The sequence below is a fragment of the Pseudomonas sp. WC1 genome, from assembly GCF_050586565.1.
In the GTDB taxonomy this organism is placed as follows: Bacteria; Pseudomonadota; Gammaproteobacteria; order Pseudomonadales; family Pseudomonadaceae; genus Aquipseudomonas.
In genome coordinates this window covers 57,672-109,834 of record NZ_JBOBDQ010000013.1, presented here as the reverse complement: position 1 = coordinate 109,834, position 52,163 = coordinate 57,672, and the positions used below count along the sequence as shown (strand labels likewise).

Sequence of the window (52,163 nt, the reverse complement as noted above, 5' to 3'; positions counted from 1 at the left end):
GGGGCCAGACGGAAAACCATAGCGGGTTGAGCGGACGCTATCGCCGGCAAGCCGGCTCCCACAGGGATAGCGTTGGCCTGTATAGGCAACCGCCGAATCGATGGTTTAGAGTGCGTGCCTGCGTCGTAAAAAGGACAGGCGTCATGACCAATAACAACCAGCAATTCGCCAGCGACAACTATTCCGGCATCTGCCCCGAAGCCTGGGCCGCGATGGAAAAGGCCAACCAGGGTCACGAACGCGCCTACGGCGACGACCAGTGGACCGAACGCGCCTCGGAGTACTTCCGCAAGCTGTTCGAGACCGACTGCGAAGTGTTCTTCGCCTTCAACGGCACCGCCGCCAACTCACTGGCCCTGGCCTCGCTGTGCCAGAGCTACCACAGCGTGATCTGCTCCGAGACCGCCCACGTCGAGACCGACGAATGCGGTGCGCCGGAGTTCTTTTCCAACGGCTCCAAGCTGCTCACCGCGCCTAGCGTCAACGGCAAGCTCACCCCCGAGTCAATCCGCGAAGTGGCGCTCAAGCGCCAGGACATCCACTACCCCAAGCCGCGGGTGGTGACCCTTACCCAGGCCACCGAAGTGGGCACCGTCTACCGCCCCGACGAGCTCAAGGCGATCAGCGCCACCTGCAAGGAACTGGGCCTGAACCTGCATATGGACGGCGCGCGCTTCACCAATGCCTGCGCGTTCCTCGGCTGTTCGCCGGCCGAGCTGACCTGGAAGGCTGGCGTCGATGTGCTTTGCTTCGGTGGCACCAAGAACGGCATGGCGGTGGGCGAGGCGATCCTGTTCTTCAACCGCGACCTGGCCGAAGACTTCGACTACCGCTGCAAGCAGGCCGGGCAGCTGGCGTCGAAGATGCGCTTCTTGTCGGCGCCGTGGGTCGGGCTGCTCGAAGACGGCGCGTGGATGCGCCATGGCCAGCACGCCAACCACTGCGCGCAGTTGCTCGCATCGCTGGTGAGTGACCTGCCGGGGGTGGAGCTGATGTTCCCGGTTGAGGCCAACGGGGTGTTCCTGCAGATGCCGGAACCTGCGCTGGAGGCGCTGCGCAACAAAGGCTGGCGTTTCTATACCTTCATCGGTAGCGGTGGTGCGCGGTTCATGTGCTCGTGGGATACCCAGGAATCTCGCGTGCGGGAGTTGGCGGCGGATATCCGCGGTATCTTCAACGCCTGACAGGCCGCCATCGCCGGCAAGCCGGCTCCCACAGGATTAAGCGATCACCTGTGGGAGCCGGCTTGCCGGCGAAACGAGCGCAAAGCGCTCGCCTGCGATTCAAAGGCGGAAGCCACCCATCTGCCGCGCCAGGTCATCGGCCAAACCACGCAGCGCCTGGCACTCCTCGCGGCAATCCTGCACCTCGGCGGCCGTCTGCCGCGCCAGGTCGGAAATGCCCTGGACCGTCCGGTTGATCTCCTCGGTCACCGCCGACTGTTCCTCGGTGGCGGTGGCCACCTGCTCGTTCATGCCGCTGATGCGCTCGACCTGATCGGTAATCGCGCCGAGCGAGGTCCCGGTGCGCTGGCTCGACTCGACACCGTTGCCGGTGGCCGTTTGCCCGGCCTGCATCGACGCCACCGCCGTGCCGGCGCCCTGCTTGAGACGCTGGATCATCTGCTGCACTTCGTCGGTGGACACCTGGGTGCGTCGCGCCAAGGTGCGTACTTCATCGGCGACAACCGCGAAGCCTCGCCCCATCTCGCCGGCCCGCGCCGCCTCGATGGCGGCGTTGAGCGCCAGCAGGTTGGTCTGCTCGGAGATGCTGCGGATCACCGCCAGCACTTCATCGATCGAGGCAACCTCGTCGGCCAGCTGGGTCACGGCCTCGGCAGCGCGGCCAATCTCCCCGGACATGCCCTCGATGTTGTGGATGGAGCGGCGCACCACTTCCCGCGCCTGCAGCGCTTCATCCCGCGCCGATTGCGAGGCGTGGGCGGCGGAGCCGGCATTCTGGGCGATATCCTGCACGGTCAGGCCCATCTCGTGCACGGCGGTGGCGACCATCTCGGTCATTTCCTGCTGGCGGCCCGAGCGCTCGGCGGTGTTGTCCACCACCTGGGTCACCTGCTCCACCGACCGGTGCAGGCGCTCGGTGGTGCGCAGCACTTCACCAATCAGGCCGCGCTGGCTGTCGAGGAAGCGGTTGAAGCCCCGGGCCAGGTCGCCCAGTTCGTCCTGGCGCGCATCATCCAGGCGATGGCTGAGGTCGCCCGCGCCACCGCCGATCTGCACCAGCGCCGCGGTGACCTGGCGGATCGGCCGCACCAACCCGCGCGCCAGCAGCACCACCAGCAACAACGAGATCAGCGCCACGCCGCCACCAATCAGGCAGGTCTGCCAGATAGCCTGGCGCGCCTGGGCGTAGATCTCGGCTTCCGGCACTTCGGCCACCAGCGTCCAGTTCAGGTCGCGCAAGGGCAAGCCCAAGGCCAGGTAGTCCTCGCCATCACGTTGGAAACGGCTGCTGCGCAGGCCCTCGCCGCCCACCAGCACAGCCTTCGCCGACTCGACGTCCAGTTGCTCGGCAAGTTGACGCTTGCCGCTGAACTGCTGGTCGGGATGGACCTGGATCAGCCCGTCGTTGCGCACCAGGAACACCTTGCCGTGCTCGCCGAAGCTGAAGTCGTGGATCAGCTTGGACAGCTCGGTCATGCGCAGGCCCATGCCTGCCACGCCCACCAGCTGGCCGGCCTTTTCCACGCGATAGTCGATGAACAGCGCCAGCTCCCCCGTGGAGCCATCGATGTCGATGTTCAGCATGCGTTCGGCGCCGCTGTCGATGTAGCCGTAGAACCAGTTGTCCTTGGGGTTGGCGCGGCTGAGGGTGCGGTCCAGGCCTTTTTCGTTGTAGTAGTTGCCGCTCACCGTGGAGGCGAACAGGGTGGTAAAGGCGTGGTTGCGCTGCTTGGCGGCGTCGAGGTACTCGATGAACGCCGGCAGCGCGGCGGGATCTTCACCGGCAGCCAGCCAGTCGCGCAGGAGGGTGTTGCCGGCGATATCCGCGGCTGCCACCAGCGGGCGGCCGAGCATGCGTTCGATATCGTTGCGGATGGCTTCGATGCTGGCCGGCAAGGCCGTATCCACCAGGTAGCGCTCGGTAAGGCGGTTGAGCGCCACCGTGTAGATCGCCACCACCACCAGGATGCTCGCCAACAGGGCGGCGCCCATGCTTGCAATCAGTTGCCACTGGATACTCCGCCGCCAGATGCGCATGTTCCACTCCCCGATAATTATTGTTTTTCGGGAAGTGTATACACTTAAGTATCCAGTTGTTCCAGTGATCCGCGACACAACGGCCGCCCTAGTCGCGGGGCAAGCCTGCTACCAGTCGCCGCGCGATGGCGTCAGTCAGACGTCGGAGACGGCCTTGCTGATGGCATCGACCGTGGCGTCGATCTGCGCCTGGGTGCGCTCGAGGGTGCGGTCGTGCTCGCGCTGCAGTTCGATCTGCCTGGAGCACAGGTTCAGGGCGGCCAGCACCAGCAGCTTGTCGCCGATCAGGGTCGGGTAGCTGCGCTTGGTCTCGGCCAGGGCGACATTGAGCATGCGCACGGCTTGGTTCAGGGTTTCTTCCTGGCCCTCGGGAGCCTTCAGCGAATAGTCGTTGCCCAGGATCGACACGACATTGACCGGCTGCGCTTGCAGTCTCATGCGTTCACGACACCCGCGCTGGCGCGCTCGACCAAGGCCTGGATGCGCGCGGCGGTGGCGCCGTGCTTCTCTTCCTGCTCCATCAGCGACAACTGCAGGCTGTCGTTCTCTTCCTTGGCCTGGGCCAGTTCCTGGCTGAGGTTGGCGTTCTGTTCGGCCAGCTGTGCGTTCTTGTGCATCAGGTCGCTGACCAGTTGCTCGAGTTGATTCAGGGAAGTTTCCAACATGCGTCTATCTCGGTTGTTGCAAAGGGCGCACACGATAAGGAAAAACTGCCGCCCCCGCCATTAAATATCGGATTCAAAAGGTGTTTGCCGGGTTCAGGTTGACCCAGGATCGGCTCCCTTGTTCCGACCTGGATCAACCGCTGGTCAGGAAAATAGTTAGCTGCCTCACAATTTCATCAAGTCAGCCTAAAGACTGGCCGGTCACGACCGATAGGCAGGCAGGTCTTCTTCCGTCGCATGGATCGCGGCACCTCTTCTGCCTTGGAAACCGCCTCCATGTCCTTACGCAATATGAATATCGCGCCCCGCGCGTTGCTCGGGTTCGCCGTGATCGGTGTGCTGATGCTCGGCCTGGGTATCTTCTCGCTGATCCAGATGGGCAACATCCGCCAGGCCGGCGTGACCATCGAAGAAGTCAGCGTGCCCAGCATCAAGACCCTCGACGAGCTTACCGCGCTGAACCTGCGCCTGCGCACCCTCTCCTACCGCCTGCTGCTCAACCGCGAGCCGGCCACCCAGCAAGACACCCTGCGCCTGCTGGACGAGCGCAACGCGCAGATCGACAAGGCGCGCCGCGCCTATGAGCCGCTGGTGACCGCCGCCGATGAGAAGGCCGCATTCGACCAGTACGGCCTGCTGCTCAACCAATACCGCCAGCTCGAGGCGCGCATGCGCAGCCTGAGCCAGGCCGGCGACCTCGATGCCCTGCGTGACCTGCTCAACCGCGACCTGCTGGACAACTCCGAACAGATCAACAAGATCATGGACACCCTGGTGCGCATCAACACTGACCAGACCAGCGCCACCAATGCCCAGGCCGCCGACCAGTACAGCGGCGCCTTCGGCCTGGTCATCAGCCTGCTGGTGGCCGCCACAGTGCTGACCCTGCTGTTCGCCTTCCTGCTTACCCGCAGTATCGTCAAGCCCATCGACGAAGCGCTGCAGGCCGCCGAGCAGATCGCCGAGGGCGACCTGACCCACAGCATTCACGCCGAAGGCACCGACGAGGCGGCGCGGCTGCTCAAGGCCATGGCCAAGATGCAAGACAAGCTGCGCGACACACTGCAGCTGATCGCCGGCTCCGCCACCCAGCTGGCCTCCGCCGCCGAGGAGCTGAACAGCGTCACCGACGAAAGCGCCCGGGGCCTTCAGCAGCAGAACAACGAGATCGAGCAGGCCGCCACGGCCGTCACCGAGATGACCAGTGCGGTCGAGGAAGTGGCGCGCAACGCAGTGAGCACTTCGGAAGCCTCCAGCGAAGCCAGCCGGTCGGCCGGCGATGGCCGCGACCTGGTACTGGAGACCGTGGGCGCCATCGAGCGCATGAGCGGCGATGTGCAGGCCACCGCCAAGCTGATCGCACACCTGGCCGAGCAGTCCCGTGATATCGGCAAGGTACTCGACGTGATCCGCGGCCTGGCCGACCAGACCAACCTGCTGGCGCTCAACGCCGCCATCGAGGCCGCCCGCGCCGGCGAGGCAGGCCGTGGTTTTGCCGTGGTCGCTGACGAGGTGCGTGCCCTGGCTCACCGCACCCAGCAATCCACCAGCGAGATCGAGCGGATGATCGGCAGCATCCAGGGTGGTACCGAGCAGGCCGTGGACTCGATGCGCACCAGCACCGAGCGCGCCGAATCGACCCTGAACATCGCCCGTGGCGCGGGCCTGGCGCTGGACACCATCGCCGGCGCGGTGGCGCAGATCAACGAGCGCAACCTGGTGATCGCCAGCGCCGCCGAGGAGCAGGCCCAGGTGGCCCGCGAGGTGGACCGCAACCTGGTGAACATCAACGACCTGTCGGTGCAGAGCGCCACCGGGGCGCACCAGACCAGCGCGGCGAGTGCCGAGCTATCCCGTCTGGCAGTAGATCTGAACGGGTTGGTGGCGCGGTTCCGCACCTGATCCTCAAACGCATCGCGGGGCAAGCCCGCTCCCACCAGCCTCACTGCGTGGGGGCGGGCTTGCCCCGCGATCGCCTCCGATTGAGGATCAATACTCGATCCGCACATCCCCCTTCGGCACGCTGCAGCACGACAGGATGTAGCCCTCGGCCTCGTCCTCCTCGGTGATCCCGCCGTTGTGCTCCATCTCCACCTCGCCGCCGAGCTTGAGCACCTTGCAGGTGCCGCAGATGCCCATGCCACAGGCCTTGGGGATCATCAACCCGACCTTGGCCGCCGCCGCGTGCACGGTCTCGCCCGGGGCCACGCGAATACTCTTGTCGCTACCGACGAACTCCACCAGGTTGAGGTCGGCTACATCCACTTCCGGCGCATCGGCCGCGGCCTCCGCGTGCTCGACCGCGTCGGCCTTGGCCTCCGGCGGCGTCGCGCCGAACGATTCCTCGTGATAGTTCTTCATGTCGAAGCCGACCGCTTCGAGCATGCGCTTGACCGCGCTCATGTAGGGCGTGGGGCCGCAGCAGAATATGGTGCGCTCGAGGTAGTCCGGGGCGATCAGCTCCATCAACCGCTGGTTGAGGTAACCGCGATAACCCGCCCACGGCTCGCCCAGCCCGTGCTTCTCGCAAATGATATGCAGGCTGAAGTTGGGGATGCGCGAGGCCATCTGCTCCAGCTCACGGTGGTAGATGATGTCTTTCGGCGAGCGGGCGCTGTGCACGAACACCATGTCGACATTGGCGTTGGTGTCGTAGAACCAGCGGGCCATGGACATCACCGGGGTGATGCCGACGCCGCCGGACAGGTACAGCGTCTTGCCGGCCGGGAAGTCGATGGCGTTGAACAGCCCCACCGGCCCGTGCACCGGTAGCTCGGCGCCTTCGTGCATGGTGTCGTGGAGGAAGTTGGAGACCAGCCCGCCCGGCACCCGCTTGACGGTGATCGAGAAGCTGTAAGGCACCGACGGCGAGCTGGAGATGGTGTACGAACGCATCACCGGCTTGCCTTCGATCTCCAGCTCCAGGGTGACGAACTGCCCGGGCTTGAAGAAGAACATGATCGGCTGGTCGGCCATGAAGCAGAAGGTGCGCACGTCCCAGGTTTCCTGGATGACCTTGACACAACGCACGATGTGGCGGCCATTGGCCCAGGTCTGGGTGGTAACCGGATTGAGGAAGGTATCGGACATGTTCATCTCCAGCAGCCGACTGTCGGCCTTTCTTATGACTCCGATAATGCGCATAGCGCCGTGTACGTACATTCCCATCCGCGACATCGGCGTGCTTATCGCGACCAGCCCCGCGCTACAAGGGCTGGCGCGTCGGAATTCGATGCGGCCATGTCGCCCGTGGATATGGTCCTTTCACTGCCCGGACGCACACTCCTCGGCAAAACAACACGCTGTTCATCCAACGACAGCCTTGCGGCATTACAACAACGATTAGCCACTTCAGCCGGCCGCACGCGGCCACGAGGACCACACGATGGACGTCACCGCAACCCTGAGCCTGGGCGATCCACTGGAACCTGCACGCAAGGCCACCGCCGAGATGCTGCAGACCCGCGAGCGCACCTACTCGCTGCCGCAACCGTTCTACTGCGACGAGCGCCTGTTCCAGATCGACATGCAGGAGATCTTCCACAAGGAGTGGCTGATCGCCGGCATGGTTTGCGAGATCCCGACCAAGGGCAACTACATCACCCTGCAGATCGGCAAGAACCCGATCATCGTGATACGCGGTGCCGAAGGTAAGGTACATGCCTTCCACAACGTCTGCCGCCACCGCGGCTCGCGCCTGTGCGTCAGCGACAAAGGCAAGGTGGCCAAGCTGGTCTGCCACTACCACCAGTGGACCTACGAACTCGATGGCCGCCTGCTGTTCGCCGGCACCGAGATGGGCGCCGACTTCGACATGAACCAGTACGGCCTTAAACCGGTGAACGTGAAGGTGGCCGGGGGCTACATCTTCATCAGCCTGGCCGAGGATCCACCGGCCATCGACGAGTTCCTCGCCACGCTCGATCACTACATGGAACCGTATGACATGGAGAACACCAAGGTGGCGGTGCAGACCACCTTGATGGAAAAGGCCAACTGGAAACTGGTGCTGGAGAACAACCGCGAGTGCTACCACTGCAACGGCTCGCACCCAGAATTGCTGAAGACCCTGCTGGAGTGGGACGACACCAACGATCCCCGCGCCAGCCAGGAATTCAAGGACCACGTCGCCGCCTCCGCCGCCGCCTGGGACGCCGAGAAGATTCCCTACCTGCACAAGAGTCATGGCCTGCGTAACCGCATCGTGCGCATGCCGCTGCTCAAGGGCACCGTGTCGATGACCATGGACGGCAAGGTGGCGTGCAAGAAGCTGATGGGGCGCATCAAGAACCCCGACCTGGGCTCGATGCGCATCCTGCACCTGCCGCATTCGTGGAACCACTGCATGGGCGACCATATGATCGTGTTCACCGTGTGGCCGATCAGCGCGCAGGAAACCATGGTCACCACCAAGTGGCTGGTGCACAAGGACGCGGTGGAGGGGGTGGATTACAACCCTGAGGAGATGCGCAAGGTATGGGATGCCACCAACGACCAGGATCGGCGGTTGGCGGAGGAGAATCAGCGGGGGATCAACTCAACGGCGTATCAGCCGGGGCCTTACTCGAAGACCTATGAGTTTGGGGTGGTGAACTTCATCGACTGGTATAGCCAGCGGCTGCTGAACAATCTCGGAGCCGAGCCAGCGAGCTACCTGAGGGAAGTACAGGCACAGTAAGCGCCAAACGAAAGCACATCGTCCGCTAACCATGACTGACGGTGTGCTGTCGTTGCTGTACATAATTAATCATTGAGTCCCTGACCGCCAATCATCAATTTTCACAGCACCCCCTGTCGCACCTTGAGATTTTAATACGGGAGGATTACTCAACAACTCCATGTTTACGTCTCCTTGCTCTCTGCTTGCCTTGTCCTTCTTATCACCCAAGAAATTTTTATAGAGCCCGATCAGTGTTAACCCGGTTAGTATCGCTTCCCCGACTGCACTAATGGCTTGACCAACTAGATAGGTAACAGCAATGCCGAAATCACTTCCGCTGTCATCTACAGCTGCGTAACGCGGTTCCATTCCTCTTTTATTTATCGCAAGTTTTGTTGCGCTCGCTCCAAAGGAAACAACTTCTCCAACGAATTTGAGCCCATAGCCTGCGGCCTCAGAAACTAAATTGGGGTTATCCATACTTAGGGCTTTTGCCGTCTTAACCCCATTATGTAACAAACCAACTCCGGATTTGGTGAGCCCCACGATTGCAGCTGCGTTCCAGAGCTGTTTCGTCAACCCATCCGGATCAATAGCATTGATTGGGTCATTGATGACATAGGCGTATGCATTTATGCCGCCACGGTCAAACGGGCTGAGATGATCGGGTGAGTGAAAACGCATGATCATTGGATTGTACGTGCGATGGCCATGCCCCAACATATACCAACCAAACGCCTTCTCGCGCAGCTGCCCCGCATAACCGATTGTGGTTGCCAATGGCTGACGCCTCATAAATCCATAGGGCGTGTATTGAAATGAATGCGGCGCCCCTTCGGTGATGGAAGCGACCACACTAAGCTGAGGATCACATTGGAGAATGGATGATCGATGCATAAGTAACGACCTCACGCGGCTTTCACTTAACGAAATATTACATTAGAAGCCTATATGTCAGCGGCAGCAACGAAAGGCCGCCAACCAATTTCCGTGCAAACCAAATAATTACAACGTTCCAGACCTTTCTCTCCACTGTTTGTCACTCAGGAAGTCGTTATTATTTTTCACCTTGCCAGACTCACCCACATCGCGGATGGCATAAGCATTACCCGTAAGTTCCAACCTCCTACGTCCGAGTTCCCTTTCAATCAGGTACATCGCATCACTATACTCTGATCGCCTTACAAGCAGCTTAGCCAGCTCATCGAGGCGTTTTAAATTTTCACGAGAGTGAGGCTCTCCCCAACTCGATCGCTGGGACGTAATAATATGATCAGTTTTTTTGATTGAAGTATCCAGATCATTCAAATAGCTGGCAACCGATCGCTTATCTTTAGTCAGCTGAACAAAATTCAGCCATACCTCGCCTGATGTTCCAATCACTTCTTTACCAACACTAAAATCAGAGCCAACACTAGAGTCACTTTCATACCCACTGTGATGACCTGAAGACGATTTTCGTGACGCAGATTTTCCTTTCCCAGTCGAGTCCTGCCAGTTGACAGGATCACCTTCACAATAGGCATACGCATTGACGCCTCCCCTTCCGAAAGGACTCAATGCGTCAGCAGAATTAAACCGCATGAACACAGGATTGTAGATCCGGTAGCCCATGCCCAACACGTAGAAGCCCTGTGGCGATTCGCGTCGCTGACCAGTAAAACCGATTTGCGTAAAATCTGCTGACGCAGACCGATAACCATAGGGCGAATACGCCATAGTTTCCCAAGCGGATGTACACCAGTCAGCTATTGGGTTTCGCATCCCGTCGATAATCAGCAAATGGTTCGCAGCCATATCCCACCACTCCACTGGAGGCTGAACTAATCACGCAAAGTCAACCTTAGCGTGCTCGCAACGAGCAATGATGACAACTGACAAGTTTATCAGGTAACCCCAATACGTCAGCTAACGTATGCCGATCTTACCCAACGCTTTTTCCAGGGTTTCTACATGAAACGAGTAAGAGCCTCTTAATTTTTCGCTGCCCCTTTCGCGCCAAACTAGCAGGTTATCCACAGCATAAACAAACAGATAGAGCACGTAGTTAGCTACGGATCTACCGAGGACATAAAGAGGCCGGATAGAAGTGTTCAAATTTTGATCGAAACCCTAGAGGTACCGCCATTCAAGACCTACAGCGAAGCGCCAACATTTTATCCACAGGTTGGAAAACAGGTTTTGTGGATAACGCAGCGCTAGCTGAACGCAGCGGATTCAGGAGAACTGGGAATCGAGAGTTTTGCACACGCGGAACCTTGGGCGCTCGGCAAGGCATCTGCTGCTGTCATCGCGGGCAAGTGCGCTCCCGCATAAAGCAAGAACGGCGGCATGGCCAACGCCCGGTTCAGCGCACTACTCCCTCCTCCACCAGCAGCTTGAGAATGGCCTCTGCACCTTCCCGCGGGGAAACATCCTTGAGCACCTTGCCGCCCCCGCCACTGGCCTTGGCCGTCGCGGCCTTCATGCGGTCGGCGCCACTCTTGGCCTTGATCACCTTGAGCCGCTTGGGCCGTGGGCGGGCCGATTGCAGGGCATCGTCAGCCAGCACCGGATCGTCCACGACCTCTACAGTTCGCGCCGCCAGTACCCCACGCCGCGCCGGGCCGAAGGCTGATTGCCGAGGCTTGGGCGCGGCGTTATCCACAGTCGCCAACAACGGCAGGCGTACTTTCAGGCGACGCCGCTGGCCACGTGGCAGGGCCTGCAGCACATGGGCGGTGCCGTTGTCGATGAATTCGACCTCGGCCAAACCCACCACCAGCGGCCAGCCCAACTTCTCGGCCAGCAGGAACGGCAGCATGCCCGAGCCCTCGCCGGTTTCCGCCTGGCTGCCCGTCAGCACCAGCTGGGCACCCGCCTCGCGCAGATAGTCGCCAAGCACGCCCAATACATCGGCGCCAGCAGGCTGTTCCAGCACATCCAGATGATCCAGCCCCATGCCCAGGTAGGCACGCAGCGCCTCTTCACAAGGATCGCCGGCATGCACCACCTGCAAGTTATCCCCAGCCAGTTGCAAGCCCAACTCCACGGCTCGGGCATCCTGCTCGGCGCGGCGCGCGCGGCCGGAGCTGGGGTGGGCGCCGATCGAGACCAGGCTGATGACTTTCGTACTCATGCTCGCTGCCCCTATGCCGCGTCGCGCTGACCGCCGCTGCGGTAGTTGTCCACAGCCTCGATCAGTGCCTGGAGAATCGCCGAACTGTCGCCAATCACCGACAGGTCAGCCCGTTTGATCATGTCGCAGCCCGGATCCATGTTGATTGCCACCACCTTGTCGCAGGCACCGATGCCCTGCAGGTGCTGGATGGCGCCGGAGATACCCACAGCCACATAAACCCGCGCGGTAACCCAGGTGCCGGTGGCGCCGACCTGGCGGTTGCGCGGCATGAAGCCATCGTCCACCGCCACCCGCGACGCGCCTTCGGTAGCGCCCAAGGCGGCAGTGGCCTGGTGATACAGGTCCCAGTCCTTGACGCCGTTGCCGCCGGAGACGATGAACTCGGCCTCGGCCATGGCGATGGCGGCCGGGTCCACGGCCACCGAGCCAAGGTCTTCGATGCGCGACATGCTGCGTGCCACGCCTGTGGACAACTCCACCGGCAGGGCTTCATGGCGGGTTTCACTCACCGGCTCGGCACATTCGACGGCGGCCAGGATCAAGCGCGGCACCTCACGCTGGATATCCTGCTGACCTGCGCCTGCACGGCCGATGCACTGGCCATCCTTGACCTGCCACACCCTCGTTGCCGGGCGTTCGCCCAGGGCTGCGCCGAAGCGCCGGCCCAGTTCGCCGCCACCAGTGCGGCTGTCAGGCAGCAGCCAGTGGCGCGGTGCGAACTGGTTATCCACAGCCCGCAGGCCCTGGACTTGTTGTTCCGGTGCATAACCTTCGAAGGCCTCACCCTCGATGACCAGCAGGCGGTCGACGCCGGCTGTGGAAAAGTTGCTTTCCTTGTGCTCGCCGAACACCACGGCCAGCACCGCACCGTCGCTACCGGCCAAGCTGTGGGCCAGGCCGAGCAGGTCGCGGTCGTGGCTGCCAAGACGGCCACCGACCATGTCCGGGACCACGGCAATATAGAACGCGGGCGCGGCAACCTGGTGCAGCGGCAGCTGTACCTCGGCGGCGGCTGTGCGCCGCCCACCCACACCAGTGCCCTGCTGGGCGCCGCTACGGTCGATGCGCTTGAGGCCGTTGGGACCGATGAAACCGGCAGCAATCGCATGGGGGTTCTTGCGCATCAGCCCATTGGGGCCCATCCAGCTGGTTTGTTGCGTCTGCATGGCCGCATGCAGCGGGTGCAGACGGTTACGGGCGATCCACTCGGCGCGTGGGTCGCGGCGGATGATGTCGCTCATCAGTGCACCTCCGCAGGTTCACGTTTGGCCGCTGGCGACTTTGCGCTGGCGGGGGCCTCATCTTCGATCAGCACATCGGCGACCAGCTCGGCCAGGTCCTTGATCTGTGGGCGCGGTTCGACCACGCCTTCGAGCATCGCCGTGCACTGCGGGCAACCCACCGCCACCAGCTCCGCTTCGGTTTCGCGGATATCGTCCATGCGCATGTCGGGGATACGCTGCTTGCCGGGGATATCGGTGATCGGCGCACCGCCGCCTCCGCCACAGCAGCGGGAACGGAAGCCCGAGCGCTGCATTTCGCGCACTTCGATACCGAGGGCCTTGAGCACATCGCGCGGGGCTTGGTATTCGCCGTTGTAGCGGCCCAGGTAGCAGGGATCGTGATAGGTGACGCTGCCGCCCTTGTGCTGGCCGAGATTGAGCTTGCCGGCGGCGATCAGTTCAGCGATGTAGGTGCTGTGGTGCTGCACCTGGTACTCGCCGCCAAGGGCGCCGTATTCGTTCTTGAGTACATGGAAACTGTGTGGGTCGCAGGTGACGATGCGCTGGAACTGATATTTGGCCAGGGTCTGGATATTGCGCTTGGCCAGCTGCTGGAACGTTGCCTCGTCGCCCAGGCGGCGCGCCACGTCACCGCTGTCGCGTTCTTCCAGGCCGAGCACGGCGAAGTCCACGCCGGACGCTTTGAGCACTTTGACGAAAGCGCGCAGGGTGCGCTGGTTGCGCATGTCGAAGGCGCCATCGCCCACCCAGAACAGTACCTCGGTGGTTTTCACCTCTGAGAGCAGCTGCAGGTTGAGGTCGGCCGCCCAGTTCATCCGCCCGCCGGGGGCGAAGCCGCCGGGGTTGTCGGTGGCGATCAGGTTGTCCAGCACCTCGGCGCCCTTGTTCGGCGTGGCGCCCTTTTCCAGGGTCAGATGGCGGCGCATGTCGACGATGGCATCGACGTGCTCGATCATCATCGGGCATTCCTCGACGCAGGCGCGGCAAGTCGTGCACGACCACAGCGTCTCGGCATCCACCAGGCCGTTGACGATCGGCTGGTGCGGGTGGCCGCCATGCTCGCCGACCGGCTTGCCCGGGTACGGGCTGCCGGCGAACCGCGCGTCGGTGCCACCGGCAAGGCCGATGACCATGTCCTGGATGAGTTTCTTCGGGTTCAGCGGCTGGCCAGCGGCGAACGCCGGGCACATGGCCTCGCATTTGCCGCACTGCACGCAGGCGTCGAAACCGAGCAACTGGTTCCAGGTGAAGTCCACCGGTTTTTCCACGCCCAGCGGCGCGTTCGGGTCTTCCAGATCCAGCGGCTTGAGGTCCGTGGAGCGGCCACCACCAAAGCGTTCGGCGCGGCGGTGCCAGGCCAGGTGCAGGGCACCGGCGAAGGCGTGCTTCATCGGCCCGCCCCAGGTCATGCCGAAGAACAGTTCGGACACGCCCCACAGTACGCCGATACCCAGCAGTGCGACCAGTACCCAGCCGCCCGTGCCTTCAGGCAGGATCCCCGCCACCGGCAAGGTAGCAATGAAGAAGCTCGCCGCGAACATCAGCAGGCTCTTGGGCAGGCGCATCCACGGCCCTTTGGACAGCCGGGAGGGCGGGTTCAGCCGGCGTTTGAAGACAAACAGGGCGCCACTGAACATGATCACCGTGGCCACCAGCAAGGCGTAACCGAGGATCTTGCTGTGCAGGCCAAAGCCATGCACCAGGATCGCCAGCACGGCCGAGAGCACGAAGCCGCCGGCGGTGGCCACGTGGGTCTTGGACATGTACTTGTCGCGCTCGACCACATGGTGCAGATCCACCAGGTAGCGCCGTGGCATGGCCAGCAGGCCACCAAGCAGGTCAACCTTGCTCGGCCGCCCGCGCCGCCACATGCGCACCCGGCGCAGGGCGCCGAGCACCGCCAAGGCGAGGGCGGTGAACAGCAGGATGGGTAGAAGGGTGTTCAACATGGGAGGCTCCCACAACAGCTGGATTCTTGCGCCGCTCCCAAGAGCGGCGCGGAGCCCTGTAGGAGCGGATTTATCCGCGATGAGGCCGGCACAGGCTGATGGGCTCTGTCGACGCTATCGCGGATAAATCCGCTCCTACAGGGGGGCCAATCCCGCCTCTAAGGGCGGTGCGATCAGAAATCCTTGCACAGCCGCAAGGCGTCGTAGATCGCCGCATGCACGTTGCGCTGGGCCACGCAGTCGCCGATGCGGTACAGCAGGTAGCCCTCGCCCGGCTGGCTGAGGATCGGCTGCGGCTTGATGGCGAACAGCGCCTCCACGTCGATCTGGCCCTTGTTGCGCGAACCGTCCTTGAGCGCGTAGTACAGCTGCTCGTCGGGGCGCACACCGTTCTCCACCACCACCTGGTCGACCACCCGTTCTTCCTTGGCGCCGGTGTACTCGTTCTCGAGCACCGCCACCAGCTTGTCGCCCTCGCGGTAGACCTTTTCCAGCATCATGTCGCCGGTCATGATCACTTCCTTCGGGTACATGCTGCGGTAGTAGGTCGGGAAGGTGGTGCCGCCCATGGCCACGCCCGGCTTGATGTCGTCGGTGACGATCTCGACCTGGCTGCCCTTGTCGGCAATGAAGTCGGCCACCGACATGCCGGTGAACTCACAGATGGTGTCGTACACCAGCACGTTCTTGCCCGGCGCGACCTTGCCGTCGAGCACGTCCCAGCTGCTGACCACCAGGCCTTCTGCAGCGCCCCAGTGCTCGTTCTGTTCAAGGAACGAGTGCCCGCCCACCGCCAGCACGATCACATCCGGGCGCAGGTCCTGGATGGTCGCCACGTCGGCGGCAGTGCCCAGGCGCAGGTCGACCTTCAGACGTGCCAGCTCCAGCTGGTACCAGCGGGTGATACCGGCAATCTGGTCACGCTGCGGGGCCTTGGCGGCGATGGTGATCTGCCCGCCAATCTGGTCCTTCTTCTCGAACAGGGTCACGTCGTGACCACGTTCGGCTGCCACGCGGGCTGCTTCCATGCCGGCGGGGCCTGCGCCAACCACTACAACCTTGCGCTTGACCCCGGTGGTCTTCTCGATGATGTGCGGCACGCCCAGGTATTCACGGGAGGTGGCGGCGTTCTGGATGCACAGCACATCCAGGCCTTGGTACTGACGGTCGATGCAGTAGTTGGCACCGACGCACTGCTTGATCTGGTCGATCTGGCCCATCTTGATCTTGGCGATCAGGTGCGGGTCGGCCATGTGCGCGCGGGTCATGCCGACCATGTCCACGTAGCCGCCTTCGAGAATGCGCGTGGCCTGGTTCGGGTCCTTTATGTTCTGCGCGTGCAGCACCGGGACCTTGACCACTTCCTTGATGCCGGCCGCCAGGTGCAGGAACGGCTCCGGCGGGTAGCTCATGTTGGGGATGACGTTGGCCAGGGTGTTGTGGGTGTCGCAGCCCGAGCCGACCACGCCGATGAAATCGAGCATGCCGGTGGCGTCGTAGTACGCGGCGATCTGCTTCATGTCCTCGTGGCTGAGGCCATCGGGGTGAAACTCGTCACCGCAGATGCGCATGCCCACGCAGAAGTCGTCGCCGACTTCCTTGCGCACGGCCTTGAGCACTTCCAGGCCGAACTTCATGCGCCCTTCGAAGGTGCCACCCCATTCGTCGGTGCGCTTGTTGACCCGCGGGCTCCAGAACTGGTCGATCATGTGCTGGTGCACGGCCGACAGCTCGACGCCGTCCAGGCCGCCCTCCTTGGCCCGCCGCGCAGCCTGGGCGTAGTTGCCGATCACCCGCCAGATCTCTTCCACCTCGATGGTCTTGCAGGTGGCGCGGTGCACCGGTTCACGGATGCCCGATGGCGACATCAGCGTGGGCCAGTTGAAGCCGTCCCAACGCGAGCGCCGACCCATGTGGGTAATCTGGATCATGATCTTGGCGCCATGCTTGTGCATGGCGTCGGCGAGGTTCTGGAAGTGCGGGATGATGCGGTCGGTGGATAGGTTGACCGAGGCCCACCACTCCTGCGGGCTGTCGATGGCCACCACCGACGATCCACCGCAGATGGCCAGGCCGATGCCGCCCTTGGCCTTCTCTTCGTAATACTTCACATAGCGGTCAGTGGTCATGCCGCCGTCGGTGGCATACACCTCGGCGTGCGCGGTGCTGAGCACGCGGTTGCGGATGGTCAGCTTGCCGATCTGGATCGGCTGGAACATTGCTTCGAAGGCCATGACGCTATCTCCGGCTTACAACGGCTTTGTAACGAACAGGCCATCTTCGTGGCCTTCTTCCGACCCGCCGTAGACCTGCTCGGCCACGGTGCGGATCGAGCTGCCGCGAGCGGCGAGAATCTGGTCCATGGCGCCGGCGAACCAGCCGGTGAACATGTAGTCGACCTTACGGCCGCACTTGCCGTACACGTACACGAACGCCGAGTGCTTGAGCTTGACGCTGCAGGTGCCTTTATCCAGGTCGATATCCTGGATCTCGAACAGGCCCCAGCCACGCTGGCTCAGGCGCTTCATGTAGTGCTCGAACACCGCCACCCCTTCCAGGCCATGGCACTCGGCCTCTTTCTCGCACCAGTGCCAGGCGGACTTGTAGCCGGCCTTGTAGAGGATCTCGGCGTAGGCGTCGGCGCCCAGCACTTCCTCGATGCCCATGTGGTTATTGACGAAGAAATGCCGCGGCACGTACAGCATCGGCAGCGCGTCGCTGGTCCAGACACCGGTCTCGCTGTCGACTTCGATTGGCAATTGCGGGGCGATCTTGGCCATGGAAACTCAACTCCATAAAATTTTTGGATTCGATCAAAAGCCGCTTTGGCTTTTGCTTTTATAAAAAGCCGCAGTGAGTGCTGTTGGGGCCGTAGCGAGCGCGTCGAGCGCAAGGAAGGGCCGAAGCGAAAAGCGAGACAGTGCCGAGGCACGGCGAGCTTTTCGTGAGGGCCTGACGCAGCGATCGGCGTGCGCAGCAGGCCCCAGCAGTGCTCACTCGCCCCAGACGTCCTTTAGGACGTTGACCCAGTTTTCGCCCATGATCTTGCGCACCACGCGCTCGGAATGGCCGCGCTTGAGCAGCGTCTCGGTCAGGTTGGGGAACTCGCCGACGGTGCGGATGCCCAGCGGGTTGATGATCTTGCCGAAGTTGGTCAGGCGCCGGGCGTAGCCCTTGTCGTGAGTGAGGTACTCGAAGAAGTCCTGGCCGTGGCCCTGGGTGAAGTCGGTACCGATACCGATGGCGTCTTCACCGACAATGTTCATGGTGTACTCGATGGCCTCGGCGTAGTCGTCGATGGTCGAGTCGATGCCTTTGGCAAGGAACGGCGCGAACATGGTCACGCCGACGAAGCCGCCGTGGTCGGCGATGAACTTCAGCTCTGCATCGGACTTGTTGCGCGGATGTTCCTTGAGGCCCGAGGGCAGGCAGTGGGAATAGCAGACCGGCTTCTTCGATTCGAGGATGACCTCCTCGGAGGTTTTCGAACCGACATGGGACAGGTCGCACATGATGCCGACGCGGTTCATCTCGGCGACGATTTCGCGGCCGAAGCCCGACAGCCCGCCGTCACGCTCGTAGCAGCCGGTGCCGACCAGGTTCTGGGTGTTGTAGCACATCTGCACGATGCCCACGCCCAGTTGCTTGAACACGTCGACGTAGGCGATCTGGTCCTCGAACGCGTGGGCGTTCTGGAAGCCGAAGAGGATGCCGGTCTTGCCCAGTTCCTTGGCCTTGCGGATGTCGGCAGTAGTGCGCACCGGCATCACCAGGTCGCTGTTGTCGCGGATCAGCTTCTGGCTGGAAGCGATGTTGTCGACGGTAGCCTTGAAGCCCTCCCACACCGACACCGTGCAGTTGGCCGCGGTCAGCCCGCCCTTGCGCATGTCCTCGAACAGGTCGCGGTTCCATTTGGCAATGATCAGGCCGTCGATGACGATACTGTCGGCGTGAAGTTCGGCTGGGCTCATCAGGCTGTCCCCTTTTATAGAAGTTTGCTGGCGCCGAACCTTGTGCCGACGCTTTGGGGCCAGCATATGCCTGCGGCCCGAGGCGCCCCGATGCAAAAACGACAGGGGGTTTGCCGAAAGCGTCAATGGCCGACCTGACAGGCTCTGGCGCGCCCCTCGGCAATGAGAGCGAGTCTCGACAACGCTGTTTCATGAACATTTTCCCCGGGAGCTATCGCCCGGGCCTGGGCTGAGCGAGAATCCAGCGCATCGTCAGCCTCTTCAGGAGAAACCCGATGAAATCAATGGCATGGCTGGTCTTGCTGGCAGTGGCTTTCGGCGCGCACGCCGCCGAAGAGGAGAGCACCCCCTGCGACAACGTCGAGACCGACCAGCAGGGCTATGCCTGCGCCGCCTACAACAAGCAGACCGCCGAACGCGAGCTGAAGGCGGCCTATGACGACCTCATGCAGCGCATTCGCGACCAGTACGCGGATGAAAGCGACAAGGCCGCGGCGCTGAGCGGCAAGATGGAAGCCGCCGAGAAACTCTGGACGCAGCTGCGTGACGCCGACTGCAAGGTCGAGACCTGGGCCGAGAAACCCGGGAGCAAGGCGTTCGAGGCAGCGTGGGACACCTGCGTGGCGCAACGTAGCGATGAGCGGTCGGAGTACCTGCAGGGCATCGGCCAGCAATGACCTTTGGCCCGCGACGGGCCGCCAAGCGGCCCCCGGGAATTCCCGCGCCGGGCGCTAGCGCCTGAAGTCCGGCCGCAGCTCCTGGCCATCAATGCTCAGCGTCTTGTAACGCGGCGCCACCAGTTTCACCGCCCCCTCGCGAATCCCGTTGGCCAGGCTTTCGAGGTTTTCCATGTTGCCGCTCAGGCTGCCCACCTCGCGCCACTCGCGGTCTTCCCAGGTGAACACGAACAGCTGCGATGCATAGGTGTGCCGGGGGATCATCAGCACTTCGTTGTGCCCGTCGCCATCCAGGTCGACTGCCCACAGGTAGCAGCCCTTGCCACCGCACTGGCTTTGCGCAAGCGTCGCGTCGGCCAATGATTCGCTACTTGATTGCACCGGCCCGAGCCACTCGAACTTCGGGCCATGGTCTTCGGCCACTGTCGGTTGACGCACCTGGGCCATCTGCGCCAGCAACTGCTCGCGGCGGCCCGCATCGAACAGTTCATCTGTCTGCAGCCGCTGCTCAAGCTGCTCGAAGGCTTCACGCCCCGGCTGGCCGAGGTCGCGATACAAGGTCTCGGCGTCGAACTCGGTGATCGGCGTGTACCCGTTGACCAGGCGCTGGACCTGGTTCCTCGCACTCAATGCCTGCGGATCGAGCAGCGGCGTGTAGAACACCACCACCAGCAGCGCACTGAGCAGGGCGATCCATGGATTGCTCAGGCGCAGGCTGTGCAGCCAGGCCTGGCGCGAAGCCAGCACCGACCAGACCGCCGCCAGGCCGTGCGCCAGCATCACGCCCACCAGCATCGACGCCATGATCCGTGACGGTGTAAGCCCGTATTGGTCGATACGCAGCCAGCTCGCATAGGCCGCCAGGCCCACCAGCACCGGCAGGCACAACAGGCTGGCCTCCACCAGGCGCTTGAGCGGCGCGGGGTAGACGCTACCTTGCCGGCCATCCTGGAACACGCCGTTGACCAGGAACAGGTTGATGCCCGCCAGTACCAGCAGAAGGGTGGTCGAATAGCCGGTGTTCCACACCGGTTGCAGGCCGGAGAATGGCAATGTCAGGGTGAACAGCACGGCGATCAGCGCGCTGAGCGGCAACAGGAAGCGGCACAGCGTCAGCAGGATGCCGCGCAGCAGGCCGATGATCTTCTCGTTTTCCCGCCCCATGCGCATGCCCAGCGAAAACACCACCGGCAACACCAGCCAGAGAAACACCGGTGACTCCACCGCGTCCTTGACCTGCGGGATACCCAGCATGCTGAACAGCAGCGCGCACAACCACAGCAGTTGCCAGAACAGGCCGGTCAGCAGCTGTGCCAGGAAGACAATGAACACGTTGTTCCAGGCATGCCGGAACAGGTCTTCGTAGCGCAGGCGCAGCCCTTCGCCGGTCGGCCAGGCGAGAATGAACGCGGTACCGATATAGGCCAGCACGACGGCGGCCAGGCACCAGGTCTGCTGCAGCCAGCCCATATGCCCGGTATCGAGGAGCCAGGCACTGATCCCGCTGAGCAGCACGGTCAGGCCCAGTACCAACCAGCCGGTGCCACGCTGCAGCACCGCGCTGCCAAGCAGTTGCAGGTTCACGCCCGCTACCGCCACCGCGACGCACAGGGCTACCGACAGGCTGAAACCCAGCAGCTGACCCTCCCCCTTCACGGTGGTGAGCCACACCACGCCCTGAATCAGGCCGATGACGACGTAGAACAATAAGGAGCGTCTTTGCGCTGGCATTGCAAATCCTTTTGGCCAGAGGAGTAGAAGGCGCGCAAGTCTACCGAAACCGGCCCCCTCCACACCAAGGCCTTTACCTTGCGGGCTGGCGGCAGCCAATTATCACAACGCCATTCCCTCACGAGCGCGGCGGTGTAGAATCGGGCTATTCATCGCCAGACACCCCCGGCGGGTTTATGAGCTCTGGTCGAGCCTGCGGCGATCCCGCGCGGTCCTTCGACCCCCATCCGTGCCTGTGGCAACCGGCCTTCGGCGTATTAGGACAAGAGAAGCTCACTCCCTGTTTGGGTTTGCGGAAAAGCACTTTTCTCGCAAAGCCAGTGACCTGATTAAGCCGCCAGGAGCGCTCCATGCCTGATTATCGTTCCAAGACCTCCACCCATGGCCGCAACATGGCCGGCGCCCGTGCCCTGTGGCGCGCCACCGGGATGAAGGATGAAGACTTCAAGAAACCGATCATCGCCATCGCCAACTCGTTCACCCAGTTCGTCCCGGGGCACGTGCACCTGAAGGACCTGGGCCAGCTGGTTGCCCGCGAGATCGAACGCGCCGGTGGCGTGGCCAAGGAGTTCAACACCATCGCCGTGGATGACGGCATCGCCATGGGCCACGACGGCATGCTGTACTCGCTGCCCAGCCGCGAGATCATTGCCGACGCCGTCGAGTACATGGTCAACGCCCACTGCGCCGACGCCATCGTCTGCATTTCCAACTGCGACAAGATCACCCCCGGCATGCTGATGGCCGCCCTGCGCCTGAACATCCCGGTGATCTTCGTCTCCGGCGGCCCGATGGAAGCCGGCAAGACCAAACTGGCCAGCCACGGCCTGGACCTGGTCGACGCCATGGTCATCGCCGCCGACTCCACCGCCTCCGACGAAAAAGTTGCCGAGTACGAGCGCAGCGCCTGCCCGACCTGTGGTTCGTGCTCCGGCATGTTCACCGCCAACTCGATGAACTGCCTGACCGAGGCCCTGGGCCTGGCTCTGCCGGGCAACGGCTCCACGCTGGCGACCCACTCCGACCGCGAGCAGCTGTTCCTTACCGCGGGCCGCACCATCGTCGAGCTGTGCAAACGCTACTACGGCGAGGGCGATGCGTCCGTGCTGCCGCGCAGCATCGCCAACTTCAAGGCGTTCGAGAACGCCATGATGCTCGACATCGCCATGGGCGGCTCGACCAACACCATCCTGCACCTGCTGGCCGCGGCCCAGGAAGGCGAGGTGGACTTCGACCTGCGCGACATCGATCGCCTGTCGCGCAAGGTGCCGCAGCTGTGCAAGGTGGCGCCGAACATCCAGAAGTACCACATGGAAGACGTCCATCGCGCCGGCGGCATCTTCAGCATTCTCGGCTCGCTGGCCCGTGGCGGCCTGCTGCACACCGACCTGCCGACCGTGCACAGCGCCAGCATGGAAGAAGCCATCGCCAAGTGGGACATCACCCAGACCGATGACGAAGCCGTGCACACCTTCTTCAAGGCTGGCCCGGCCGGTATCCCCACGCAAACCGCCTTCAGCCAGTCGACCCGCTGGGAGACCCTGGACGACGACCGCGAAAACGGCTGCATCCGCAGCTTCGAGCACGCCTACTCGCAAGAGGGCGGCCTGGCCGTGCTGTACGGCAACATCGCTCTGGACGGCTGCGTGGTGAAGACCGCCGGCGTGGATGAGTCGATCCACGTGTTCGAGGGCAACGCGAAGATCTTCGAGAGCCAGGACAGCGCCGTGCGCGGCATCCTCGCCGACGAGGTGAAGGCCGGCGATATCGTCATCATCCGTTACGAAGGCCCGAAAGGCGGCCCGGGCATGCAGGAGATGCTCTACCCGACCTCGTACTTGAAATCCAAGGGCCTGGGCAAGGCGTGCGCGCTGCTCACCGATGGCCGCTTCTCCGGCGGCACCTCGGGCCTGTCCATCGGCCATGCCTCGCCGGAAGCCGCCGCAGGCGGCGCCATTGGCCTGGTGCGCGATGGCGACAAGGTGCTGATCGACATCCCCAACCGTTCGATCAACCTGCTGGTCAGCGATGAAGAGCTGGCCGCGCGTCGTGTCGAGCAGGACAAGAAGGGTTGGAAGCCGGCGGAAGTGCGCCCACGTAAAGTGACCACTGCGCTGAAGGCCTATGCCCTGCTGGCCACCAGCGCCGACAAGGGCGCGGTGCGCAACAAGGCAATGCTCGAAGGGCTGTGAGGCTCTGAAGGCAATAAGAACCGGCGCCTGGTGCGCCGGTTTTTTTATGCCTGAGGAGACCTCATCGCCGGCAAGCCGGCTCCCACAATGTAATCGCAGGCCTTGGCATTGCACCTGTGGGAGCTGGCTTGCCAGCGATTGGGCCGGAACAGGTTATGCGTATTTCACTGAATCTGCTCCGGCGTCACGATCACCCAGTTCTTGTCCGCCGTCACCGGCAAGCCTTCCTTGGCCTGGGCCGCTGCATTCTTCGCGATCATGCCGTTGAGCTGATCCATGTACTTGGCCTTGCGGTTTATCCACAGGTGAATGCCGCCTTTGTTCACATCGACGCCGTGGAACTGCATGTAGCCGTCGCTGGTTGGGGTGTCGCCCCCCACCAGCACCGGCTTCTTCCATTCGTCGATGTAGGTGAGGATGGCCGCCTGCTTGCCCGCCATCCAGGTGGCCGGCGTCCACAGGTACGGGGTCAGCTCCAGGCCTTCGTTGGCCTTGGAATCGTACTGCCCGGCGCTGATCTGCTTGCGCGCTGTCGTCAGCTGGCCACTGGCGCGATCCTTGAGCAGCAGGCTCACGCCGATCACGTTCTGTGGTTTGACGTTGTAGCCGTACTTTGGATCTGAGGCGACCATGCGTACCAGCTCTTCGGACGCCGCCGAGATCACATAGACCTCGATGCCGTTCTCCATCAGCTTGTTGTACAGCTCGGCCTGGCCCGTGAACACCTTCGGCGGCTGCACCTCGATACTCTTGACCTGGTCGCCCTCGAAGTAGGTGCTGGGGATCGGCTTGCCCGAGGCCATCAGCTCGTCGACCTGCTGCTTCAGTTCCTTGAGAGTGAAGCCCGAGAACACCTGGGCCACCCAGGGGTAGCAGACCATGTCGTCGAGTTCGCACAGGCGGTAGTAGTAACTGAACAGGCTTTCCTTATGCTCCGCTGTGTCCTTGAATGGGATCAGCTTGAGCGAGGGGTCGAGCTTGTCGCGGGTCAGTAGGCCCTTGTTCTCCATGAACGGCAGCAGTGCCTCTTCGAGGTCGAAACGGTAGCTGGTGTTGTCCATGTCGAACACCGCGTAGTTACCCTTGTTGGCGTTGGCGGCAATCATCGCGTCGAGCTTCTGCGCGGCTTCGGCCGGCCAGTGCTTGAGCTCGGTGGCCGCCCAGCTGCTGGCGCTCAGCAACAGGGCAAGGCCGCCGGCAAGGATTCTCGGAGCTGACATCATGTGCGGTTCTCCCAAAGACGTGGCCGCTCAACCCTAGACCTGATTCATGACAGACAGGCATGCGCTACCGACCTCGAAGCAACCGCAAACGCCATGTGTATTGCCAAAAACGACCAGGCGTTATTCCATAAACGACTATGTAAATTCCTTTTAGGTATAAATTCGTTTGTTTTCAGGCTGTTAGCATTTCTGTTCGTAATCGCTCACAGAGGCGATGCCTCTTTTGCCTTTTTCCGGAGCTTCAATGAACCTGCCGCTGTCACTCAACCTGCTGGCGTTCCTGGCCCTGCTGCTGGGCCTGGCGCAAACCCGCCGCACCGACTGGAGCCTGGCCAAGAAGGTGCTGCTGGGCCTGGCCCTCGGCGTCGGCTTCGGCCTGGTGCTGCACTCGATCTACGGCGCCGGGCACCCGGTGCTCAAGGCCACCATCGGCTGGCTCGACCTGGTCGGCAATGGCTACGTCGGTTTGCTGCAGATGATCGTCATGCCGCTGATCTTCGCCTCGATCCTCAGCGCCGTGGCGCGCCTGCACAATGCCTCGGCGCTGGGCCGCATCAGCGTGCTGAGCATCGGCACTCTGCTGCTGACCACCGCGATTGCCGCACTGATCGGCATCGCCCTGACCAATCTGTTCGGTCTGAGCGCCGAGGGGCTGGTGGCCGGCGCCCAGGAAAGCGCCCGCCTACAGGCCATCCACAGCGACTACGCGGGCAAGGTCGCCGACCTCAACATCCCGCAACTGCTGCTGTCGTTCATCCCCAGCAACCCGGTAGGCGACCTGGCACGGGCCAAGCCGACCTCGATCATCAGCGTGGTGATCTTCGCCGTATTCCTGGGCCTCGCCGCTTTGCAACTGATCAAGGACGACAAGGACAAGGGCGAGCGCGCCCTGTCCGCCATCGACGTGTTGCAGGCCTGGGTCATGCGCCTGGTGCGCCTGGTGATGAAGCTCACCCCCTACGGCGTGTTGGCCTTGATGACCAAGGTAGTGGCCAGCTCCAATCTCGAGGACATCCTCAAGCTGGGCAGCTTCGTGGTGGTGTCGTACATCGGCCTGGGCCTGATGTTCGTGGTACACGGGGTGATCCTGGCGCTGACCGGTGTCAGCCCGCTGCGCTTCTTCCGTAAAGTCTGGCCGGTGCTGACCTTCGCCTTCACCAGCCGCTCCAGCGCCGCCAGCATCCCGCTGAACATCGAGGCGCAGACCCTGCGCCTGGGCGTGCCGCAGTCGATTGCCAGCTTCAGCGCGTCGTTCGGTGCCACCATCGGCCAGAACGGCTGCGCCGGCCTGTATCCGGCGATGCTGGCGGTGATGGTCGCCCCCGCGGTGGGCATCGATACCTTCGACCCGCTGTGGATCGCCACCCTGGTGGCCATCGTTACCCTCAGTTCGGCAGGCGTTGCCGGCGTCGGCGGCGGCGCGACCTTCGCCGCGCTGATCGTGCTGCCAGCCATGGGCCTGCCGGTGGAACTGGTGGCGCTGTTGATCTCGGTGGAACCGCTGATCGACATGGGCCGCACGGCGTTGAACGTGAATGGTTCGATGACGGCGGGCGTGGTTACCAGCCAGTTGCTCAAGCAGACCGACCAGCAGGTGCTGGCTGGGGATGAGCATGCGCAACTGAGTCACTCCTGAGAGATTATCGGGGGCGCTTTGCGCCCCCGGCGATCCAGGCTCAATACGTCGCGCGCAGCTTGAGCGTCAGGTTGCGCGGCTCGCCATAGAAGTTCGAGCCCCAGGCACTGTCCACACGCTCGTAATACACACGGTCGAACAGATTGTTGGCCGTGAGTGTCGCCGACAGGTGCTTGTTGAAGCGATAGCCCACCTGCGCCGTGGCCACGCTGTAGCCACCCTGCACGAAGTCCACGCTGTTGCGCGTGTAGTAGGTGGAACTGACCACCCGCACACCACCACCGACACTGAACCCTTCCAGCGGCCCATCGGCGAACGCATAGCGCGTCCATACATTGAAGTTGTGCTTGGGCGTGATGCTGATGCCCTGGTAGTCGGCCTGACGCCCCGACTCCAGCCGGGTAAAGGCGTAGCCGGTGCTGACGCTCCAGTTGTCGGTCAGGTTGCCGGACAGCTCGGTTTCCCAACCCTGGCTGCGCACCTTGGCCTGGGCCTCGTAGAACGGCGTCTGGTCGATCTGCTGGGCGCGGTTCTCGTCATAGATGCGGAACACCGCCACGCTGCCGTTCAGGCGGCCGTCGAAGAACTCCCGCTTCAGGCCCAACTCATACTGTTTGCCCTCGCGCGGCGCCACCGTGCTGTCGCCGCCGGCCATCTGCGTCTGCGGCTTGTACACCGTGGTGTAGCTGGCATAGGCCGACAGTTCGGGGGTGAGCTTGGCGACCAGCGCACCGTAGGGGATCACCTTGCAGCGAACACTGGTGTGGGGGTCGGAGAATTCGTTGAAGAACGGGTTGGCATTGTGGCCATCGCTGTCGAACCAGATCACCCGGCTACCGAGGATCACGTCCAGCCAGTCGTTGGCGCTGAACTTGGTGCGGGCATACAGTCCGTACTGGTTCGACTTGGACGAGTTGCCGTTGTCCATGGCGTAGTCGATCTTGGGGATGTCGATGCTGCCCGGGTCAAACACGTTGATGTCGAACCACTCCCGGCCACCGTAGCGAAAGTCCTTGTCCACATGCTGGTAGTCGGCGCCCACGGTGAGCTCATAGGTACGCCCGAACGCCTCGAACGGCCGCGTCACGAAGCTGTCCAGGCCCAGGGTCTTGATGTGGGTGTAGTAGTTGTAGGCCACCGCGGAACTGGCACCGGTCACCGGGTCCACGGCGCCGTCGGTCCAGGTGAAGTTGCGCGTGGGTGCCTCGGCGTCGCGATAGGTCAGCGAGGTCTTGAACTGGCCACCATCGTCCAGCGCATGGTCGACCTCGAAGAAGCTTTCCCAGACGCGCTCGTCCAGCTCGTTCCACTTCGCGTCGACGAAGGTCGAGCGCTTGACGTCGAGCAGCTTGCCGCTGTCGTAGGCCGGCAGACCGAACGCGGGCACCGACTTGTTGCGCTGGTAGGCGCCGCCCAGGGTCAGGGTGGTGGCCGGCGACAGGTCGTACTCCAGGCGCCCGTACATCATCGGGCGCTCGTTCTGGGCGTAGTCGACAAAGGCCTGGTTGTTCTCGTAGGCGGTGACGAAACGCCCGCGCAGGCTGCCATCGCTGTTCAGCGGCCCGGTGACGTCAACTGTGGAGTGGTAACGGTCATAGGTACCCGCCGACAGCTCACCAGACAGGGCAAACTTGCCCAAGGCGCGCTTGCGCACCAGGTTGATGGTGCCGCCGGGTTCGCCCGCGCCCTGGTACAGGCCGGATGGCCCGCGCAGCACTTCGACACGGTCATACATGGCCAGGTCGAACGCCGTGGCCATGTCGCCTTGCCCGGTGGGCTGGGTGACGCCATCGACCTGCACCAGGTCGACCGGGAAGCCGCGCATGTAAACGTCATTGAGGTTGGAGCCGGTGTTGTAGCTCTTGATCGTGGTACCGGTCACCTGCCGCATGGCGTCCTGCAGGCTGTTCATGTTCTGGTCGTCCAGGCGCTGGCGGGTCATTACCGACACCGACTGTGGGATGTCCTTGAGCTTCTGCTCGCCCTTGCCAAGGGTCAGCGACCCAGTGGTGTAGGAGCCGGTGCCTTCGGTGGTGGTGCCCAGCTGGCTGCTGTCGATCTTCACCGCGCCCAGTTGCATCGCGTCGTCGCCCCCGGCGCGCAGGCGCTCCAGGGTGACGCTGTCGTTGTCGATGTAGGCGGCGTTCAGGCCAGTGCCCTGGAGCAGGCGGGCCAGTGCCTGGTCCTGTGGATAACTGCCACTCAGGCCCGGCGAGCGCAGGCCCTGGGTGAACTCACCGGGTACCAGCACCTGGATCCGGGTAACCGCACTGAAGGCCGCCAGGGCCGAGTCCAGCGACTGCGCTGGGATGTCGAAACGGTAGACCTGAGCCTGCGTGGCGGCCTGGGCCTGCAAGGGTCCGGCCAGCGCGGCGCTGCCAAGCGCGATGGCCAGGCCGAGCACGGCCCGAGTGGCGGTGGTTTTCATCAATGGGGCTCCCCGAAAGCGTCAAAGTGATCGACTGGCGCGGCACTGTCTGAGAGTGCTTATTATTTGCGCCTACGAAATCAAGGACGTCGGCCCGGCGGGAATCCCCGAAAAAATTTTAAATCAGCCTTCGCGCAGGATGCGCAGGTACGGTGTGTATTGGTCGGCACGCACGCCCAGGGTATGGGTCAAGGCCTTGAGCACGGCCTCCGGCTTGTCGATGTCGAACACGCCGGAGACCTTGCGCTGGCGCAGGCCGTCGCCCAGCACCAGGGTCTGCCCGGGCCAGTAGCGATTGAGTTCGGTCACCACCTCACCCAGCGGCTGCTGACTGAATACCAGTTGCCGCTCGCGCCAGGCGAAGGCGCGGGCGGGTTCGAAGCCATGCACGGCACCCGGCCCGCCTGCCGCGTACTCCAACGCCTGCCCGGGCTCGAGGAATACGCCCTGGCCGGTACCGGCACGGACCTCGACTTTGCCTTGGGCCAGTTGCACACGGGTCTGCCCGTCTGCCTCAGCCACGCTGAAGCGCGTGCCCACCACCCGCACCCAGCCATCCCCGGCACGCACCACAAAGGGCCGGGCCGGGTCGCGGGTCACCTCGAACCAGGCCTCGCCACGCAACAGCCGGACACGTCGCTCGGTGATCCCCAGTTCGACCTGCACGGCGCTGTCGGTGTTGAGCTGAATGCGCGAGCCGTCCTCCAGTTGCAGGCTGCGGGTTTCACCCGTGGCGGTGGCGTAATCGGCGCGCCAGCGGTCGAGCCAGGGCGCCTGGACGAGCAGCACACCCAACAGAACCGCCGCCGCGGCAGCGCCTGCCAGCTTGGGCCAGACCCGGCCACGGGGGGCGCGCCATGCCGCCTGCTGGTGTTCCCGCAGATGCCTGGCAGGGCCTTGCAAGGCCCCCAGCAAATCGAGCACTTCCTCCCAGGCCTTGGCATGCGCCGGCCCCTGCGCGCGCCATACGGCGAACGCCTGGCGTTCGTCCAGGGTGACGTCCTCGGCATGCAGACGGTAATACCAGGCTGTGGCTTCGGCGAACAGGCGCTCGCTGTCGGGCAGGTCGCTCATGGGATCGGTCGCACTCTCGGGATGACGGCTCATGGACGTTGCCCTCTCGCGTCACCGGCCAGCCGCGCCTGGATGAAGGCGCGGCAATCGAGCAATGCCCGACGCAGCTGGTACTCGACACTGCGGGGCGTGACGTTCATGCGCTCGCCGATCTCGCGGTAGGTGCAACCGTCGACATGATAGAGCAGGAAGATGTGCCGGGTCGCCTCGGGCAGGGCCTGGATCGCCGCCTGCATCAGCGCCTGCTCCTGCTGCGCGGCCAACTGGTCCTCGGCGCCGGGGGCTTCGCTGGCCAGTTCGTCGCTGGGCTCGCCGCCATCCAGGCGCTCGCGGCGAATGGCCTGGCGCTGGTGATCGCGCACCAGGTTGCTGGCAATCGTGAAGAGGAAGGCCGGCAGGTTGTCGATCTGCTTGTCGGCAGGCAGCCGCGCCAGGCGCAGGAAGGACTCCTGGGTCAGGTCGGCGGCCACTTGGCTATTGCCGGTGCGCCGTGCGACGAACGCCTCCAGGGCCTTCTTGTGCTCGGTGAACAACCGGGCGATCTGCTTGTTCCACGAAGACACGGCACATCCTGGCTCTGGGTCTCAAGAGGAGCGAACGCTAGCAGAAGATGATATTTGTTCGCAATTGCAGTTATTGCGTATCAGCGGGCCCCGAACACACTCAAGCCTTGTCCCAGACTTCGAAGTGATAGGCCGGCTTGTCCGCTTCGGACTGCGCCTCGCTCGACGTCAACTGCCACTGCCCGTGGTCGAACTCCGGGAACCAGGCATCGCCTTGCGGCGACAATTCCACCCGGGTCAGGTACATCCGGCTCACCAGCCCTTTTTCCAGCGCCTGCCCATACAGCTGCGCACCGCCGATCAGCATCAATTCCCCGACGCCCTGCTCGCGCGCCCACTGCTCGGCGCGCACCAGCGCCGCCTCCAGCGACGCGAACACCTCGGCGCCGGCCAGTTGCAGCCCCGGCTGGCGGCTGACGACGATGTTCAGCCGCCCCGGCAATGGCCGGCCCAGCGAATCCCAGGTCTTGCGCCCCATGATGATCGGCTTGCCCAGGGTGGTGGCCTTGAAATACTTGAAGTCCCCCGGCAGGTGCCAGGGCATGGTGTTGTCGATGCCGATCACACGGTTCTCGGCGAGCGCCGCGATCAGGCTGAGGGGGAGTGATGTCTTCATGCCGGCGAGGATAGCACCGGGCGCGTGGGTTATGCTTGCGGCCAGACCTGTGCAATGGAAGAGCTTGTGACTGCACCCACTCCACTCGACAAGCGCTGGCTCACCGAAGCGGTACGCCTGCGCGAGGAACACGCCGGTCCCCTGGAGGACCAGGAGGCCAACCGACGCGCCCGCCAGCAGGGCGGCGACCTGGCCACACGCATCGAGGCCCGCGCTCTGTGGCTGGCCGAGCGCGACGGCATGGACGCGGCGCTGCGCCACTGGAAGCAGGGCGCACGGCTGGCATTGCTGAGCTTGATGGTCCTGGCTCTGTTCAGTGGCGCCGGCCTGGGGCTGGCGGCCCTGGGCGACGGCCAGCGGCCGGTGAACGTGTTCTGGGCCCTGGGCAGCCTGCTCGGGCTGAATCTCGTGCTGCTGCTTGGCTGGGCCGTGGGTTTCTTCTTCGCCGGTGAGCATGGCGCGGCGCTGGGCCGCCTGTGGCTGTGGCTAAGCGAGCGTTTTGCCCGTGACGCCAAGGCCGCGCAACTGGCTCCCGCGCTGCTGGTGCTGTTGCAGCGCCAGCGCCTGAACCGCTGGCTGCTCGGCCTGCTGGTGCATGGCCTGTGGTCGCTGGCAATGCTCGCTGCGCTGGGCATGCTCCTGGCGCTGCTGGCGACGCGACGCTACGGCTTCGTCTGGGAAACCACGCTGCTTGCCGCCGAACCTTTCATCACGCTGACCCAGGCCCTTGGCGCCCTGCCCTCGCTGCTCGGTTTCGCCGTCCCCGACGAGGCGATGATTCGCGCCAGCGGCGACACCCTGCCTGCACTCGATCTGGCGCGCCAGGCCTGGGCCAGCTGGCTGCTCGGCGTGGTGCTGGTCTATGGCCTGCTGCCCCGCATGCTGCTGGCCGCGCTGTGCCTGTGGCGCTGGCGCCAGGGCCGCGAGCGCCTGGCGCTGGACCTCAATCTGCCAGGCTACGCGCAACTGCGCGAAGCCCTGATGCCGCGCAGCGAACGCCTCGGCGTGCAGGATGCAGCCCCCGACACCCTGCCCCGCTTCGAGGCCGGCCAACTGGAACGCGACGGTGGCGGTGCCCTGCTGGTCGGCCTGGAGCTGGACGACCAGCGCCCCTGGCCACCCGCACTGCCTCGTTCGGTCACCCATGCGGGCGTGCTCGACAGCCGCGAGTCGCGCAACAAGCTGCTCGAGCAACTCAGCCGTTTCCCCCCGGCGCGCCTGGCCATTGCCTGCGATCCTCGCCGCTCACCCGACCGTGGCAGCCTGGCCTTGCTCGCTGAGCTGGCGCGCAACGCCGGCGCCACGCGTATCTGGCTGCTGCAGGCGCAGCCCGGCCAGGCCCTGGACGCGGCACGCCTGGGCGACTGGCACGAGGCCCTCGACCGCCTGGGCCTGCCCCATGCCGACACCTCGCCCCTGACCTGGCTGGAGCATGGCCATGACTGAGCCGCTGAAACTGGCCGTGGTCGGCCACACCAACGTCGGCAAGACCTCGCTGCTGCGCACCCTCACCCGCGACGTCGGCTTCGGCGAGGTCTCGCACCGCCCCAGCACCACCCGCCATGTCGAAGGCGCCCGCCTGTCGGTGGACGGCGAACCGTTGCTCGAGCTCTACGACACCCCCGGCCTGGAGGACGCCATTGCCCTGCTCGACTACCTGGAGCGCCTCGAACGCCCGGGCGAGCGCCTGGACGGCCCCGCTCGCCTTGAGCGTTTCCTCCAGGGCAGCGAGGCGGGCCAGCGTTTCGAGCAGGAAGCCAAGGTGCTGCGCCAGCTGCTGGCGAGCCATGCCGGTCTGTATGTGATCGACGCCCGCGAACCGGTGCTGGCCAAGTACCGCGACGAGCTTGAGGTGCTGGCCAGCTGCGGCAAGCCGCTGTTGCCGGTGCTCAACTTCGTTGCCAGCAACCAGCACCGCGAGCCCGAATGGCGCGAGGCCTTGGCGCGCCTGGGCCTGCATGCGCTGGTGCGTTTCGACAGCGTGGCCCCGCCCGAGGATGGCGAGCGCCGCCTCTACGAAAGCCTGGCGCTGCTGCTGGAAGAGGCCCGCCCTGCCCTGCAACGGCTGATCGATGACCAGCAGGCCCAGCGCGAAGCCCGTCGCCACAGCGGCAAGCGTTTGGTCGCCGAGCTGCTGCTCGACTGCGCTGCCTGCCGGCGCAGCGTAGAGGCCGAGCCCGCCGCCGAGGCGCAGGCCATCGAAACCCTGCGCCAGGCGGTGCGCCAGCGCGAGCAACGCTGTGTCGAGGCGCTGCTCAAGCTGTATGCGTTCCGTCGCGAGGACGCCAATGCCGGCGACTTGCCGTTGCTCGATGGGCGCTGGGGCGACGACCTGTTCAATCCGGAGACCCTGAAGCTGCTCGGTGTGCGCCTGGGCAGCGGCGTGGCGGCGGGCGCGGCGGCAGGTGCCGGCGTCGACCTGCTGGTTGGCGGCCTGACCCTAGGCGCCGCCGCGCTCGCCGGGGCCATTGCCGGCGGCGCGCTGCAGACCGCGCGCAACTATGGCTCGCGCCTGATGGGCAAGCTCAAGGGCCAGCGCGAGCTGACGGTGGATGACGCCGTGCTGCGCCTGCTGGCGCTGCGTCAGCAACAGTTGATACTGGCCCTGGAGGCACGCGGGCACGCGGCGCAGGACAGCATCCGCCTCGCGGCGCCAGAGGACAAAGGCTGGCGCGAAGGCAAGCTGCCCGAGGCCTTGCGCAGGGCGCGGGCGCATCCACAGTGGTCCACGCTCAATCCCGGGGCACGGGTCAACCAGGCCGAGCGGCAGGAGCAACTGGAAGCCTTGGTGGCGGAACTGTAGCTCCATGCGCGGCGCCAACCCGCGATGATGGCTAGTGCTTTGCCTTGCGCCTTTGCTCTCGGTACTGCGCCAGGAGAACGCGCATTTCTCTGTACCTGTCGCTATTGATCAACAGCAACGCTACCAGCGCTGCCAGCAGGCTGCTCATGTAGATGAACATGTTGGGACGATATCCATAGGCCGGCAGCGCGATCACCAGGCTGGCCAGGCACATCCCGGCCACGAGCCAGGCCCCCCACGTCCGCCCCCGAACCACAGCGCCATGGCCCAACATGAAGACTGCCAGCGTCAGGAACAGACTCGAAGCAAAGGCGCCATCCTTCAGGCAGTTCCGGCAATACGTGCTCCACACCAGCGCAAATGTCCAGGACACGGCAATGATCGACGAGAAGTAGGCGCCGATGAATACGCCGAAGTAACGCTTCAGAAAAGGCTTGAGCGTCATTGCGCTAGCGCCGCACCTTGCGCAGCTCCACCAACCGCCGGCGCATCTCTCGATGCCGCTGGCTGTTGAATACCAGCAGCGCGAGCAATGGCAGCGCCAGCAGGATTGCCAGCAACACAGCATTCACTCCACTACCGAGCAGGCTCAACGCCATCAGCAAGGCCACAGTCGGTACAGGGAGCACCACCCATACTGCCCATGTGAAGCCCCGGACCATCGCGAAATGCCCGGAACACAGCAGCAAGACCAGCACCGCGCTGGACATCATGGTGAACAGGGGGTTATCCGGGTGATTGCGCCAGTGACTGTCGATCCACAGAGTCGCTGACAACGCCGCCGACAGGAGGCAAATGAAAAACCCCAGCAAGAACGTCGGGAAGTAACGGCGCATGAAAGTCTGGAATTGCGCAGGCTTCATCATCACTCGATCTCTTCATATAGCCCTACAGCGATGCTCTGCACCGTGGCACTCCCGGCCAACCCGAAGGTGGCGCCGAGCGAGTCGCGCATCAGGGTCTGCGTGGCGTGGCTGATCTCGGTCGGGGTGTAGCGCTTGGTCATGGTCCCTGCCGCCTGCTGCAACTTGATCTGCCTGGCCGTCAGGCTCGGGTGCTTGATCGACAGCAGCTCGTCGGTCAGCGCCTTGCGCTGCTGGCGGCTGAGGCTCTTGGACAACTCCAGCCAACTGCGACCCGTGGCAGCCTTGTGTACTTGCAGGTACTTCAACGTGCTCAGGCCCGACGCGCCGACACCCAGCAACGAGACGCCATCGAGCACCATCGAGGCGGCCTGGTACCACTGGTTCTCATCGAGGGCATCGTTGGCCGCTGGGTTGGTCACCTCACGCACCGTGCGCATTACACCGATGCCGCACTGGATGCTGCTGGCGGTGGCGGCGGCGCCACCGACATAGGTCAGAACCAGGCTGGTACCACCGGAAAAGGGCGCGGCAATGGTGCCACTGAACACCACGAACCAGCCGATCACAGCACCCGCGCAGGAAAGGGTCGTGTTGACCGCCTCCTTGACCACCCGCGACTCGCGCGGATTGTGCTGCAGCTGCTGGGTGTACTGGTCAGGTGTCTGGTACTTCTTGATCTCACGCAGGATCACGCGCTTGGGGCGGATGCTGCAGATCGGCTGAAACTCACGCAGGGTGACAATGTTGTATTCAGCGTCGATGTACACCACACCGGCACCAACGATACGCGGATCGGCGTCGATGGCGGCGAACATCTGCGGCAGGTTGATCCGCGCCTGGATACGCTGACGGGCAAGAAACTGGGAGTTGTTGGCCAGGGAATTGACCAGAAGATCTGTCACGAATAGGTTTCCTTGCACAAAGCCTGGCCAAGTCGCATGACCTGCAGGCGTGGGCTTGCCCCGCGCCTACAGGTCATGCAAGCAGCCTCAACGGATCACACGTTCGGGCATGGCACCGGCGCCCAGTCACCCATGTCCGGGTTGCGGCACATGGCGTTGACCTGGTCGGCGCCCGCCTTGGCCACCTGCTGGGCCTCGGCTTTCTTGCCGTTGGCGTTCTGCAGGGTCTTCTCGGTGGCCACCGCTTCCTGTGGCACCTTGGTGTTGGTCTTGGCCGGCTGGACCTTCTTCACATCCTTCTTCTTGCCGGTGGTCACCACCTTCGGCGGCTCGGCCACGGCGACCACTTCGGTGCGCTGCACGCCCACCTGCTTGAGGTCCTGCTCGTAGGCCTGGGTGTAGTTGTTCAGGTTCTCACCCAGACGCCCGTTCACGGTGGTCAGCAGGTTGTTCGACTCCTGCAGTCCGGCGACGATCTCGGCCAGGCGCTTGCGGCCCTCGGTGTCGTTGATGCGGCCAGCCTTGCGGTTCTGGATCAGGCTGGCGAACTCGCGCTGGTAGCAGCTCTGCGACGACTTGGCGTAGGCCGTGGTGCGGTCCATGTCGGCCGCGCTCTTGTCGATGTCGGTGGCGTACGAGGCGATGCGCTGCTTGTCGTCGCTGATCTGTTTCTGGCGCTCGGTGTAGTAGCCGGCCGCGCCGCCAACCAACGCGCCGCCAGCGGCACCGATGGCGGCATTGCGGCCGCGGTTTTCCTTGTCGACCAGGGCACCGGTGAGGGCACCGCCGACCGCGCCGAGCAGCGCGCCGGTGGCGACCGAGCGGGTCATGTCACCGTCGGTGGAGCGCAGGTGCTGCACCGGCTCGTAGCAGTTGGGGTAGTACTCGACCTTGGTCGTGGCGCCAACCTTGGACGCCGGCGAGCTGGCGCAACCGCTCAACAGCACGGTGCTGAAACCGGCTGCCAGCAGCAGTGCGGTACGGGCCTGGGATGCGGTGATCAGGGGTTTGCGGGTGAACATGGTCTGGTTTCTCTTCTTGGGTTTCTGGGTGACCGGGGGCTTCGTGCCACCCGGGAGTCCTTTCTGTCGAAGCTGTCCTTAGGGTCGCGGGGCGGCCGATGCCAGCAGCTCCTTGAGGATCGTCGCCGGATCGGCCCGCCGGTTCTGGCGGTACTCCCCGACGTGGCGGACGAACAGGGTGGCGCGGGTGACCAGGCTGTTGCCCAGCACCGGCTTGCGATTGAGCTCTTCCTTGACCCGCTGGAACTGCGCCTGGATCACCACGTCGGTGTAGCGCGTGCCACTGGCCAGGTTGTCGATGTAGATCGCCACGGCGCCGTCGAGGGCGGCGCGGCCATTGGCGATGGCGGCGCCGTACATGCGCGCGCTGGTCTGGTCACCGGCAGACTCGGCCTTGGCCTGGGTGTTCTGCAGGTTGGTCAGGCGGATGTTGTAGTTGTTGACGGTCTCGGCCACCAGGGCGGCGGACTGGATCAGGTTGCCGGCCGCTTCCTCGCGCTGGCGGGCGATCAACGACACGTTGCGCTTGAGCTCTTCGTTGACCAGCCCCAGCTCGGCCTGCTGGCGCGGGTCGGTGGCGGCAGCGATGATGCTGTCCAGGCGCTTGGTCGGGTCCTGGGCGGCGTCGATGTCGTCGGTCAGGCCGGCCAGGCGACCTTCCTTCTGCCACTGCTCGAACAGCTCCTGGTAGCGCGAGCGCGGCGCCGACAAGGCGCCGATGGCCACGCGGAAACCAGTGGTCTCGTTGCGTTGCTCGGTGCCGTCGACGCCGAACAGCGGGTACTCGCGGCGCATGCCGGTGAACAAGGTGCCCTCGCCTTCGAGGTAGTTGCCGCCCTTGACCACGAAGCCGCCGTAGGCGCCCTGCAGGCGCCCGGCGTTGACCAGCTGGAACGACTCCTGGACCATCTCGGCGGCGTTGCCGATCACATCGAACAAGCCCAGCGGGTTGGGCTGTTTGGTGCCGATCGGCATCAGCCGCGCCGCCTGCCCGGTACCACCGGCGACCTGGTTGAACACCGCGAAGTCGCCCAGCGGCCCTTCGCTGTCGGCGCCTTCGACCTTGCGCGGGAACAACCGCCCTTCCAGCTCCTGGCGGCTGACCGCCGAACCGCCACGGGCGGCGAACTCCCATTCCACCTCGGTGGGCAGGCGCACGAAGCCCACGCCACCATCCTCGGCCTTGCTGCCTCGGCCGCTGACCGGCAGCAGGTCGCGGTGGTGCTTCATCAGCCAGGCGCTGTAGACGGCGGCGAAGCGTTCGGCCTCGAAGCGCGACAGTTTTACCTTGGGCAGGCGCCCCGCCGCGTCGTTGTTCGCCTCGCAGGCCGGTGCCGCGTCGCCGCCGGCCAGCGACGGCGCCTGGGCCATCACCTGGGCGTATTGGCGGGCGGTCACTTCGTACTTGCCGATGAAGTACATCATCGGCGTGAGCGGGCTGCCTTTGTCGACCTTGGGCAGGCTCGGGCCAACGGCCTTCTGCCACTGTGGCGCCAGGTCCTGCAGGCTGAACTGGCCGTTGATGAAGTCGCGCCGGTAACCGGAGATGAACGACTGCTTGTAGCCGGCCTCGCCTTCGCTGAACGGGTAGCCGAGGTTGACCTCGCGGTCGTCGAGGCTGCCCTGGGCCAGCACATAGACACTGCGCAGCACCAGCTCACCGCCACAGGGCAGCGGCAGGCTGACATCGCCCGGCAACGGTTTGGGGTTGTCGAACTTGCTTTCAGTCCCCGGCTGCGCCTGGGCAACTGGCTTGGCCTTGTCGTCGCCATCGGCCGGGGAACAGGCGCCCAGGCTCAAAGCGGTCAGGAGCAGGGCGGCAGCCCCGAGGCGGCGATCAGACATCACGTATTCCTTGGCAAGCCTCGATGCGCGCCACCCGCCAGCCGCCGAGGGCGGCGGCGGCGGTGCTGGCCAGCAGCACGGCACACAACGCAACGAGGTAGTGCATGGGCAGCAGGTGGCTGGCGAACTCGCCGGGCACCTGCATGAAAAGTCGGTTCAGGCCATGTTCGGCCAGCAGGTACAACAATCCCGCCGCGGCGGCGGCAAAAAGGCCGCTGTAGAGCGCCTGGAGCACCACGAACAACAGCAGCGCAGCAGTGCCGAAGCCCAGCAGACGCAGCACTGCCAGCTCGCGCTGCTTGCGCTCGACCGCCGCGACTGCGCCTGCGGCGATGGCCGCTACGGCGCCGGCCACAGCCAGGCTGGCGATGATCCAGAACACCAGGTCGAGATTGCGGCTGAGCGATTGCACCTGGGCGATCTGCGCGGCCTGAGTGGAAACCAGCAGCTTGCGTTCGACGAAGAACTGGCGCAGCGGCTCGACATCGCTCAGTTCGCGGGCATACAGGCGGAAGGCCGGGTACACCCGCTGCGCCGCGCTGCCTTGCGCCTCCCCTTGCCAGCCCAGCGCAGCCACGGCGCGGCCATCACGGTAATCCTCGACGGCTTCGAGCAGTTGCAGCGAGGCAAACAGGCCATCGCGCTCGAACGCAGCCAGGGGCAGCACGCTGCTGACCTGAAGGCGCGCCCGTCGCCATTGCATCTGCCCGGCCTGCTGGCGACTGAAGCTGGCCTGCAGTTCGTCCCCGGCCCTGGCACCGAGTTTTTCTGCAGCGGTAAAGCTCAGCACCACCTGTAGCAGGCCGTCCGGGGGGGCGACCTGCCCCAGCAAAGGATCGCCCTCGGCAGTGGGCAGCATCTCCGCCGTCAGGCCACGCCCATGGGCCGGGAGCAACAGCTCGGCGGTCGCAGCGATCTGCCGGGTGCGCGGGATCGCGAAGGCCACTCGCGGGTGCCGGGCCAGTTCCTCGATGAACTCGGCGCGAAAGCGCCCACCGCCCAGGGGAATGATCTCGCGCACACCCGGGTCGCGCTGCAGGCGCTCGGTCAGGCTGCCGACCAGTCCGAACTTCAGCCCGAACAGCACCAGCAACGGCGCGATCACCGCTACCAGCGCGAGCACGGCGCACGCCGACAGCCGCGCATCGTTGCGGTAGTCCTGCCAGGCCAGCCCGGCGATCAGCAGCGGGCGCATCAGGCCGTCCGCTCCAGGCACGCCGTGACGCCGCCATCGGCTTCGCGCCGGCAGGCCATGCGCAGCACTGTCAACCCGGCGTGGCGGGCCAGGGCCTCGTCGTGGGTGGCGACCACACAGGTCACCTGCCGCGCTTCGGCCTCGCACAGCAACAGCTGCATCACCCGCTCGGCGTTGACCGGGTCGAGCGAGGCGGTCGGTTCATCAGCCAGAAGCAGCGTCGGGGCATGGGCCAGGGCACGGGCACAGCTGACCCGTTGGCGCTGGCCGAGGGACAGGGTGGCGGGTTTCTTGCCCAGCTGGTCGTGTACATCCAGCGCTTCGGCCAGGCGCTCAACACTGACGTCATCGCCGAGCCCCAGCAACTGGCGCGGCAGAGAGATGTTGCCGCGCACATCGAGAAAACCCAGCAACCCACCCGCCTGCAGCACGTAGCCGAGGTGGCGGCTGCGCCAGTTGGCCAAACGGTCGAGCTGCCGGCCGCGCCACAGCCCGGCGACATCCTCGCCGCCGAGGACGAAGCTCTCTGCCGCATCCGGCGCCAGCACCAGCGCCAGAAGGTCGAGCAAGGTGCTCTTGCCGCAGCCGCTGGGGCCGACCAGCGCCACCCGCTCGCCCACCGCCAGGTGCAGCCGGTCGATCTGCAGGCTGTAGCGCTGGGCACCCTGCCCGCGTGTCTTGCGCACTCCGTCCAGGCGGATCATCACGGCAGCGTCGACAGCGGGACACGGTACAGGGCGTCGCCCGGTTCGGCCTTGCCGAAGCGCACCCAGTTGGCCATGTCGTTGTGGAAGGTCTCGTACAGGCGGATCTTCGAGTCCAGTTCGTCGATGAAGTCTTCCTGCTCGGCCACCGACAGCGACAGCCACAGGTCCTGGGTCATGCTCAGGGACTTGCTGCGGTACGGCAGGCCGTCGAGGTATTCGCCGAGCACACCGCCCTGGGCCAGGTTGGCGCCCTTGCGCAACGCGCCGGGGTCGCGGCTCATGTAGGCACTGGCGCTGGCGATCTCGTTGAAGAAGTCGCCTGGCGAGCTGCGGGTCTTGCGCGCGGCATCGACGATCAGCTTGAGCGACTGCTGCAGGTCGTTGAGCTGCAGCTTGGTCAGCATCACGCACACCTGCAGGGTCGGCAGCGCCGGGTTGGTCAGGTCGCGGTCGGCGGTCCAGGCGCTGACCAGTTGCGGCGCCTGGCTGGCGCCGTGGCGGCCAAGGAAGTCCATGTGCATGGCGTAGCCGATGGCCTGCGACTTGGCCGCCAGGCTCGAGGCCGAGGTCAGCAGCGGCACGGGTTGCGGTTGCTGGTTGCGCACCTGGTGCACCAGATCGGCAAAGGTCGAGCCGATCTCGCGCACGCGGTCGCCGAAGGCACCGACTTCACCGCCCGGCACGCTGACGTAGAGGTCGCCGATCTGCGGGTTGCTGTCGGCGGTGAGCACACGGTACTGGGTCTCGGCCGCGCCGTGGTTCTTGAGCCCGGCGGGGGTGCGCAGGTGCAGGGCGTAGATCTTGATCTGCTTGCTCAGGGCGGCCTGGCGCACTTCGGCTTCGTTCATCTGGGTGCTGCTGAACGGGTCGTTCTTGCGCAGCGCGCCGGCATCGCTGACCAGCAGGATCAGGCGCCCGCCGTAGCCGGACCAGTCCATGCCCTCGACCGCCTGCATCACGCCGGCGAAGGCGTCCTCGTTGAACGAGTGGCTGGAGACGCTGGTGGCCTTGACCTGCGAGGCGGCCTTGAGGAAACGCGCCGGATCGCGGCCCTGCTCCAGGCTGGCCAAGGTCTTGCTCAGGTACTCCAGGCCCGGGGTGCGCTTGACGCTGTTGCGAAAGCCGACCAAGCCGAAGCTGACGCTGTCCAGCTCGCCACGGGCCGCCAGTTGCTGCTGCAGCTCGCTGACCACCTGGCGCACCCGATCGATGTACGGCTGCATGGACACCGAAGTGTCCACCACCAGGACGATGCCGGTACGGAAGCTGTTGTCGCCGACCGCCGCGACACCGGCCGCCTTGGGCGCGCTGTCGCGGGCGCTGGCACCGGGGTCGATGGAGGCGATGTTGAGCAGTTGCACCGGCTGGCCGCCGGCGTCGAAGCTTTCGCGGTAGTCGAAGATCGGCATCAGGTAGAACTGGTTCTGCGGCACGGCGCTGGCCGCCGGTTCCAGGGCCATCACCTGGGGCACCTGGTCGGGGTTGTTCTGCGCCTTGAGCAGGCTGTCGCGAGCCAGCGGGGTGTCGTCGAGCAGATGCTGCACATCATCCACCTGGCGCATGAACATCACCGGTGAGCGGCCCGAGCGTTCGGTGAACTTGAGCACCAGGCTCTGTTTCCAGTCGCTGGTCTGCGCAGCCGGCAGCCAACCCTCGCGCTGGCCGTCGCTGGCGGCGCCGACCTGGACCCAGGCCTGGCCGCCGACGTCCTTGCGCTGGTAGACATAGAGCACGGAGAAAGCTGGCAGTGTCTCGCCCGAGGCATCACCAGGCTGGGTCACCAGCTGGGCATCAGGCTTGGTCAGCACACGCTGGAACAGGGTCTTCTTGCCGGGCATCAGCAGTGGACGACCGTCGTCCGAGGCGGCCACCGGTGTGACTTTGGGTTCGGTGGGGGCCACGCTGTCGGCGGGCGCCTGCACCACCGGCGTTTCAGGCGCGTGCGCGTCATTGCCGCCGAGCAACCAGAAGAACGCGCCGCCCAGCCCCAGCGCCGCCGCGATCGCCACCGCCAGCACGGCCTTGGCCGGCTTGTTCGAGGCGGGCTTCACAGCGGGCGCGGGCTTGGGTTCGGACCGCCGGGCAGGCTCGCTCACGGGAGCGGCAACGGCTTGCGGAATATTGATGGACACCGGCTGCGGGATGGCCGGTGGCGGGATCGGCAGCGGGCGAACCAATGTGCTGTCGTTGTCCTCGACCGGCGCCTGGACCGTCAGGCGATCCAGCGCCGCCAGCAACGCCGCCGCGTCAGCGAAGCGCTCGTTGGGATCCTTGGCCAGCAGACCGCGCAGGATGTCCTGGTAGCGGCCATGTTCGATGGGCAGTTCCGGCAAGGGCTCGGTCAGGTGCGCCAACGCCGTGGACAACGCATCGGTGCCGTTGTACGGCAGCTTGCCGACGAGGATTTCGTACAGCACCACACCCAGTGCATACAGGTCGGCGCGCCCGTCGATGTCCATGCCGCGCGCCTGTTCCGGGCTCATGTAGCTCGGCGTGCCGACGGCGAAACCGGCCTGGGTGAACTGGGTGTGGTCATCCAGCGACTTGGCGATGCCGAAGTCCGATAGCACCGCGGTGCCATCGGCGCGGAACAGGATGTTGGCGGGCTTGACGTCGCGGTGCACCAGGCCCTGGGCGTGGGCATAACCCAACGCCTGGGCGATCTGGCGCACGTAGACGAGGCCCTGCTCGGGCGTCAGCCCCGCGGCGATCCGCTCCTTCAGCGTGCCGCTGGGCAGGTACTCCATGGCCATGTAGTACAGCTCGCCGACGTTGCCGATGTCGTGGATGGTGGCGATGTTCGGGTGCGCCAGCCGCGCCAGGGTTCGGCCCTCGCGCAGGAAGCGCTCGCAGAAGGTCGGGTCGGCGGCCAGGCTCGCCGCCATGATCTTCAGCGCCACCTTGCGCTCCAGGGAGCGCTGGGTGGCGAGGTACACGCTGGCCATGGCGCCCTGGCCAAGCTCGCTGTCGATGTCAAATCCGGGAATCTGCATGTCCATGGTGTCTTCAGCTGGCCTTCACGACGACGGCGGTGATGTTGTCAGGGGCGCCACGGGTCAGCCCCAGGTGTACGAGACTGCGCACCACCTCATAAGGGTCGGCGTGGCCGAGCACCTCGGCGATCTCGTGGTCCTCGGCGGTCTTGTTCAGGCCGTCGCTGCACAGCAGGTAGGTGTCGCCGGGCTGCACCTGCAAGGCAACGGCCTGCAGCTCGAGGTGGTCCTCGACGCCGATGGCGCGGGTGACGATATTGCCGCGAGGGTGCACACGGGCTTCGGCTTCGTTGAGCAGGCCGCTGTCCTGCAGCTCCTGGACATAGCTATGGTCGTGGCTCAGGCGCTCGATGCGGCCGTCGCGCAGGCGGTACAGGCGGCTGTCGCCGGCCCACAGGCCAATCGCCTGGTCGCCACGCGCCGCCAGCACCACCACCGTGCTGCCCATCATCGCCACGCCACGGCGCACGGCTTCCTCGCGCACGATGCCGTTGACCCAGGCCAGGCCGTCGCGCACCTCGCCGCTGAAGTCGTCGAGCGAGTCGAGCATCGGCAAGCTGCGCAGGCTGTCCATGGCCAGGCTGCTGACATAATCGCCCGCCGCATGGCCGCCCATGCCGTCGGCCACCGCCCACAGGCCTGCCCAGGTCAACTCCAGGCAGGCGTCCTCGTTGATCTTGCGCACCATGCCGACATGGCTGTAGCTGGCCGCTGTGTACTGCATGCCGGTCATCCGATCCGCGCCTCGCTACCCAATAGAAAACCGGCGAAATCCTCGCTGCGCGGCAAGCCCGCGCAGCGCATCAACCCCGGGGCGATCCGTTCGGAACCCTTGCCCCACCAAAGGCTCATGCCTTCGCAGGCGCATTCGGCCAAGGCCAGTGCGCGCCCCTGCGGCGTGGTCGCATCCAACCGCTGCAACCCGCCCACCGTCACACGCGCTTCTTGCACAAGCGGCCTCGCCAAGCGAAACGGCTGCAAAGCGGCCTCGAACGCCTCGAAGACGGCACCCGGCTCAAGCGTCGCCAGCAAGGTTTCCTCGACCGCCTCGAACCATTCCTCGGCCCCGGCCACCACAGGCGCCAGCGGCTCCCCCGGCTCCAGCACCTGGGCCACGGTCAGCGGGAAGTACCGCCCCACCCGGTCGATGCTCGGCATCAGCACCCCGACCACCCCCTCGGGCCCGCAAAGCCCCGGCGCCAGGGCGAAACGCCACAAGGGGCTCACCAGATAGGCCTCGAGCCAGCGCTCGCCCAGGGCCTGCTGGCTCGCCTGGATCCCCGCCGCCAGCCACTGGTCCCAGGGCTGGATGAAACCGTGCGGCAGGCCGCGGCTGACAAAGTCGCCGCGGCAGGCCAGCTTTCCGTAGAAACCCACGTCGTTCACAGATGCTCCGGCAGGCTGAAACCGCTGAGCACTCGGCTGCGGAACGGGTTGAAGGCGCTGCTGGCACGCAGCTCGTAGGACACGCTGGCGCCGTCGACGCGCAGGCGCAGGTTGAAGCGCTCCGGCGAGCCGCCGGCCACCAGGTCGGACTGGTCAAGCAGGCGGAACCAGGCCCACGGCCCTTCCACGGTCAGCCCCGAACGGCCAGAGGCCGACGGTGGCGAGATCGACAGGCGCACCACGCCGATGCTGTTGGGGTTCGGCCACTGCAACGCCACCGGCCGGCTCGGGCCGTGGTCGTAGCTCACCTGCTGGCCGTCGAGGTCTAGCAGGAACTGGGTGATGGTCGCGTCCATCGCCACCGGCTTGAGCTCGAAGCGCACCCCCGGCTGCACGCCGTTGCTGTTGCGGAAGAACGCGTCGCGGATGCTCGCCGCGCGCTGGAAGGTGTACAGCACGTTGCTGTTGATCCCCAGCTTCTGCGCCGCGCCGGGCTGCCAGCTCCAAGGCGTGCTCGACGTGTTGACGTAGGGTTGCAGGTACTTGCGGAAGTAGTTGTCCATCACCCCGCCGACGCCGAAGAACAGGCCGAAGTCTTCCAGGGTCGCATCCCGCGAACTGCCGGCCACCAACGGGTAGCGGCCGCTGAGGGACTGACGGTAGACATTGACCACTTCGCTGGTCCAGGCGGCGTTGAGCTGGTTGCGCACCCCACCCATGACCAGGTTGTGGGTCGAGCCAAGCACCGAGCTCACCAGGTTCTGCACCACCTTCGGATGACGCGCGGCCCCCAGGGCAACACGCTGCGCCGCGGCCTGGGCCTGGTTCTTGGCCTCGCCCAGCAGCGCGTCGCCGCTGGCGCCGACCATGGCGCTGACCTGCACGTACAGGGCGTTGAGGTCGGTAAGCAGGCCATCGATGGCCGCAGGCTGGCCTTCGCCGGTTTCCACCAGGCCGGCCAGCTCGGCGAAGTGCGCGGTGACCGGGTCCACCTCACGGGCGGCCGGGTTGTCGCTGGGCAGCGGCGCATCGCCGAGCAGGCCGCCCAAGCGTTGGCGCAGTTGATCGACACCGGCCTGCTCGGCTTTGGCCTGGACCTTGTCGAGGGTGGTCGGCTGAGCCAGGTTGGTCTCCTTGGCGACCGCCTGCAGCAGCTTCTTCATCGGCGATGTCGGCCCGGACAGCACCCGCAGCACATCGGCGGCCTGGCCGACACTGGTGATCGGCACGAAGTCCAGGTCGGCCAGCAAGGCATCCCAATGGCGGATGTAGTCCTGGTAGTACAGCTGCAGCACATCGTCGGCCAGGCGCTTGGCATCGGCCGACTCGCTGGCCTCGCGGCCCAGCACCCAGCGCTCCTCGGCCAGGGTCTCGCTGTGGGCCAGGCTGGCGGCGAGGAAGGCCTTGCGGTAACCCTCGACGGTGAAGATACCCGGCAGCGGCTCGCTCAATGGCTTGCCGTCCTTGAAGCGGAACACCAGCGCGGCGTCACGCCCGGCGGCATCGCTGACCCGGAAATCGCTGACCCCGGCGGGCAGCTTCTGGCGCTTGACCCGGTCGTAGACCCGTTGGGCCACCGGCAGTTGCTGCAGCTGGCGACGGGTGTCGTCGATCAGGCGCTGGTCCAGGCGGGCGTTCGGCGGACGCTTGTCGAACAGCGCCGCCAGGTGCTGCTCCAGGGCCTGGCGCAGGTCCGGCGCCAGGTCGCGCGGCAGGCTGCGCTCCCAGTCCAGGGTGACCCAGGCCTTGATGAACTCGGCGTCGTAGTGTTCGCCGTCGGCCAGCATGAGGTAGGCCTTGAGCCCCTCGTAGAGGTAGTCGGACGGACCACCGCCGTACAGCTGCTCCTCGATGCGGGTGACCAGGCGCGGGGCGAAGATGGCGATCAGCAGCTTGCGGTAGACGCTGTCCGACTCGCCTTCGAGCATGTCGCCCTGGTACAACCCCAGGCCCTCGGCCCAGCCGGGCGGATCTTCGGCCAGGCGGCGCACGCCATTGAGCAGCGGCAGCACCTCGACCACGTTGCGCTGCGCCGGGCTCAGCTCCTGCACGCTCTTGCCCAGCGGCTTGAGGCGGCTGTCGACCTCGGCGATGTATTGCTGGTTGGCGCGGTAGCTCAGGGTCCACAGGGTACCGACCACCAGCACCAGGGCCACGCTCAGGGCCAGGGCGCCACGGGCGATCCACTTGCGCCGCTGCTCGACCTTCGGGTTGCTGCCGACCAGGCCGCGCTCGGCGAAGGCCACGGCGCTGAACAGCTTCTCGATGAAGTAGCTGCGCCCAGTGCCGTTCTGTCGCGCCAGGTGGGCACGGTCCAGGCCCATGCTCTGGGCCATGCTGCCGATCAGGCGGTCGATGGGGCTGCCTTCCTGGGTACCGCTGGTGAAGTACACACCGCGCAGCAGGGCGCGCTCTTCGAAGGCGTTGGGTTTGAAGATGCCGTCGAGGAAGGTTTTCAGGTTGCCGCGCAAGGCGGCGAACTGCTGGACGAAGCCGTAGACCAGGTCGCGCCGCGCCGGATCGCGCTCCTGCTGCAGGCGCTCGACCAGGCGTTGGTTCAGGCGCTGCTCCAGCAAGGCGAATTCATTGCCGAACTGCGCCAGCGGTCCGTCGCCCTGCTGGCCATCGTCGAGCGGGAAGGTCATGCCCCACACCTGGGCGCGCTCCTCCTTGCTCAGGGTGTCGAAGAACTCCATGAACCCGGGCACCAGGTCGAGCTTGGTCAGCATCAGGTAGATCGGGAAGCGCACCCCCAGCTGGCTGTACAGTTCCTGGATGCGGGTACGGATCGCCGCCGCGTGCGCGGCGCGCTCGGCGTCACTGCCCAGCAGCAGGTCGGACAGGCTGATGGCGATGAACGCGCCGTCGATGGGGCGGCGTGAGCGTTGGCTCTTGAGCAGGTCGAGGAAGCCCAGCCAGGCCGCCTTGTCCACCTGGGCATGGCTGTCCTGGGTGGTGTAGCGGCCGGCGGTGTCCAGCAGCACAGCCTGGTCGGTGAACCACCAGTCGCAGTTGCGCGTCCCGCCAACACCACGGATGGCGCCTTCGCCCAGCTGCGCCGCCAGCGGGAAGTGCAGGCCGGAATTGACCAACGCAGTGGTCTTGCCCGATCCGGGCGGGCCGATGATCACGTACCACGGCAGTTCATACAGGTTGCGTCGCTCGTCGCCGCCCAGGCGTGCCTTCTTCAGCAGCACCAGGGCTTCGTCCATGCGCTGGCGCAGGGTCGCCAGTTCTTCGGCGGTGGCCACGCTGGCGGGGTCCGGCGCGGTCTCCGCAGCCAGGCTCTGCATGACCTTGGCTGCCTGACGCCGGGCCTGGACGATGCGCCACACGCGGTAGGCGATCCACACCGTGAACAACAGGCCGATCAGCACCAGGCGCGGAGCGGCAGGCACCAGCATGTCCAGCAACGGGCCGAGGAACCAGATGATCAGGCTCAGGGCGAGCAGGCCCAGCAGCGGAATCACCCAGCGAATGACAAAACTGAAAAACGCCTTCACTCGACGCCCTCCGCCAGAACGGTGATTTCAACCCGGCGATTCTTCGCCCGGCCTTGCGCGCTGTCGTTCGACGCCAGCGGTTCGGTGTCGCTCAGGCCCTGCGCGGTAAAGCGCTCGGGCTGGCCGGTGCGGGCGGCGAGGAGGTTCTTCACCTCTTCGGCGCGGGCCTGGGACAACGCCCAGTTGGACGGGAAGCGCAGCGTGGCGATGCGCTGGTTGTCGCTGTGGCCGGTGACTTTCACGTTGCCTTTCACTTTCGCCACGGCTTCGGCGATGCGCAGCATCAACGGCTCGAAGTCACCCTTGATGCTGGCGCTGGCCGAGGCGAACAGTTCGTCGCCACGGATGGTCACCACCGAACGGTCCACCGCGTCCTGCACGGCGACCCGCCCGGCCTTGATGTCTTCGGCAAGGAAACCGGCCAGGCGCGGACGCTCCACGGGCTTGGGCTGCACCACCGGACGATCCATGGCCTGCACCGGGATCTCGCCCAGGGCATGAATGCCGCGGAACACCGGCTCGGCGTCGGCCGCCAGCTTCAGGCGCAGGCCGAACAGCACCAGCAGCAGCAACGCCAGGGCCACCGCCAGGCCGACCCAGGGCGGCACGAACTGCGCCAGGCGATCGCGGGCCACGGTGACACCGCGCCAGTGCGGTGACAGCTCGCGCTCGAACTCGCCACGGGCGCTGCGGATAGTCGCGGCGGTGCGCTCGCGCAAGGCTTCGAGCTGGGCGCGGCCACCGTTCATCACCCGGTAGCGGCCTTCGAAGCCGAGGCTGGTGCACAGGTACAGCAACTCCAGCAGATGCAGGCGTTCACGCGGGCTCTGCAGGCAATGCTCCATCAGCTGGAACACCTTCTCGCCGCCCCAGGCCTCGTTGTGCACGGTGATCAGCAGGCTCTGCTTGCCCCAGTCGCTGGCGCTGCCCCAGGGCGTGCTCAGTACCGCCTCGTCGAGCGCGGTGCACAAGGCATAGCGCGCCAGCAGCACCTCGTTGCGCGGCACCCCGGCGGCCTCGGCGCGCTCTTCGAACTGGCGCAGGTAGGCCAGCAGTTGCGCACGCAGGCTGGCCGGGGCCGGATGGGCGATGGTGTTGCGCAGGCGCGTGAGCAGCGCCAGCAATGGACCGGCCGCTTGCTCCAGCGGGTTCAGGCCCGCCGCCTGCCCAGGCGCCAGTGGTTCGGCCGGCACGTTCAGGGGTGGCGGCGGCGCAGCTTGCGCAGGCCCCGGCGCGGCCGGTTGCGGGCCACGGCCACCGGGGCGCGGCATGAACTGGGTGCGGTCGTTGGCGAGCGGATCGTCCGATTGCATCGCGGCTTATCCTCGAATGGCCCAGAAGGCCAGGTTCAGGCCGGGGAACTCGCCGGCGACGTAGAAGGCAAAACCACCGGAATGCTGCAGCTGCTTCCAGTGTTCGCTGCCCCGGTCGAGCTCGAAGTAGGTGGAACCGGCATGGAACGGAATCTGCCGTGGCGCCACCGGCAGCGGCAGCAGGCCGATGCCCGGCAGTTGCAGGTTGACCAGGTCACGGATGTGCTCCACCGCGCCGATCTTGCTCTGTTGGCCAAAGCGGCTGCGCAGGGTTTCGCTGGGCACGTCGGCGCGCACCACCAGGATGAAGCTGGCGCTGTCGAGCAGGCTGCGGTCGGCGAGCATGCCGACGTGGATGCCGTAGGCCTTCTCGACCAATGGGATGGCCACGGCCTTGCTGTCGATCAGCATCGACAGCGCCTCGCGCAGCGCGGCCATTACCGGGGCAAAGGTCGCCGCCAGGTCGTCGTGCTGGTACACCGGATAGCTGTCCGGACGGCGGCCATCGCGGGTGAAGGTGGCGAACTCGCCGGCCAGGGCCACCAGCTCGCTGTACAGCCGCTCGGGGTGCAGCGGCGTCAGCTGGTTGAGGTGCTCGACCAGTGGCTGGGCGCGGTTGACCAATTGCAGCAGCATGAAGTCGGCGATCTCCGAGGCGCCGCCATTGGCCGAGGCGACCACGCGCCCGGCCAGGGCTTCGCCGCGCTGGTGCAGCAAGCCCAGCAGCTCGCCACGAAAGCCTGAGAGCGGGTTGCTGGCGGCCACGTCAAGCAGTGGCGGGATGTAGCTGTCATCCAGCACCAGTGCGCGGTCGGCACGTTTCTCGCGGATACGCACCACGCCCAGCGCGGCATAGTCGCTCAAGCCATCCTCGGCGCGCAGCAGGCGCAGTGCTCGGCTGCCCAGGGCAAGCGGCGCGCGGTTCTCGAACGGGGCGTTGTCGTCGCGCACTTCGCTGACACGGCTGACGTAGCGCGCGCCGTCAGGCACCTCGCCGTCGTCGACGGTATCGCGGGCGCCGGCACGCTTGAGCGGCAGGCCGAGGTGGATCACACCGTTGCGCAGGTCGTCGGGAATCTCCAGCGGCGCGGGCGGCAGGTCGTCACGGGGAATATCGAACGGCGTGCCATCCGGCAGCAGGCCACGGGCGCTGAGGATCGCCAGCTTGCCTTGGGCCAGCAGGCCCTGATCGATCAGCAGTTCGGAAAACCCCCAGGCGGCGGCGCTGAGCGGCCGGCTGCGGGCATCGACGAAGTTTTCCAGGTAGCGGTCGTGCTGCTGGAAGTGCTGGGTGGTGATGAACATCCCTTCCGACCAGACCACGCGATTGTTCCAGGACATGCTTTCTCCGATTGCCTAGCGGGCAGGCTCAGGTTGTGGGGCGGCCACGGCGCTGCGCACGGCGCGCACATCGAGGCTGATCTGATAGTCACGGGGCGGTACCGGCAGCACGCTGCGCCACTGGGCGCGATCGACCTCGCGGTAACCGACCACCAGGCCGATCTGGCGCGTGGCCGGGTCGAGCGGGCGCTCCAGGCGCAGCTGCTCGCCGGGCTGGAGCAGGACTTCGTCCTGGTCGATCAGGTCGGCGCCCAAGGTGGCCTGGGCGCGTTCGGCCAAGGCGAAATAGTCGGCGCGGGCGAAGGCGGCGCTGTTCTTCAGCTCGTAGATGCGCACCCGTACCGGCGCGGGCATGCCGCTGGCACCGGGGTTGAGCCCGGCGGCGGCGCTGAAGTACAGGGTGACCCCCGTGGCGGGCGCCGCCTCGGGGGCTGGCTCGCTCGGCGTGTCCTTGCTGCAGGCACTGAGCAGCACCATGGCCAGGGCTGCGATCAGTCTTGTTGCACTCATCCTCGTCCTCATGACGTCTTGTGTTCTTCCTGTGTCCCGGGCATTGGCCTCAGGAACGTTGAATGCGTTGGCTGTGGGCCTCGTAGGCGCGGCTGAACTCGCGGCCGAACAGGTCCTGGAAGTCGTCTTCGGCTTCCCGGGAAATCTGGCTGTAGAGCTCGGTGAACTGCTGCCAGCAATGGGCCTGGCGTGAACCGCCGAACAGCTTGGCCAGCCCGGCCGCTGGCGCCAGGCGTTCCTCCAGGCGGGCGGGTTCGAAGCGTTTGAGCAGGTGCTTGAGCGCCGCCTCGATACCCGCCATCACCGCCAGTTGGTGGGCGCGCAGGTCGTCGAAGCTGTCGCGTACCGCCTGGTCGGGGGCCATGAACGCCTGGTTGCCCTCGCGCAGCAGCAACAACAGCGCTTCGTCGGCATTGGGGGCGAACTTCAGCGGGTTGTTCTGTACCGGGGCGATGGTGGTCTGCTGCATGCGGAACTCGCCTTTGAGGCTGCTGCGCGCGCGCAACACATCGATCAGGCCCTCGACCATGAGCCGGTAGCTGCGGCCAATGGCCTCCATCTGCGCGGCGGCATCGACGGCGTCGATGCGCAGGTGCTCGATGCCTGCGCCACGCAGGAAAGCCTGGAGCAGCGCATCGCTGTCAGCAGGCGCGGCAACCGTCACGACGGGCTGCGGCCGAACAACAGGCTCGCTCGGGGTCAGTGGCTCCGGCAGCGGCGGTGGCGGTGCTGGCGCCAGTACAGGGGCGGGCTGGATAACAGGTGCCGGGGTTTCATCGAACAGGTTCCAGTCATCCGGGATCACG

The 52,163-nt window shown here is 65.2% G+C and carries 41 protein-coding genes and 2 pseudogenes (1 of these 43 only partly in view); 9 read left to right on the top strand and 34 right to left on the bottom strand.

What is annotated here, in order from left to right:
- Positions 1-143: 143 nt before the first annotated feature.
- On the top strand, positions 144-1,184 hold the full coding sequence (locus tag ACQ4OD_RS08825; protein WP_139667955.1) for a low specificity L-threonine aldolase: 1,041 nt from the start codon (positions 144-146) through the stop codon (positions 1,182-1,184).
- Positions 1,185-1,283: 99 nt separating this feature from the next.
- Here ACQ4OD_RS08825 and ACQ4OD_RS08820 read toward each other — a convergent pair whose 3' ends face one another.
- The 4 genes and pseudogenes from ACQ4OD_RS08820 to ACQ4OD_RS08805 all read right to left on the bottom strand — a co-directional run bounded on the left by ACQ4OD_RS08820 (position 1,284) and on the right by ACQ4OD_RS08805 (position 3,886).
- Positions 1,284-2,012: a methyl-accepting chemotaxis protein gene (locus ACQ4OD_RS08820; RefSeq protein ID WP_430944182.1), complete on the bottom strand. Its 729-nt coding sequence runs from the start codon at positions 2,010-2,012 to the stop codon at positions 1,284-1,286.
- A gap of 135 nt (positions 2,013-2,147) precedes the next feature.
- Positions 2,148-3,176, bottom strand: a pseudogene (locus ACQ4OD_RS08815) (HAMP domain-containing protein); the annotation flags it as partial.
- Positions 3,177-3,356: 180 nt separating this feature from the next.
- Positions 3,357-3,659 carry a cell division protein ZapA gene (locus ACQ4OD_RS08810; RefSeq protein WP_062572563.1) on the bottom strand — a complete coding sequence of 101 codons (303 nt, stop codon included), beginning with the start codon at positions 3,657-3,659 and terminating at the stop codon, positions 3,357-3,359.
- A complete protein-coding gene (locus ACQ4OD_RS08805; protein WP_023630185.1) occupies positions 3,656-3,886 on the bottom strand; it encodes a hypothetical protein in 231 nt (76 codons plus the stop codon). Before ACQ4OD_RS08805 ends, ACQ4OD_RS08810 begins: the two co-directional genes overlap by 4 nt.
- A 237-nt stretch (positions 3,887-4,123) precedes the next feature.
- On the opposite strand from ACQ4OD_RS08805, the pseudogene ACQ4OD_RS08800 reads away from it, so the two are divergent.
- Together ACQ4OD_RS08800 and ACQ4OD_RS08795 are read left to right on the top strand one after the other, a co-directional pair.
- Positions 4,124-4,933: pseudogene (locus tag ACQ4OD_RS08800) on the top strand (MCP four helix bundle domain-containing protein); the annotation flags it as partial.
- The gene (locus ACQ4OD_RS08795; protein WP_371918340.1) at positions 4,916-5,788 is read left to right on the top strand and encodes a methyl-accepting chemotaxis protein; all 873 of its coding nucleotides are present in this window, start codon (positions 4,916-4,918) and stop codon (positions 5,786-5,788) included. The pseudogene ACQ4OD_RS08800 and the gene ACQ4OD_RS08795, both read left to right, overlap by 18 nt.
- Positions 5,789-5,875: 87 nt before the next feature.
- Here ACQ4OD_RS08795 and gbcB read toward each other — a convergent pair whose 3' ends face one another.
- Positions 5,876-6,976 carry a glycine-betaine demethylase subunit GbcB gene (gene gbcB, locus ACQ4OD_RS08790; RefSeq protein WP_046857453.1) on the bottom strand — a complete coding sequence of 367 codons (1,101 nt, stop codon included), beginning with the start codon at positions 6,974-6,976 and terminating at the stop codon, positions 5,876-5,878.
- A gap of 295 nt (positions 6,977-7,271) precedes the next feature.
- Between gbcB and gbcA the strand changes: the two genes are divergently transcribed.
- On the top strand, positions 7,272-8,564 hold the full coding sequence (gbcA, locus tag ACQ4OD_RS08785; protein WP_139667948.1) for a glycine-betaine demethylase subunit GbcA: 1,293 nt from the start codon (positions 7,272-7,274) through the stop codon (positions 8,562-8,564).
- 69 nt (positions 8,565-8,633) lie between these two features.
- On the opposite strand, the gene ACQ4OD_RS08780 is transcribed toward gbcA, so the two are convergent.
- From ACQ4OD_RS08780 to ACQ4OD_RS08745, 8 genes are all read right to left on the bottom strand, one after another.
- Complete coding sequence (locus tag ACQ4OD_RS08780) at positions 8,634-9,443, bottom strand: RHS repeat-associated core domain-containing protein (protein WP_430944180.1); 810 nt, start codon at positions 9,441-9,443, stop codon at positions 8,634-8,636.
- 108 nt (positions 9,444-9,551) lie between these two features.
- The gene (locus ACQ4OD_RS08775; RefSeq protein WP_430944179.1) at positions 9,552-10,343 is read right to left on the bottom strand and encodes an RHS repeat-associated core domain-containing protein; all 792 of its coding nucleotides are present in this window, start codon (positions 10,341-10,343) and stop codon (positions 9,552-9,554) included.
- A 550-nt stretch (positions 10,344-10,893) separates the two neighbouring features.
- The gene (locus ACQ4OD_RS08770; protein WP_430944178.1) at positions 10,894-11,664 is read right to left on the bottom strand and encodes an electron transfer flavoprotein subunit beta; all 771 of its coding nucleotides are present in this window, start codon (positions 11,662-11,664) and stop codon (positions 10,894-10,896) included.
- Positions 11,665-11,675: 11 nt separating this feature from the next.
- The gene (locus ACQ4OD_RS08765; protein WP_139667940.1) at positions 11,676-12,908 is read right to left on the bottom strand and encodes an electron transfer flavoprotein subunit alpha/FixB family protein; all 1,233 of its coding nucleotides are present in this window, start codon (positions 12,906-12,908) and stop codon (positions 11,676-11,678) included.
- Complete coding sequence (gene dgcB, locus ACQ4OD_RS08760; protein WP_430944177.1) at positions 12,908-14,860, bottom strand: dimethylglycine demethylation protein DgcB; 1,953 nt, start codon at positions 14,858-14,860, stop codon at positions 12,908-12,910. The genes ACQ4OD_RS08765 and dgcB overlap by 1 nt, the downstream gene beginning before the upstream one ends.
- A 173-nt stretch (positions 14,861-15,033) precedes the next feature.
- On the bottom strand, positions 15,034-17,094 hold the full coding sequence (dgcA, locus tag ACQ4OD_RS08755; RefSeq protein WP_139667936.1) for a dimethylglycine demethylation protein DgcA: 2,061 nt from the start codon (positions 17,092-17,094) through the stop codon (positions 15,034-15,036).
- Positions 17,095-17,109: 15 nt separating this feature from the next.
- Positions 17,110-17,640, bottom strand: a complete 531-nt coding sequence (locus tag ACQ4OD_RS08750; protein ID WP_012316656.1) for a DUF5943 domain-containing protein — start codon at positions 17,638-17,640, stop codon at positions 17,110-17,112.
- Between the two features lie 213 nt (positions 17,641-17,853).
- Positions 17,854-18,831, bottom strand: a complete 978-nt coding sequence (locus tag ACQ4OD_RS08745) for a dipeptidase (RefSeq protein WP_430944176.1) — start codon at positions 18,829-18,831, stop codon at positions 17,854-17,856.
- Positions 18,832-19,106: 275 nt separating this feature from the next.
- Here ACQ4OD_RS08745 and ACQ4OD_RS08740 point away from each other — a divergent pair, with 275 nt between their 5' ends.
- Entirely contained in the window at positions 19,107-19,508 is a 402-nt protein-coding gene (locus ACQ4OD_RS08740; protein WP_046857459.1) for a lysozyme inhibitor LprI family protein, read from the top strand.
- Between the two features lie 54 nt (positions 19,509-19,562).
- Here the strand turns inward: ACQ4OD_RS08740 and ACQ4OD_RS08735 are convergent, their stop codons facing one another.
- Complete coding sequence (locus ACQ4OD_RS08735; RefSeq protein WP_198753770.1) at positions 19,563-21,239, bottom strand: DUF4153 domain-containing protein; 1,677 nt, start codon at positions 21,237-21,239, stop codon at positions 19,563-19,565.
- A 350-nt stretch (positions 21,240-21,589) separates the two neighbouring features.
- On the opposite strand from ACQ4OD_RS08735, the gene ilvD reads away from it, so the two are divergent.
- Positions 21,590-23,431, top strand: a complete 1,842-nt coding sequence (gene ilvD / locus ACQ4OD_RS08730; RefSeq protein WP_102681849.1) for a dihydroxy-acid dehydratase — start codon at positions 21,590-21,592, stop codon at positions 23,429-23,431.
- 164 nt (positions 23,432-23,595) lie between these two features.
- Here the strand turns inward: ilvD and ACQ4OD_RS08725 are convergent, their stop codons facing one another.
- Positions 23,596-24,651: a haloacid dehalogenase-like hydrolase gene (locus ACQ4OD_RS08725; protein ID WP_430944175.1), complete on the bottom strand. Its 1,056-nt coding sequence runs from the start codon at positions 24,649-24,651 to the stop codon at positions 23,596-23,598.
- 247 nt (positions 24,652-24,898) lie between these two features.
- Between ACQ4OD_RS08725 and ACQ4OD_RS08720 the strand changes: the two genes are divergently transcribed.
- Positions 24,899-26,290, top strand: a complete 1,392-nt coding sequence (locus ACQ4OD_RS08720) for an L-cystine transporter (protein WP_198753766.1) — start codon at positions 24,899-24,901, stop codon at positions 26,288-26,290.
- 40 nt (positions 26,291-26,330) lie between these two features.
- On the opposite strand, the gene ACQ4OD_RS08715 is transcribed toward ACQ4OD_RS08720, so the two are convergent.
- From ACQ4OD_RS08715 to ACQ4OD_RS08700, 4 genes are all read right to left on the bottom strand, one after another.
- Positions 26,331-28,721 (bottom strand): TonB-dependent siderophore receptor, encoded by a 2,391-nt coding sequence (locus tag ACQ4OD_RS08715; protein WP_430944174.1) that lies wholly within the window; start codon positions 28,719-28,721, stop codon positions 26,331-26,333.
- A 120-nt stretch (positions 28,722-28,841) separates the two neighbouring features.
- Positions 28,842-29,825, bottom strand: coding sequence for a FecR family protein (locus ACQ4OD_RS08710; RefSeq protein WP_430944173.1), 984 nt, complete (start codon positions 29,823-29,825; stop codon positions 28,842-28,844).
- Complete coding sequence (locus ACQ4OD_RS08705) at positions 29,822-30,355, bottom strand: RNA polymerase sigma factor (protein WP_198753764.1); 534 nt, start codon at positions 30,353-30,355, stop codon at positions 29,822-29,824. Before ACQ4OD_RS08705 ends, ACQ4OD_RS08710 begins: the two co-directional genes overlap by 4 nt.
- Positions 30,356-30,455: 100 nt before the next feature.
- Complete coding sequence (locus ACQ4OD_RS08700) at positions 30,456-30,971, bottom strand: dihydrofolate reductase (RefSeq protein ID WP_198753763.1); 516 nt, start codon at positions 30,969-30,971, stop codon at positions 30,456-30,458.
- A 54-nt stretch (positions 30,972-31,025) separates the two neighbouring features.
- Here ACQ4OD_RS08700 and ACQ4OD_RS08695 point away from each other — a divergent pair, with 54 nt between their 5' ends.
- Positions 31,026-32,417: a DUF2868 domain-containing protein gene (locus tag ACQ4OD_RS08695; protein ID WP_111532513.1), complete on the top strand. Its 1,392-nt coding sequence runs from the start codon at positions 31,026-31,028 to the stop codon at positions 32,415-32,417.
- Positions 32,410-33,774 (top strand): GTPase/DUF3482 domain-containing protein, encoded by a 1,365-nt coding sequence (locus tag ACQ4OD_RS08690; RefSeq protein WP_430944172.1) that lies wholly within the window; start codon positions 32,410-32,412, stop codon positions 33,772-33,774. The genes ACQ4OD_RS08695 and ACQ4OD_RS08690 overlap by 8 nt, the downstream gene beginning before the upstream one ends.
- Before the next feature lie 31 nt (positions 33,775-33,805).
- On the opposite strand, the gene ACQ4OD_RS08685 is transcribed toward ACQ4OD_RS08690, so the two are convergent.
- The 15 genes from ACQ4OD_RS08685 to tagH form a co-directional block, all read right to left on the bottom strand.
- On the bottom strand, positions 33,806-34,219 hold the full coding sequence (locus ACQ4OD_RS08685; protein WP_046857470.1) for a hypothetical protein: 414 nt from the start codon (positions 34,217-34,219) through the stop codon (positions 33,806-33,808).
- 4 nt (positions 34,220-34,223) lie between these two features.
- Positions 34,224-34,640, bottom strand: a complete 417-nt coding sequence (locus tag ACQ4OD_RS08680) for a hypothetical protein (protein WP_110700251.1) — start codon at positions 34,638-34,640, stop codon at positions 34,224-34,226.
- A complete protein-coding gene (locus tag ACQ4OD_RS08675; protein ID WP_046857471.1) occupies positions 34,640-35,542 on the bottom strand; it encodes an NAD synthetase in 903 nt (300 codons plus the stop codon). The genes ACQ4OD_RS08680 and ACQ4OD_RS08675 overlap by 1 nt, the downstream gene beginning before the upstream one ends.
- Before the next feature lie 95 nt (positions 35,543-35,637).
- Entirely contained in the window at positions 35,638-36,564 is a 927-nt protein-coding gene (gene tagQ / locus ACQ4OD_RS08670; protein ID WP_430944171.1) for a type VI secretion system-associated lipoprotein TagQ, read from the bottom strand.
- Between the two features lie 78 nt (positions 36,565-36,642).
- Entirely contained in the window at positions 36,643-38,409 is a 1,767-nt protein-coding gene (locus tag ACQ4OD_RS08665; RefSeq protein ID WP_430944170.1) for a formylglycine-generating enzyme family protein, read from the bottom strand.
- Positions 38,402-39,604: an FtsX-like permease family protein gene (locus ACQ4OD_RS08660; RefSeq protein ID WP_277502497.1), complete on the bottom strand. Its 1,203-nt coding sequence runs from the start codon at positions 39,602-39,604 to the stop codon at positions 38,402-38,404. Before ACQ4OD_RS08660 ends, ACQ4OD_RS08665 begins: the two co-directional genes overlap by 8 nt.
- Positions 39,604-40,308 carry an ABC transporter ATP-binding protein gene (locus tag ACQ4OD_RS08655; protein WP_430944169.1) on the bottom strand — a complete coding sequence of 235 codons (705 nt, stop codon included), beginning with the start codon at positions 40,306-40,308 and terminating at the stop codon, positions 39,604-39,606. Before ACQ4OD_RS08655 ends, ACQ4OD_RS08660 begins: the two co-directional genes overlap by 1 nt.
- On the bottom strand, positions 40,308-43,310 hold the full coding sequence (locus ACQ4OD_RS08650) for a protein kinase domain-containing protein (RefSeq protein WP_430944168.1): 3,003 nt from the start codon (positions 43,308-43,310) through the stop codon (positions 40,308-40,310). Before ACQ4OD_RS08650 ends, ACQ4OD_RS08655 begins: the two co-directional genes overlap by 1 nt.
- Positions 43,311-43,317: 7 nt before the next feature.
- Complete coding sequence (locus ACQ4OD_RS08645) at positions 43,318-44,037, bottom strand: PP2C family protein-serine/threonine phosphatase (RefSeq protein WP_430944167.1); 720 nt, start codon at positions 44,035-44,037, stop codon at positions 43,318-43,320.
- Complete coding sequence (gene tagF / locus ACQ4OD_RS08640; protein ID WP_430944166.1) at positions 44,034-44,690, bottom strand: type VI secretion system-associated protein TagF; 657 nt, start codon at positions 44,688-44,690, stop codon at positions 44,034-44,036. The genes ACQ4OD_RS08645 and tagF overlap by 4 nt, the downstream gene beginning before the upstream one ends.
- Positions 44,687-48,193 (bottom strand): type VI secretion system membrane subunit TssM, encoded by a 3,507-nt coding sequence (gene tssM / locus ACQ4OD_RS08635; protein WP_430944165.1) that lies wholly within the window; start codon positions 48,191-48,193, stop codon positions 44,687-44,689. Before tssM ends, tagF begins: the two co-directional genes overlap by 4 nt.
- On the bottom strand, positions 48,190-49,506 hold the full coding sequence (locus ACQ4OD_RS08630; RefSeq protein ID WP_038707182.1) for a DotU family type VI secretion system protein: 1,317 nt from the start codon (positions 49,504-49,506) through the stop codon (positions 48,190-48,192). The genes tssM and ACQ4OD_RS08630 overlap by 4 nt, the downstream gene beginning before the upstream one ends.
- 6 nt (positions 49,507-49,512) lie before the next feature.
- The gene (tssK, locus tag ACQ4OD_RS08625; RefSeq protein WP_102683421.1) at positions 49,513-50,847 is read right to left on the bottom strand and encodes a type VI secretion system baseplate subunit TssK; all 1,335 of its coding nucleotides are present in this window, start codon (positions 50,845-50,847) and stop codon (positions 49,513-49,515) included.
- A gap of 15 nt (positions 50,848-50,862) precedes the next feature.
- A complete protein-coding gene (tssJ, locus tag ACQ4OD_RS08620; protein WP_214500861.1) occupies positions 50,863-51,357 on the bottom strand; it encodes a type VI secretion system lipoprotein TssJ in 495 nt (164 codons plus the stop codon).
- Positions 51,358-51,406: 49 nt separating this feature from the next.
- Positions 51,407-52,163: the 3' portion of a type VI secretion system-associated FHA domain protein TagH gene (gene tagH, locus ACQ4OD_RS08615; protein WP_110700232.1), read on the bottom strand. Its footprint extends 611 nt past the window's final position; the window shows 757 of its 1,368 coding nt (coding positions 612-1,368); its start codon lies beyond the right edge, outside the window; it ends in the stop codon at positions 51,407-51,409.

Excerpts from the sequence above, each read along its gene's own strand:
- ACQ4OD_RS08825 (WP_139667955.1), top strand. The coding sequence starts at position 144 with ATGACCAATAACAACCAGCAATTCGCCAGCGACAACTATTCCGGCATC.
- ACQ4OD_RS08820 (WP_430944182.1), bottom strand. The coding sequence starts at position 2,012 with ATGGTCGCCACCGCCGTGCACGAGATGGGCCTGACCGTGCAGGATATC.
- ACQ4OD_RS08810 (WP_062572563.1), bottom strand. The coding sequence starts at position 3,659 with ATGAGACTGCAAGCGCAGCCGGTCAATGTCGTGTCGATCCTGGGCAAC.
- ACQ4OD_RS08805 (WP_023630185.1), bottom strand. The coding sequence starts at position 3,886 with ATGTTGGAAACTTCCCTGAATCAACTCGAGCAACTGGTCAGCGACCTG.
- ACQ4OD_RS08795 (WP_371918340.1), top strand. The coding sequence starts at position 4,916 with ATGGCCAAGATGCAAGACAAGCTGCGCGACACACTGCAGCTGATCGCC.
- gbcB (WP_046857453.1), bottom strand. The coding sequence starts at position 6,976 with ATGTCCGATACCTTCCTCAATCCGGTTACCACCCAGACCTGGGCCAAT.
- gbcA (WP_139667948.1), top strand. The coding sequence starts at position 7,272 with ATGGACGTCACCGCAACCCTGAGCCTGGGCGATCCACTGGAACCTGCA.
- ACQ4OD_RS08780 (WP_430944180.1), bottom strand. The coding sequence starts at position 9,443 with ATGCATCGATCATCCATTCTCCAATGTGATCCTCAGCTTAGTGTGGTC.
- ACQ4OD_RS08775 (WP_430944179.1), bottom strand. The coding sequence starts at position 10,343 with ATGGCTGCGAACCATTTGCTGATTATCGACGGGATGCGAAACCCAATA.
- ACQ4OD_RS08770 (WP_430944178.1), bottom strand. The coding sequence starts at position 11,664 with ATGAGTACGAAAGTCATCAGCCTGGTCTCGATCGGCGCCCACCCCAGC.
- ACQ4OD_RS08765 (WP_139667940.1), bottom strand. The coding sequence starts at position 12,908 with ATGAGCGACATCATCCGCCGCGACCCACGCGCCGAGTGGATCGCCCGT.
- dgcB (WP_430944177.1), bottom strand. The coding sequence starts at position 14,860 with ATGTTGAACACCCTTCTACCCATCCTGCTGTTCACCGCCCTCGCCTTG.
- dgcA (WP_139667936.1), bottom strand. The coding sequence starts at position 17,094 with ATGGCCTTCGAAGCAATGTTCCAGCCGATCCAGATCGGCAAGCTGACC.
- ACQ4OD_RS08750 (WP_012316656.1), bottom strand. The coding sequence starts at position 17,640 with ATGGCCAAGATCGCCCCGCAATTGCCAATCGAAGTCGACAGCGAGACC.
- ACQ4OD_RS08745 (WP_430944176.1), bottom strand. The coding sequence starts at position 18,831 with ATGAGCCCAGCCGAACTTCACGCCGACAGTATCGTCATCGACGGCCTG.
- ACQ4OD_RS08740 (WP_046857459.1), top strand. The coding sequence starts at position 19,107 with ATGAAATCAATGGCATGGCTGGTCTTGCTGGCAGTGGCTTTCGGCGCG.
- ACQ4OD_RS08735 (WP_198753770.1), bottom strand. The coding sequence starts at position 21,239 with ATGCCAGCGCAAAGACGCTCCTTATTGTTCTACGTCGTCATCGGCCTG.
- ilvD (WP_102681849.1), top strand. The coding sequence starts at position 21,590 with ATGCCTGATTATCGTTCCAAGACCTCCACCCATGGCCGCAACATGGCC.
- ACQ4OD_RS08725 (WP_430944175.1), bottom strand. The coding sequence starts at position 24,651 with ATGTCAGCTCCGAGAATCCTTGCCGGCGGCCTTGCCCTGTTGCTGAGC.
- ACQ4OD_RS08720 (WP_198753766.1), top strand. The coding sequence starts at position 24,899 with ATGAACCTGCCGCTGTCACTCAACCTGCTGGCGTTCCTGGCCCTGCTG.
- ACQ4OD_RS08710 (WP_430944173.1), bottom strand. The coding sequence starts at position 29,825 with ATGAGCCGTCATCCCGAGAGTGCGACCGATCCCATGAGCGACCTGCCC.
- ACQ4OD_RS08700 (WP_198753763.1), bottom strand. The coding sequence starts at position 30,971 with ATGAAGACATCACTCCCCCTCAGCCTGATCGCGGCGCTCGCCGAGAAC.
- ACQ4OD_RS08695 (WP_111532513.1), top strand. The coding sequence starts at position 31,026 with ATGGAAGAGCTTGTGACTGCACCCACTCCACTCGACAAGCGCTGGCTC.
- ACQ4OD_RS08690 (WP_430944172.1), top strand. The coding sequence starts at position 32,410 with ATGACTGAGCCGCTGAAACTGGCCGTGGTCGGCCACACCAACGTCGGC.
- ACQ4OD_RS08685 (WP_046857470.1), bottom strand. The coding sequence starts at position 34,219 with ATGACGCTCAAGCCTTTTCTGAAGCGTTACTTCGGCGTATTCATCGGC.
- ACQ4OD_RS08680 (WP_110700251.1), bottom strand. The coding sequence starts at position 34,640 with ATGATGAAGCCTGCGCAATTCCAGACTTTCATGCGCCGTTACTTCCCG.
- tagQ (WP_430944171.1), bottom strand. The coding sequence starts at position 36,564 with ATGTTCACCCGCAAACCCCTGATCACCGCATCCCAGGCCCGTACCGCA.
- ACQ4OD_RS08665 (WP_430944170.1), bottom strand. The coding sequence starts at position 38,409 with ATGTCTGATCGCCGCCTCGGGGCTGCCGCCCTGCTCCTGACCGCTTTG.
- ACQ4OD_RS08660 (WP_277502497.1), bottom strand. The coding sequence starts at position 39,604 with ATGCGCCCGCTGCTGATCGCCGGGCTGGCCTGGCAGGACTACCGCAAC.
- ACQ4OD_RS08655 (WP_430944169.1), bottom strand. The coding sequence starts at position 40,308 with ATGATCCGCCTGGACGGAGTGCGCAAGACACGCGGGCAGGGTGCCCAG.
- ACQ4OD_RS08650 (WP_430944168.1), bottom strand. The coding sequence starts at position 43,310 with ATGGACATGCAGATTCCCGGATTTGACATCGACAGCGAGCTTGGCCAG.
- ACQ4OD_RS08645 (WP_430944167.1), bottom strand. The coding sequence starts at position 44,037 with ATGACCGGCATGCAGTACACAGCGGCCAGCTACAGCCATGTCGGCATG.
- ACQ4OD_RS08630 (WP_038707182.1), bottom strand. The coding sequence starts at position 49,506 with ATGCAATCGGACGATCCGCTCGCCAACGACCGCACCCAGTTCATGCCG.
- tssK (WP_102683421.1), bottom strand. The coding sequence starts at position 50,847 with ATGTCCTGGAACAATCGCGTGGTCTGGTCGGAAGGGATGTTCATCACC.
- tssJ (WP_214500861.1), bottom strand. The coding sequence starts at position 51,357 with ATGAGTGCAACAAGACTGATCGCAGCCCTGGCCATGGTGCTGCTCAGT.